Below are 57,671 nucleotides of genomic sequence, written 5' to 3'. Positions count from 1 at the left end.
TAGGGATATTTGTATCTAACTTTGTAATCAATGGTTGGATGATTAAATTTCCTATTTCAGGCAAGAAACTTAACTTTAAAGACTATTTCTCTCAAGGAACACCATGGTTGCATACTATTGGTATATTAGGAGGAGTCATTTGGGGGATTGGATCTTGTCTTAACTTTATAGCTTCTGGTATTGCTGGACCTTCTATCTCGTATGGTTTGGGTCAAGGTGCAACAATGATAGCCGCATTTTGGGGTGTATTTATTTGGAAAGAATTTGCCAAAGCACCAAAAGGTACGAATAAGCTAATAGTGTTAATGTTTATAACGTATATTTTAGGTTTGACACTTATTGTTTTTGCGAGAAATATCTAAAAAAAAACTATAAATTTATAGTCTCACCAATTTTTAAAATCAAAGCATCATCATCGCCATATTTTTGATCTATAGCCGCCTGTTTGAATCTTTTTGGTGGCTCAAAAAAAGGCTCTGGAGTAAGTCTGATAGTTCCCCAATGCATGCCTATGGTTTTGGTCGCTTTTATATCTTTGGCTATTTGAATTGCCTCTTCCGGAGTAGCATGTACAGAACACATAAAATCACGAGGCTCGTATGCTCCTATGCCTATCAAAGCGAGATCAAAAAAATCTTCTTTTTTACCAATTTCTTTAAATACTTCGCCATAAGCAGTATCACCTGAGAACCATACTTTCTTGTTTTTATCTTTGATTGAGAAGCTAGCCCATAGAGTTTTGTTTCTGTCAAATAATCCTCGACCAGAAAAATGAACGCATGGCAAACAGCCTATAGTAATATCATCTACATTAATCTCTTGCCACCAGCCCATCTCAGTTATATTTTTAAAACCTCTTTTAATAAAGAAATTACTAAGCCCAAGAGGTACTATTACTTTGATATTTTCTTTATTTGGAAAGTTCTTTATAACTTTTGAGTCTAAATGATCATAATGATTATGACTAATAATAATCATATCAATCCTTGGAAGATCAGTTAAATCTAGTGGAGAATATATTTCCCTTTTAGGTCCTAAAAATCCAGGTCCAGCAGTTTTGCTCAAAAAAGGATCTGTAACAATAGAATAGCCATTAAGCTTAATCAAAAAAGCAGCATGCCCTAACCAAGTAATACTATAGTTAAGAGCTTTATCTAATTGCTCTAAAGCCTGTTGCTTTTCTAAGATATGATCTTTAGGAAAATCTTCTTTATGCTTTTTAAACATAGAAGAAAAAATAAATTTTAGAAGATCTCTACTTCCTCCTTTACGTATAGGGCTACCTGGAGGATTAGAAAACTTATTGTTTGGATATTTCATCATCTTTTACTTTTGATATCCCTAGCATACGCATCATTATTTTTTCAAAAAATGGTTCACTAACACCATGCTTAACTTTATAGGTATAGTATTTCTCAAAAGCTACTTTAGCATAGTGAACTAGTTTACCTTCATAATACCAATCATGTTCGCGAGGTTTAAATTGAGGGATTGCAGCAAAAGCAACTCCACCATCACCAAAATCGGCAAAACATACGGCATTTAAAGTAGCCTGAGTATGTTGCTCTTCTCCATTTAAAACAGCTTTTAGATTACTAGCTATTGCTGTAACCATTGATTCTATCATATAACCTGTTTTAGGCGCTCCTGTAGGTATTATAGTCTTCTCAACAGGAGGGATAGCAACACAAACGCCTAATGAATAAATATTTGGATATTTAGGATTAGCTTGATGTTTATCAACGATAATAAAGCCCTTAGGATTAACTAGTCCTTCGATATTTGCAAAAGCATCAATTCCTTTAAATGAGGGAAGAATCATGTTAAAAATGCTTTTGATAATATGTTGCTGTTTTATGCTTCCATTATCGTCATATTCATCAACATATATATTCTCAGCATCTATTTTTGTGATTTTAGCATTACAAACCCAATTAATATTTCGTTTTTTGAACTCTTCTTCAAGAAGCTTCGGTGAATCTCCAACTCCTGCTAACCCAAGATGTCCTAGGTATGGTTCAGAAGTGACAAAAGTAATAGGTGTTTGTTCACGAATATTATGCTTTCTTAGATCAGTATCCATTATTAGAGCTGTTTCATAAGCAGGTCCAAAGCATGATGCTCCTTGTGCTGCACCTACTACTACAGGTCCAGGATTTTTGAGTACTTTATCCCAGTCGGATGCTGCTTTGGTTGCATGATCAATCGTACATACAGAATGACTATATAAATCTGGTCCCATACCTTCAATTTCATCGAAAGCCAACTTAGGGCCTGTTGCTATTATCAGGTAATCATAAGTTACTTCTTTGTCATTAAATAGTACTAATTTATTTTCATCAGGATAGAGTTTTTTTACGCCATCAGATACAAAATTTATGCCTGCTTTTTCTATATAATCAGTAATAGTAAATTCAACGTCTTCTCTAGAACGCCAATTTACCATTACCCAAGGGTTTGAAGGAACAAAATTAAATTTATCTCCTTTAGATATTAATATGATTTCATGATCATTACCAATTGCTTCTTTTAGTTCATATGCCATTGGTATTCCACCAATACCAGCACCAATTATTACTATACGGGCCATAATATCTTCTCCCCAATATTACACAGTAACTATATGATTAATATTACCATACATCAGTTTGACAAATTAACTTTGAGAATTTTTATAGAGATAATATTCTTCATAATGTATATTTAAAATCATACAAATATTACCAAGTAGGTAGCTATGAAAACTATAAACTTTGAAAAATTATATACTGATTTTACAAGTATCTTTGATTTATGTAGATATACAAATGAATCTCTAGAAGAAGAGATTATTAGAAGAGTCAAAGAAGATAATATCACTGAGGGTATGTTTCTTTTTAGGTTTAGATTAGTAATATTTAAGTTTGAAGTAGCTAATGATTCTGTCGAATATATTGGCTATGAAAAATAAAGAAGAATATAAAAACTTAGCTATTTTTATTTAGAATAATAGAGCCTACTAAAGATAATGCCGCTGTAATAATAGCAATAAAAGCAGGTACATAAAGTGAGTGGTACTCTAGAATAAGAGTTTGTGTTATAAGAGGCATAAATCCAACGAAAACTGCAGAACCTAAACCATAACCAATTCCCATGCCAACTAATCTTACTTTGACAGGTAGAGCATTAATACATCTATATTGAGCAATCATGATATAAGCACTAAATAAAATACTATAGACTAAATACGCAACCATATAGTGTGAGTTATGAATAAAAGCATAGCATAACCAGATAGATAATATTGATGAGAAAAGTAAGAACCAATTATCCAATTTTGGAATGCTATCTTTCTTTATTAGTAATGCTGATAGTAAGCCAAATATACACATCATAAGTAAACCTATAATACTAATCTTGAGCATACTGTTAGAGTTATAACTAGATAGATTTGTTAAATAGCTTGGTAAAGCATAATAGAACAGTGTAATACAAGACATAACATTAGCAGTCATCAAAAAACAGCCTAATAACGGCATTTTGTAATGTTTGAATAGCTCAATAATTGGATTTTTTGTCAGTTGATTAGTTTGTAATAATTGCGTAAAAAGAGGACTTTCATGTAACTCTTTTCTTATATAAAAAGTAACAATCCCTAGCGTAGAACCAAGTATAAAAGCAACTCTCCAAGCATAGTTTTCAGGGAAAATAAAATTAAGTATTATCGTTAGTAGCTTAGCAAGCATTACACCTATAGCTGCCGAGATCATTATCGCTGCAATAGGATATATTTTGTTAGTAATAATAGTTTCGTTTAGATATGTAAATGCACTATTGACCTCTCCACCAGCAGAAAGACCTTGCATAATACGAAAAGTAAGTAATAGTAAACCAGCATATATTCCTATGACTGAAGCATCAGGAATAAGACCAATACCTAATGTGCCAATTGTCATCAAAAGTACAGCAGCTACCAATACTTTTTTGCGTCCAACTCTATCACCAATTTGTCCAAAGATAATGCCACCAATAGGTCTTGTAACAAAACCTAAAGCAAATATTAAAAGTATGATAATTTGGGAATTAGAACTATGGAGTAAATGAGCTCCAATGACTTCAGAAAAGCTCAGATATATTATAAAATCAAAATATTCTAGAACCATGCCTAAAGAACAAAGAAAAATAGTTTTTAGTTGTAAGTCTTTCATTTTATTATCTCTAATTTCAAAGTTTAAACAAAAGCGCCTAACTCGCAATAATTAGGTCAAATTGTTCGTAAGATAATATCATGAAAATAACTAAACTATAGTGAATATGGTTTTGTAAAAAACAAAAAAATAAGTCATTTTTGCTTTATAAAAGAAACTATTTTAATCATCTGCTATAATCTGTTTATCTTAAATTTTCAAAAATAATTTGCATGGCTGAAAAATATATATACTCAATGCATAGGGTCGGCAAAGTTGTGCCACCTAACAAATATATCCTTAAAGATATTTCACTATCATTCTTTGATGGTGCAAAGATTGGTGTATTAGGTCTTAATGGTTCTGGTAAATCAACACTACTTAGAATTATGGCTGGTCTTGATACTGAGATTATTGGTGAAGCAGCTCCACGTAAAGGTGTCAAAATTGGTTATTTACCACAAGAGCCAAAGTTAGATGAAACAAAAGATGTAAGAGGTAATGTTGAAGAGGCACTATCTCACTTACAAGAGATGCTTACTAGATTTGATGAAATTAGTATGAAGTTTTGTGAGCCAATGTCAGATGATGAAATGGCTAAGCTTCTAGAAGAGCAAGGTAACTTACAAAATGCTATCGATGCTGCTGGAGCTTGGGAAATTGATCGTAAGCTAGAAGTTGCTGCAGAAGCGCTACGTTTGCCACCATGGGATGCTGATGTTACTAAGCTATCAGGTGGTGAAGCTCGTCGTGTTGCATTATGTAAATTATTATTATCTGCTCCTGATATTCTACTTCTAGATGAGCCTACTAACCATTTAGATGCAGAATCTGTAGCATGGTTAGAGAAATTCTTGGCAGAATATAAAGGTACAGTTGTAGCTATTACGCATGATAGATATTTCTTGGATAATGTTGCTGAGTGGATTCTTGAGCTTGATAGAGGGGAAGGTATACCATTTAAAGGTAACTATTCACAATGGCTTGAGCAAAAACAAAAGCGTCTAGAGATGGAAGAAAAACGCGAATCTTCACATCAAAAAGCTCTTAAAGAAGAGCTAGAGTGGGTGCGTCAAAATGCCAAAGGACGTCAAGCTAAATCTAAAGCTAGATTAGCAAAATTTGATGAGTTAAGCTCTCAAGAGTTCCAAAAGCGTAATGAAACTCAAGAGCTATATATTCCACCTGGAGAAAGACTAGGTAATAATGTCATCAAGGTCAAAGATATTGTTAAATCATTTGATGATAAGCTTCTTGTAGACGGTCTTGAGATGGATGTATATCCAGGTTCGATTGTTGGTATTATTGGTGCTAACGGTGCTGGTAAATCGACATTCTTTAAGATGCTAACAGGTAAAGAAACTCCAGATTCTGGTGAAATCAAGATTGGTGAAACTGTAAATCTAGCTTATGTAGATCAGTCGCGTGATGCTCTAGATGATAACAAAACTGTTTGGGAAGAAATTGCAGATGGTTTAGATGTAATTACAGTTGGTAAATTTACTATTCCGTCACGCCAATATGTAGGTAGGTTTAACTTCAAAGGTGCAGATCAGCAGAAGTATATTTCTCAGCTATCAGGTGGTGAGAGAAACCGTGTCCACCTTGCGAAGCTACTTAGAAGTGGTGGTAATGTTATCCTACTTGATGAACCTACAAACGATCTTGATGTCGAGACTTTAAGAGCGCTTGAGGAAGCTATATTAGCATTCCCTGGTTGTATTATGGTTATCTCGCATGATAGATGGTTCCTAAACCGTATTGCTACACACATGCTTGCTTTTGAGGGTAACAGCGAAGTAGTTTGGTTTGAAGGAAATTATGATGCTTATATTGAAGATAAAAAACGCCGTCTTGGTGATAAGTATGATGCTATTACGAAGATCAAGTATAAGCGAATTTCAGTTGATTAAATTATTGGAAATATAATGCAGACAGGTTCTTCTAGCAGATTAAAAATTGTAGATCATAATGAAACTTATGGCCGCCATATATTAGATTTTTTTTCAAAAGAGAAGGATTTTAAAAATGTATTAGATATTGGTTGTGGAGCTGGATCTGATTTGTTAGTTGTTAGAAAAAATAATGCGAGAGCTAATCTAACAGGAGTAGATTTTGGAAATTGGAATCAAGAAAAGTTATCTAAAAATAATATTCGATTAGCAAATGTTGATATAGAAAAAGATAAACTACCATTCGAAGATAATAATTTTGATTTAGTTATTGCTAATCAAGTGTTAGAGCATACTAAAGAGATTTTTTGGATAAATCATGAAATATTTAGATGCTTAAAGGTTGGAGGGTATCTATATATTGGTGTTCCAAATATATTATCACTTCATAATAGAATCTTTATGCTCTTTGGCTATCATCCTACTTGTAGTAAATCCATATCTGCACATGTGAGAGGTTTTTCTCCAAGAGATATAAAACAGTTTTATAGAAATATAGCTGGAAATTTTTGTACTATAGAGAATGTTAAAGGATCGCAATTTTATCCATTTCCTAAAAAAATAGCGAGATTCTTATCAATGCTATTTCCAAGTTTAGCTGTGTCAAATTTCTTTGTTATCAAGAAAACTAGTGAATACACATCTGAATTTATAGATTGGCCCAAAAATAGTCGTTTAGAAACTAATTATTTCATTGGATAAAATACATATTACAAAACAAGCACATATTTTCCTTTAGTATGTGCATTTCTCATTTCTTTTAAAATCTCAGGCATTTCTTGAATTGAAATAGTATTTATTAAAGGCAGCTTTATAGAACCATTTTCGACTAGAGTTAGCATATTTTCACCAACTTCTTTTAGTTGATTTTTTGCTTTGTCACCACCATACCTATGAGCAGCGCCTAAACTTAATTGATGAAATGATAAATTTCTCATAAATACGTCTTTGTATTCACTAGGTCTAACAACATCTAGAAGCTCTAGAAAATGGCCATTGAAGGCAAGTAAGTTACTCAAAGCAATATCAGTACTTCTTCCAGAAGTGTTTAAGAGCTTATCAATACCATAACCATCTGTATGGTTTAGAACTTCCTCAATTAAGGATTTATCATTATAGTTTATTACATGAGTTGCACCTAAAGATTTTACATATTCAAAATTCTTCTCAGAACAGCTTGCTATTATGTGTTTTGCACCAGCATTTTTAGCTAGTTGAATAGCAAAACTACCTACTCCGCCGGAACCTCCAGAGATAAATACATTATCATCTTTTGATATATTTAGTTTTTCAACCATTGCTCTATATGCAGTCCATCCTGCACATGGGATACTTGCTTGTTGGGCAGCTGTTAGGCTTGAGCTAGCTTTAATAATAGTTTGTGAGTCTTGGATTGCATATTCTGCGAAACCTCCATTAGCACGCATCATATCACCATGATAAAGAATTAAATCACCTTTATTCCATCCTGATACATCTTTACCAAGCTCAATGATTTCTCCACAGACATCTAGACCACATACCCACTCAGGTTGAGACTCTTCTCGCATAGAAGCCCATTGGTTAATTTTTGCATCAACAGGGTTTAGTCCGACAGCAATTACTTTAACTAGAATATCTGTACTTTTACTTAATTTAGGAGTGTCTTTTTCAATATATTCAAAAACATCGTCTTTATCATTGTATATAATAGCCTTCATATTATTTCCTTAAAAATTGTTTTACTGTATTTCACTATTTATCTCAATCATATTAAAACTAGGATCATAGAAAAAAGCTTGTTTTGTTTTTGTTTCTTTACTAAATTCTTCACATATTATCTTAATATCTAAAGACTTTAATTTTGCTAAAAATTCTGTGTAATCGATATCAGTAAGAGTTATTGCAAAATGTGTCTGGGCTATTTGATTTATAGGATCTATAAATGATCTAATCATTGTTTCTGATAGTATTAAATGCAAATAAAAATCTCCAGCTCTGTACCACAGACCTTTAGATTTAAAATTTGGTCTATGTATTTTTTCAAAACCAAGAATATTAGAGTAAAAATTTTCGGCAGCTTCTAAGTTCTTAATAATTAAAGCAATGTGGCTAAGTTTAATTTTTTTGGCAAACATAAAGTATAATAACTCTTATATGAGAGTATTTTTTATTATACTAAATTAATAAACAGTTAAAGGTAAAACTTATGATTAAAAAAATAGTACTTTGTATATGTTTTTTTCTCTTTCTACTAAACTATAGCTTTGCTGATACTGATAGTAGTAATGATCCGATAAATGCTCCTTCTAATACTCCAAAAGTTGAAAGTAAAGGTTTTTTAAATGACTATATAGTGACTCCAATTACTGATGTAGCTTTATTGGTAACAGCTCCAATTGGATCTTTTGTTGGTTTGTTTGAAGGAGCTTCAAAGTCTCAAGCTATCTTATATAATGGTGAGCATCATTCTGGAGATAGTGATATAGTTAATATCTTTGTAGCTCCATTTGCAGCAATAGGCTTTGCATTAGGTGGAGCGATTTATATGACTGTCAAATTACCTGCAGATCTGATAAGTGGTGAAAAGCTAGATTACTAAAAGTGAGTATGTTTAAAATTTATATTTGGGAGCTATAGTTTCCCAATTACTTTAGGCAAAGTCCAAAGTTAATAGTAATCTTTTTTCTCCATCAACAATATTTGGAGATCTATGAACTATGCCTGAGCCTGAGTTGCCTATCCAAGCTTCTCCTTTAAGTAATGCAATATCTCCAACATTAAGCTTTTGAATATTTGTATCTTCATTCAAGAAAGGGTTATCGGCTTTACCTAGTAGGCTTCTATCGACTTTCTCATTATATAGCCATTCGGTACCTGTACCTGAATAAGTTGTTACAAGTCTGCATGGCACATGATCAACATGAAATCGAGGGCACATGGCTCTATCAATAATAGCTAATCTTAGACCAGCTTGTTCTAAATCAAAAAGATAACAAAACATATCGATAATATTTGTTATATCTTCAATTAAATAATTTCGCAGAGGAAAATTTGGTAGTTGTTTAGTTAATTGCTCTTTGACATCCAATGGATTGACTATTATAGGTAGAGTACGAGTGCTACTACTTTCTTCAATATAGTTTTTAACTGCTATAGATAAATTTCTACTAATATCTCTTTGCCATATAGAGATATTAATATGATCATTATATATATCTGATAGCACTAATTTGTCTATTGATTGAGATTTATTTTTTTCCATTAAGTTCACCATAGCTTTGGTACAAAGAATATTTAACTTACAATTATTAATATGTTATATTATAACACTTTGTGATGTTTGATGAAATTATATTGTCTAGATACAAAATCAATAAATGGTAGGTATTTTTAATGCAAAATATGGCTCCTCAACAACTTATTCCTGTAATTGTGATCACTGGTTTTCTAGGTAGTGGCAAGACAACTTTTCTATCTAGGTTGCTTAAGCAAAAAACAATGACAAGAACAGCTGTTATAATTAATGAGTTTGGCGAAGTTGGATTAGATCATGCTTTAGTTGAGCATAGTGATGAAGATATAGTCGAACTTCAAAATGGCTGTATCTGCTGTACTATTAGAGCAGATTTGACCCAGACGCTGCTTAATCTTGCTGATAGAGTATCCAAAGGTAGTACAAAAGAATTTGATAGAGTTATCATAGAAACTACAGGTTTGGCAGATCCAGCACCTATAATCCATACATTAATGAGATCATTTGAGCTTCATCAAAATTATAAGTTAGCAGGGGTAATTACTATAGTTGATGCGGTTAATGGGATTTCAACTTTAGATATACACCAAGAAGCTCTTAAACAAGCTGCAATGGCTGAACGAATTGTTATTTCTAAGACAGATATAGCTGACAAAAAAATACAAGAAAATTTAATAAGTGTATTAAAATCAATAAATCCATCAACTCCAATAATAGATGGCGTAGACAAGGATGCTGTAATATCAGCAATAACAGGTTTAAATACTTATGATTCAGATAGTAAATCTGAAGAAATTTTAAAATGGCTTGCAATCGAAAAGTTTGATCAGCATCATAACCACGACCACGACCACGACCACGACCACGACCACGACCACGACCACGACCACGACCACGACCACGACCATCATAATATAAATCGTCATAGTAATGAAATACAAGCTTTTTCAATGACTAGTGATACTCCTATTAGTTTGATAGCATTTAATCTGTTTCTAGAGCTAGTTTCAGCTATATCAGGACCAAACTTACTTCGAGTTAAGGGTATTATAAATATAGCAGGAGAAGATGCTCCTGTGGTTATACACGGAGTACAACATCTTTTTCACCCAATTAGATGGCTTGATGAATGGCCAGATAATGATCATCGTACTAGATTAGTTTTTATAACTCGTAATATTCCAGCTGAGGCAATACAAAAGTTATTTGACTCTCTGTTATCAGCGACTAATACAAAGGTTTAAAATTCTAAGAGGATTGTAATATGTCATTTGAGAGTTATCCAAAAACCAGACTCCGTCGAACTAGACAGACTGAATGGTCAAGAAAATTAATTGCAGAAAATACTCTTTCGCCAAGTGATTTAATTTGGCCAGTATTTATACATGATCGAGATGATGAAGGAGATATTCCTATTGAGTCTATGCCTGGAGTATTTCGTTATAGCCTAAAAAGTATTCCAGCTATTGTCAGAAAAGCAACTGAGTTAGGAATCCCAGCAATAGCACTTTTTCCAAATATAAGTAGTCATAAGAAAGACTCACAAGCATCAGAGGCTGTAAATCCATCAAATATTGTTTGTCGAGCTATAAAAGCTGCAAAGAGTGAAAATAACAATATTGGAATTATATGTGATGTAGCTTTAGATCCTTTCACAGATCATGGACATGATGGGATTTTAGACGATAAACATAGAGTATTGAATGATCAAACTGTAGATGTACTAGTACAACAAGCATTAGTTCAAGCGCGGGCAGGGTGTGATATTGTTGCGCCTTCTGATATGATGGATGGGCGTATTGGAATGATTCGTCAAGCATTAGAAGACGAGGGATTAATTGATACGCAGATTATGTCATACGCAGCTAAGTATGCTTCAGGATTTTATGGACCATTTAGGGATGCTATAGGCACTACTAACCTAACAGGTAATGATAAAATATCAAAATTTCGCGATAAGCGTGGTTATCAAATGGATCCAGCAAACTCTGATGAAGCACTTAGAGAAGTAGTTATGGATATATCAGAAGGTGCTGATAGTGTTATGGTCAAGCCTGGTATGCCATATCTAGATATAGTTTATAGAGTATCATCAGAGTTTAGACTGCCAACTTTTGTTTATCAGGTAAGTGGCGAATATAATATGCTTAAAAAATCTGTTGATTGTGGTGAGTTAGATGAGAGAGTTATTTTAGAGTCTCTGCTAGTGTTTAAGCGTGCTGGTGCATGTGGGATATTTACGTATTTTGCACCTTATGCTGCTGAGAAGCTATTATAGAAGTAATTATATGAATTTATATTAGCTCTTAGTTATAAGTTTACTAAGCTATAAATCTAGATTATTTACAATTTTTTTAGACATTGATTCTATAGCATCATTTACAATATCAGAAAGTATTTCATCTTTTTCAAAGATTCTTTGACCTTCTACTCCATAGAACTCAACATTGCTAATATCCATCCCTATAGCATCAGCTAATGCTAAAGATGGCGCAACACCAACACTATGAGAGGATAAAAATCCTCCAAAGCTAAGAATGTCTTTTGCTTTGAAATAAAACTCTGTACCTGGTGTAACTTTTGCATATACCGCATCTATAAGGATAATTTTGTTATATCCACTATCTAGAAATGTTAGTAAATTTAATCCAGGCCTATCAGCACTTTCGACAGTGATATTTTGGATGTTTTTTTCTTTTACAATTTCAGCTAGTTTATCGGCTACAAACCAACCAAATTGATCATCTGCAAAAGGTGATCCAATACCAAGAATTAGAGTTTTTTGCTTCATTTTTTACCTTTTATGATAAATAAAATTCTGTAGGGATAGCACATTGTGCTGTCCAGTAAGGTATTATTTTATTTTTCTTTTTGAATAAATATTTACAAATTTAAACACAAAAAATACAGAGAAAATAGCTACTAAGGTTAATCCAATAGTTGATGAATAATCATCAACAAAGTCTGTAACTAGATTAATTGTAGCTATATTTGTATTTAATAAACCTAACAGTTCAACTAATGCAACGATATAAGCAGCTGCTATCACAATACACAAAATTATGATGTTATAACGATAAAACCTCTGCTCTTTTGAGTTAAAGCTTAGAACTTTTGACATTAATCCAGCATCTATAGAATCTACTATAATCATTCCTAAAGCAAACGAGATAGGTAGCAACATAATATACCAAATAGATAAGCCATTTAGCACATTAGCAGCAGCCATACCTAACAGAGCTATCTCAGTCGCAGTATCAAAGCCTAAACCAAATAAAAAGCCAACAAAATACATTTTATATGGTCTATCTATAACTTTAATTATAGGTCTAAAAAGTTTTGCCAATATAGAATTTGATGTATGATCATGAGCTACACAAGTTTTATTTTTGAGCATTTTCTTTAGAGAGAGAAGGCTCATAGTACCTGTTAGTAGCAAAAATACAGCTGATACAACAGTTCCAAAAAATGCTCCAATATCTAAAGCACTAGTTTTCTCGATACTTGCAAAACTAAAGCCGATAACTATAAGTAAAGTAAGTAGAAAAACTATTGTAGAATGACCTAACGCAAAAAATAAACCAGTCTTGAAACTAGCTCTATTTTGAGTTATTAATTGTCTAGTTACATTATCTATAGCTACAATATGATCAGCATCAAAACCATGTCTAAGGCCAAGCATAAAGGCAATGCCAATCATACTAAGCATTTTGAGATCTTGGGTTGCTAGAAATAGTAGTAGTGCTAAGAGTAGTACAGAGAAAATAGTTATATTTTTTCTCATATTAGTTCCTTAAATTTTGAACATAGTTAATATTTCGCTACTATTTTAACTAATTTTGTTTCTTAAATTAAAAATTTATAGCTAAATTGAAAAAGTATGTGTCATAGGATGATTGATCGTGTTTAATCTCTATCAATATTCAATGTTAAGAAATGTGCAGAACAAGATATACAAGGATCATAGTTACGAATAACCATCTCAGCATGTAGTCTTATATCATCTTCAGGCTTATCTAAACCAAAGTTTTCTAAAGCTATACGCAGATCAGCCTCAATACAAGGTAAGTTCTGTGATGTAGGCGCTGATATTCTTATTTTCTCAGCTAAACCTTTATCATTAACCTTGATATGGTCGATTTGGATACCACGAGGAGCTTCTACAGCACCCCAAGCATCGGCTGCTTTAACTGTATAGTCTAGGCAAGGAGTATCTGTATATGAATAGTTTTCACATATCTTAAGAGCTCTTTCAATTGCCCAATACCCCTCGATAGCTCTAGCTACAACAGAATGGAACATGTTTTTACTTGGCCATTTAACACCAGTAGCATGAGCCATTTCTTGGATATGCTTAGGCAGTTTGTCGAAGTTTAGGTTTATTCTTGGAAGAGGACCTAAAAGTATTGGCTCACCATCAACAGTTGTAGAGTGTAGAGCTGTAGATTGTGGAGCATGAAACTCTCTGAAATGATCATCATACTCACTAATATGGAATTTCTCACCATCACTAGTAATCACATCATCACCAAATATAGGATATTCAGTAGGATGAGATAAACTAACCATTTTAAATGGAATAGTTGTATCTGGGAATGATAGTGTAGATACCCATTCAACTACATCTTGAGCTTCTTTTAGGGCATCTTTTAACTTAGGAATCAATGCATGAACTTCTTTGACCAAAGGAGCTTTGTAGAATCCGCCAACTTTCATACCGTTAGGGTGAACAGATCTACCCCCTAGTAGTTTAAGAATATCATTACCTAAATGCTGTAATTTAACACCTCTAACAACTTCTTTAGGAAAGTCTTTTGCCATCTCAATAGCTGATCTATAACCTAAGAAGTCAGGAGCTGCTAATAAATGTACATGTAGATAATGTGATTCTATCCATTCGCCTAAAAACATCAATAGACGCATATCATCTATCCACTGAGTTCTAGTGATATCAAAAGCACTCTCGTAAGCTCTTGAGAAGCCTGCTTGATATGCAAGAGGGCAGATACCACAAATACGCGCTACAGCATCGATAATTGCATTTGGTTCTCTACCTTCAAGGAATTTTTCAAAATAACGAGGAGGCTCATAGATTCTTAATTCACACTTATCTATTTTGCCATCTTTAATTCTTAAATCTAAAGCACCTTCGCCTTCAACACGGGCTAAAATAGGAACTTCAATAACTGTTTCTCTACTCATAACTATACTCCAGCCTTTTTAAATACTTCATCTTGGCTACTGATAAATCTATATTTATCTTGGATTTGTTTGTCTGATAAACCAAGCTCTTTTAATCTATTTGTCATTGCAGCTAGGTTTGCATATTTTGATGCACCAAAACAACCGTAACAACCACGACCAAGTTTTGGACAGATTGCACCACAACCATCTGCTGTTACAGGACCTAGGCATGGCTCATCTTTTGCAACCATTACACAAGTAACACCAGCATGCTTACAAGTCGTACAAACTGGATCAACAACTTTCTCAGGTTCTACACCAAATAGTAGTTGGCGAATAGCTTTAAGTATTTGATCAGTAGTTATAGGACAACCAGAGATTTCAAAATCTACATTTACATACTCTTTGATAGCTTTTGCTGTAGATAAATCTTCTTTGATAATTACATCTGTATCTTGAGGATATACAGCTTTTTGCCATTCAAGAAGCTCAGCATCATTAGTATAGTTTCTAAGAGCTTGGATACCACCTGTTACAGCACAAGCACCCATTGCGATTACATATTTTGCTTTTTCTCTAATTTTTTGTAAGCGTGGAATATCATGATGAGTGTTTACACTACCTTCGATAAATGCAATATCAACATCAGCAAACTCATCTAGAGGACCAGCTTCTGCAAAGTGAACAATATCAACCATTTCAGCTAATGTAAGTAGTGATACAGCATCATTGATTAGAGCTAGTTGGCAACCATCACATGAGCTGAATTTATGCACAGCTATTTTTGGTCTAGGAGCTAAATTTTTTAATTTATCTTGAGATGACATAATTATACTCCTTTTATTTCTAATAGTTTCTTCACAGCTGGATAAGCATATACAGCACCATCTTTACAGACAAATTCTTTGCCCATTTGGCAATGACCACAATGTCCGATAGCACACTTCATGCTACGCTCTAAGCTGACAAATATTTGCTCTTCTGGCACACCAACTTTAGCAAATTCTTTGGCAACATTTTTCATCATAATCTCAGGACCAACAGTCATAACTACTGTATTTTTGTGATCAATATCAAGATCTGGAATTGCTGCAGTTACAAAGCCATCATACCATTTCCATGGACCGTGAGGCTCACCAGCAGTAGCTGCTAGAAGTACCTGTGTATTTGGTTGGTTATTCCAGCGAGTGTATTTATCTTGATAGATAAGACCAGAAGTATCACGAATACCTTGTACTACATAAACTTTACCAAAAGCATCTCTATCTTTTAGGATTTCTTCTGTCGCAGCAACTAGAGGAGCATTACCAAGACCACCAGTCATAATTACAACATCTTTACCTTTTGCTTGTTCTACAGGCCAAGAGCTACCAAACGGACCTCTAACACCAATAGTTTCACCAGTTTTTAGTTTGTCCATACCCTTAGTTATACGTCCAACTACTTGGATAGTATGCTCAAAGATATCATCAGCAAAATTTCTATCATTTACGATAGATATAGCTACTTCACCAACACCATATAAGTACAGCATATTAAACTGACCTGGGTGGAATTTGTAATTTTTGCGTAACTCTTCATCTACAAAGCGTAAACGTAGGGTAAAAATATCATCAGCATCTTTGATAAACTCAATTATCTCTGCTTCATGCGGTAAATAAGCATCTTGTGGGTATATCATAATTATTTCTCCTCACAAATAGCGTTAATTTCTTCTGTAACATCAATTTTTACAGGACACCATGTGATACAACGACCACAACCAACACAACCTTTAGTTTTGAACTGCTCTCTCCAAGTACCAAATTTGTGAGTTAACCATTGACGATATCTATGTTTTGGTTCTTCACGGTATAGTTCGCCATGAGTATAACTATGATCTAAACCAAAGCATGAATCCCATTCACGCGTATGTTCACTTTCTTTGCCATCTAAACTTGGCTCTTCTTTTTCTGTATGGCAGAAACAAGTAGGGCATGATTGCGTACAGCTACCACAAGATAGGCAACGAGCTGCAACATCATCCCATTGCGGATGGTCATAAGAGCTTGTTAGAGCTTTTTCTACTTTTGCTATTGGTGGTAGAGTTTTCTCTTGCATACCATACACAGCTTTTATTTTTTGTTCAGCTTGATATGTTTGAGCGCCTGTTGCTGGTTCTAACTGTAGTGCTAATATGGTTTGTCTACCTTTATCACTACCTGTCTCTATCACAAAACCATTCTCAATTTCTGTCATAGCTAGATCAAAACCTTTATCAGCCTCTGGTTTATCTCCTAGAGCGATACAGAAACAATTGCTATGAGCTGTAGTACAATTAGCAGCTATGATAAACATAGCTTCTCTTCTAGCTTTGTAACGAACATCTTGATACGCATTTTCAACAAAAACTCTATCTTGAATCTCAATAGCTCTTAGATCACAAGGTCTTACACCTAGTACAGCATATTTTTTGTGATTGATGCTTTGGTTAAATGATAATTTACCATCTTCACCACGAGAAACTTTCCATAAAGTTTCTTTTTCTTCAAAAAGCATTGGCTTAACAGACTGAACTGGTACACTCCAGCCAAAAGCTTTTTTTGCATCGGTTTTGATTACTTCATAGTTAGCAGGCTCTTGCTTGTCTATATAGCCCCAAGGCAACTCGCTTGCATTGTTGATATTATCATAGACAATAGATTTATCTCTAACTGCAGGCGCCATAACTTCATAGCCTTGTCCTGAGAAATAAGAAATCATTTTATCTAGATCATCATGTTTTAAGAAATAAAACTGACTCATGTTATTCTCCTTAACATATTCTTGGTAATTGCTCACCACTTAACCAATCCACACGTCTTTTACCACCAAATGTGGTTTTCATAAAGACTTGAGATTGCTCGCTTTTTCTTACGGTTGCTATCACTTGGGCATTTTCTCCTAATGGATGTCCCCTTAAGCAGTCTAAAACCTTTTGAGTTTGACTAGGCTTACAAGCGATTAAAACTTTGCCTTCATTGGCGATATATAATGGATCCAAACCTAAAAGCTCACATGCTGATTGAACTTCTCTAGATACCGGAAGATTTGCTTCATCTATTTCGATAGCTACATTATGTTGGTTAGCCCATTCATTAAGTGTTGCACCAACTCCGCCACGAGTAGGGTCACGCATATTTTTTACTTGACAATTATTCTCATAAATAGAATCAACCAAACCATCCAAAGATGTTGCATCACTCACTATTTGACATTCAAAATCAAGACCAGCTCGTTGTGACATCACAGCTACACCATGATCTCCAAGAGAGCCATTGATGATAATATCATCACCATCTTCAAGAGCGTCTCTAGTGACAAAATCATCACGAATTACACCAACTCCAGTTGTATTGATAAAGATGCCATCACCTTTACCTTTCTCTACAACTTTAGTATCTCCAGTTACGATTTGGACATTAGCATTTTTAGCAGCTTCTGCCATAGAATCTAGGATTATTTTTAGATCTTTAAGAGGAAGGCCTTCTTCTAAAATAAGCCCTACAGATATATATAGTGGTTTAGCACCACCAACAACGAGATCATTAATTGTTCCATGAATTGCAAGACTACCAATATTACCACCTCTAAAGAAATAAGGAGTAATAACATAGCTATCTGTAGTCATGGCAATTTTGCCATTTATCTGCGGTAGTACAGCTTGGTCTTCTGCTTGAGCTAAATACTGACTATCAAAGCTTTTTTTAATCATCTGCTCGATTAAATGGTGCATAGCTTTACCACCAGCTCCCATTGCTAGGTCGACAACACCGTTCTTGATATTTAATTTCACAGCCATTTTAGTCTCCGTATTGATAATGTGCTGCACAAGCACCTTCTGATGAAACCATACATGCTCCCATCGGTTGCTCTGGAGTACAAACCACACCAAACAGCTTACAGTCTTTTGGCTCTTTTAAGCCTCTTAGAATATCCGGACAAGCACATTGCTTATGCTCTAATCCTTGCACTTCAGGTATTTGATAATACTTTTCAGCATCAAATTTTGCATATTCGTCTTTTATTTCTAAAGCACTATTTGGAATATATCCAAGTCCACGCCATTCAAAGGTATCTCTGACAGTTAGATATTGAGTGATTAAATCTTGAGCTAGTTGATTACCATTTGGCACTACAGCTCTTGTATACTGGTTTTCTACGCCTATTTTTCCAGCGTTAATCATCTTGATAAGCATAAGTATAGATTGTAGTACATCTAAAGGTTCAAAACCTGCCACAACCATTGGTTTTTGATATTCTTTGGTTACTTTATCATAAGCATTACTACCAATAATCACACTGACATGAGAGGGCCCTAAAAAGCCATCAATCTTAACATCTTCTGATAATATCGCTTGCATAGCTATAGGTGTAAGTACATGGTTACAAAATATCAAAAAATTATCTAACTTTTTAGCTATTGCAAGTTGTATAGCTACAGCAGTTGGTGGAGTAGTTGTCTCAAAACCAATAGCAAAAAATATAACTTTTTTACTAGGATTTTCTTCAGCTAGTTTTAGAGCATCTTCTACTGAGTAGATCATCCGTATATCCGCACCACGAGCCTTAGCTTTGATTAGGCTATCTTGATGAGATCCGGGTACTCGAATCATATCCGCATAACTACAAAATATGACATCTTTTTGCGATGCTAAAAATATTGCTTGATCGACTCTTTTAATAGGTAAAACACAAACAGGACAACCTGGTCCATGTATCATTTTGACATTTTCTGGCAAAAGGCTAGGAATCCCATAACGGTGTAAAGCATGTGTATGCCCACCACAAAACTCCATTAGGTTATACTGTCTATTAGGGTCAACTTCTTTAGCGATTTGTTGTAAAAGAGATTTTGCAACTTCTGGGGCCCTAAACTCTTGTATGTAATCCATAACATTACCCCTTTTATATTATACTTTTTAGATCCTCTAGAGTCTGACGAGCCATTTCTTTATCTAGTTTACTTAATGCAAAACCAACATGGATTATGACAAAATCACCTATAAGAACTTCATCCCTTAGTAGTGCTAGAGAGATATTTTTTTTTACACCGCCAACATTAACAATTGCTTGATTATCTTCTTTGATTTCTACAATTTCTGCGGGTATTGCTAAGCACATTTTACTCACCTTTTTTATATTTTTTGGCACCGAGCCAAGCTTGTCCAAGGCTTACACCACCATCATTTAGAGGAACTTTCTCTGATATATAAATATTGAAATTCATATCTTTAAGTTGACGGTAAGTCTCTGTTAGTAGTAGCTTATTTTGGAAACAACCTCCACTAAGTATTATATTCTTAATATTTCGAGGTTGGGCTGACTTACTAATCCACTGTACTAGAGCATAAGCCAAAGTGCCGTGCCATAAGTTACTAGCAACACTTATATTATCGCATTTTATTATACTTTTTAGTAGTTTTTTTAAATTTAAATTAGTTTTAAATGATACTGATTTGGTATCATATTGAATGCTTGGAGTATCAGCTAAAGACTCTAATTCTATAGCTGCTTGAGTCTCGTAAGTGTTGATATGGCAAACATTTAATAAGCTAGAAACAGCATCAAAGAGTCTGCCCATACTTGTAGTTTTACCTTTTGGTAAAGAGTCATTTTGTAAAAGCTTGATTAGACTTTCAGCTTGTGGGAATTCTTTGAGATGATCAGGTATTTCAAGATCATATTTATGGCATACTGCAAGAGCCATACGCCAAGGTTCTTTGGCGACCTTGTCACCACCAATATATTCGATAGGATCTAGCTCGCCGATGCGATTAAACTCTAAATTATTAATATCACAATGATAAAGCTCGCCACCTCTAGCTAAACCATCTTCACCTAAACCAAAACCATCTAGTACTAAGCCTATAGCTTGACCTTGCAAATTATGCTCAGCAATTACAGCTGCTAGGTGAGCTTGATGATGTTGAATTTGATAAATTGGTAAATCAAACTTTTGCGCAAAGTGCGTAGTATAAATATCAGGATGTAAATCACAAGCAATGCCATCAAATTTAAGTCCAAACATATTTTGGAAATGCTCTAAAGATTGCTTATAAAACTCTATATTTGCTTGGCTATCCATATCACCAATATGTTGCGATACAAAGGCTTGATTATCATTGATAAAGCAAAAAGTATTCTTTAAAAAAGTACCAGTAGCTAGTATATTTGGTAAGGTTTCTGATAACTGTATTGATTGTGGTACAAGTCCTCGAGATCTTCTAATAGGTAGATTTTTATCTATAACAGTATGAAAGACACTATCATCACTTTTTATCGCAATATCACGATTATCTGTAACTATAAGATCAGCGATATCTTTGAGCTTTTCTAGGGCTTCATTATTATCTGCGATAATGCTTTCACCAGATATATTTGCACTAGTGACTATCAAAGCTAAATCATGAGCCTCATTAAGCCAACTAGAGCTAGAAGGCTGATTTAGCAGATGATAAAAAAGAATATAATCAATCCCTGTTGTTGGTAGCATAAAACCAAGCTGATTTATCCGTGGTGCAATAGCTTTGCTAAGGCTGTCAGTAGAGCGTCTTTTAAGTAAAACTATAGGTCTAATAGTGGTATTTAGCAAATCATTTTGTTGTGTTGTAATTTCTGCAAAATGTTTTTGTATACTTTGAGTATTTAGAGCCATTAGCGCAAAGGGTTTATTAGGGCGATGCTTTCTTTTGCGGAGCTCTGCGACTGCTTGAGTATTTGTAGCATCCACAACTAGCTTGAAGCCATTTTGACTTTTTATAGCGATAATTTTACCAGCTTTGATCGCTTGTGATATCTCTGCAAAAGAGTGTGATAATTTAGGTCCACATTTTGAGCATGCAACAGTTTGAGCATGATAATGTCTATCTAATGGATTTGTGTAGCTATCATGACAGCCATCACATAGTGGAAAATCTTTATATGTAGTTTTATCTCTATCATAAGGTAGGCTTTGTATCGTGCTAAAGCGCGGGCCACAATGCGTACAGCTAGTATATGGATATAAATAGTAGCGACTTTGTGGGTCAAAAATATCATCTAAGCACAAATCACAAATAGCTGTATCAGCTGGGATTTTGGTAGCAGAGCAGCCTTGTTGGGTTTCTAAGATCTTAAAATCTTTAAACTCACACTCTGTTTGGCAAATAGTCTTTTCAATAGTTTCTATACTAGCTAGTGGCGGTAGTTTTGCCTGCATATGGGTTATGAAACTATCTGCAGTAGATTCATCACATTGTAGAATTATTTCAACACCATTAGGAGTATTTTGCACCGAGCCACACAATCCTAAATCTTTAGCAAGGCAATAGATAAAAGGGCGGAATCCAACCCCTTGCACTATACCATTGACGAGAATTTTTGTTATGACTTGTTGCATCTTGTTTGTATCTACTTATGAATTCTTATAATTCTCAATATACTCTAAGACAATTTCATGATGATCTTTCGTTTTAAACTTATCGAAGACATGATTGATCTTACCATCCTTGTCTATAAAGAAGCTAACTCTATGGATACCATCATATACTTTGCCCATAAACTTCTTCTCGCCCCAGACACCAAATTGCTCAGCAACTTTGTGATCTTCATCACTTAGAAGTTGTACTGTTAGGTTATCTCTTTCTTCAAATTTCTTGAGGCGTTTTGGAGCATCTGGACTAATACCTAGAACTACAGTATCAAGCTCAGCTAATTTGTCACTAATACTACTTAGACCAATAGATTGCGTTGTACAACCTGGAGTCATTGCTTTTGGGTAGAAGTAAATCAAGACATTCTTTTTGCCTTTAAAATCACTTAATGATACTTCTTCATTATTTTGATTTTCTAGTTTAAAGTTTGGAGCTATTTGTCCTTGTTCTAGTGTTTTCATTTGGTTACCTCATAATTTACATTTCTTTTAATGCTATCCGTTGAGCATTATTAAATAGTTCCTCTAACTCATCATTGAAAATAGACTCTTTCCTCATGTTTATTATAAGCTCAATAAAATTTATATCATTAATTAGAACAGTCGCAGATGTTGCGGAATAATGTGCTTGAGGCTGACATTCTAAAAGTATGGCTTCAACAAGTGAAGTTAATCTGTTGCGTTTTTGAGTTGTTTTATTCTCTATATACGCAGTATACCTAACTTTAGCATCTTCAATACTATCTAGAATTGCATTTCCAATCTCAAATCTTCGAGCTACTATTTGAGTTTGATCATTTAGAAAAAGAACTTCAATAGTGTTATTTCCTATAGGGCTTATGCCTTTTAGTCTATATAATTTGACACCCAAATGATTTTTAGGGTTAATATTATAAGGATTTATTATAGGCTCATCAATGACATCGTGACATTTTTTCTTACCATTACACCTTTTACAAGATGGTAATAAATTATCCCATTCAACAACTTTATCAGGGTTATGTTTTTTATCTTCGAAATGCTCAACTTCCATATATTTACTTTCTTCACCTAACTTACATTCACAGTAAGCACACTTACGATTGCTTGATTCAAGTAAAGGAGTTTTTATTTCATCATGATTCCAAACAGTCGATTTATTATTCTTAAACTTCTCAACTAGTTCATTAACTTTTTCATCAGTCAAAAACTCTGGTTTAGGAGGTCTACTTAATTTGATCATTACTAACCTCTAATAGCTGCCAGTTGAAACTTGAGAAGTTTTCTTAAATGATTATTAGGGTGAAGCAGTGCATCTAATTTTTCATATATTTTGAGTGATTCTTGATAATCTTCTTTATCAATAGCTGATGTAAAACTCTCCATTAGGTCATTATAAGTGTCTGTGCGAGTATCTGACATACCCATAACATCTACGAGAATTTCCTCAATGCTCCAGCCTTGGTAACCATACTCAGACTCTGATAGGTTCTTGCGAGTAATTTGATCTCCTTCTGAGCAAAGAGCTATAATCTGGTTAGGTTTTGCATTTTGTAATATATGTGGGCTGTGTGTTGTTGTAATAAATTGTGCTTTAGGAAATACTTTAATCAATATTTCAGCAATTTTAGTTTGCCATTCTGGGTGTAGATGAAGTTCTAACTCATCTATTAAAATTATTCCATCAAAGTCCTTTGCATTAATACAAGGTTCTTTAAACCTAAACTCAATTTCTTTTATTATTCCAAATATTATAGATAAACAAGATTTGAAGCCCGATGATAAATATTCATAATATACTTCCCCCGTGGGTGTATTAATCATAATATCAAAAGAAGACCCTATAACCCTGCTAAATCTGTAATCTTTACTTAATAAAGAAATACTTTTTTTAGCTAATTCAAAATTACTTAACTGTTCAGGTTCTAAATCTTTTGGTCTTGCTGAAAATAAGTATCTATTTATAAACCAGTTCTTTATTTCATTTATATTTAATCCAATCATACACTCTCGGTGAAAGGTTGAATCATTTTTATTAATATCTTTTCCTAAATTATTTAAGTTTTGGTAATTAAAGTTTCTAGTAACTTTTAGAGACATAAGTTTTGAGGAATATTTAAGTAATCCTTGCACGCTAGAAGTTTTATTTGGATCAAATTCGGAAATATTAATATTTGTTGATAATTCTTGTCCATCTATAATGACCTTTGATTTAGCAAAGCTATTATTTGTGGAAAAATTCTTTTTTAATATATTAGTACTTACAAAAGTAAATGAGTGAGCTACGCACTCTATAAGTGTCGTTTTTCCTATACCATTAGGACCACAAATAAAATTCATAGTTTCATCGAAGTCAACTTTAAGGTTCTTAATCCCACCTATTCCTTGAATTTCAATAGATTTTATTTTCATTATTGTTTCCTGATTATTCACTTATTAGTAGGTATTATTAAACTTCACATCATATTAATAGTTTTAATGGATTCACAAAATTTCTAATACTGATTAAATTATTCTACTTTAAACCTTTCAACCAATCCAACCAGCTATCAAAACCAGCACCAGTTTTTACAGATAGCTCAAATATTTTCACATCTGAGCGAATCTTTTTAATATTTGCGATACATTCTTGGATATCAAAATCTACATAAGGAGATAGATCAATCTTATTGATAACAACTACATCAGCATAATAAAACATATCAGGATATTTAAGTGGTTTATCAGCTCCTTCAGTCGTTGAGATAACAGCTACACGATGCTTCTCACCAAGATCAAACATTGCTGGGCATATCAGGTTACCAACATTCTCAATCATTACAAAACCATCTTTAATATCACCAAGATGTTCAAAAGCATGACCAACCATGTGAGCATCTAGATGGCAAGCTTTACCAGTATTTATCTGATAAGCTTTTGCACCTGCTTTACGGATTCTCTCAGCATCTAGATCTGTGTGTTGATCGCCCTCAACAACTACGATAGGGTGACTACCACCAAGCTCTTTGATAGTTCTCTCAAGTAGAGATGTCTTACCAGAACCAGGACTTGAGACAAAGTTTAGCGCAATATTATTATCCTTAGCTAGTACATCTCTATTTTGCTCGGCATATTGATCATTTGCTTCTAAGATTGCTTTTTCTAACTTTACAGCATCACCTTCATGACCATGATGATGGTGATGATGATTGCTATCTGTTCCACATCCGCAAGTTGTACACATAATTTACTCCTTAATTAAAAACTATAGATTCTACGAGCATATCTTTACCTTTGAGAATATCTTTCTCAAAACTACCACAGTTTGGGCATTGCTCATATAGTCTGGTTAATTCAAATTCATGTTCACAAGCTTTGCATTTCGCTATAGCTTGCTCATGTATTATTTCTAGCTTTGCTTGTTCTAATACACTATCTTTTGCTGCTACAGGAAACCAGAACTCAAAAGACTCAACATCCACACCAGCTAAGTTACCTATTTTGACAACTACTTTAGATACTTTTTTAGAGTTATTTTCAGCTGCTTTCTTAGCGATACTTATGACACTTTGACACAATGAAAACTCGTGCATTAGGACAAATCCAAAACTACATGACTATAGTTATATTATACCAAAATATAGGCTGTAAGTATCTGCTGACTTAAGGAGGATTAATTTTTGTTGAATTATAAATTATACTGTTTTGGTATAGTTTAGATGTCCTGAGTTAAGCTTTCGTAGTAGCTTTTCTCTCGATCAAAGAGTTTACAATCATAGCTATAAGAGTGATTATCGCACCAGCTGTTAGTATATATGCCGGAGCTAAATTATTATTTGAGAATTTGATAGTGCTGATTACAATCATCGGTGTCAGACCACCAAAGACAGCAAATCCTAGATTATATGCAAAACCTATACCTGTATAGCGAACATCTTGTTTAAACAAATCAATCAACATTGCAGGTATATTGCCCCAACAAAGAGCTACTAAAATAGCACTAAGGATTATTGCGATGAAATAGAAATTTTGATGTGATGTATATGTAGTATAAATGACAAAACTAAAAGCACAGGTAGCTAATATACTAACTAACAAAATCAAATTTCTACTAACTTTATCAGCAAATAGACCAACAGCGACACAAAGAATAGAAATAATAATCACACCAAGACTATTAATCCATGTGAAGTTATCTAAGTGAAGATTTAGAATAGTACTAAAATATGCCGGTAGTAACAAAAATAATGTCACAAAACAAAGAGCACCAAATGACACAATAATTGTTGAATAGATCAAGTTCCAGCGATGAGTTAGAAGCATCTTTGTAATCGGTAGAGAAAACTCTTCATTCACAAAAGGATTAAACTCTTTGATATCAATAAGCTGACGTCTAAGATAGTATGCAACAAGCCCAAACAGACCACCTAAGATAAAAGGTATACGCCAACCGTATGCTAGCATATCTTGACTTGTGAAGAACTCTAATAGCAAACTTTCAACTATAAATCCTATAGCAACACCAAGTATCAAGAATCCAAAAATCACCGCAGTCATAAAGCCACGCTTCTCAGGAACAGCCTCACCAACATAAGTAATAGCACCAGGTATCTCGCCACCGACAGATATTCCTTGAGCTATTCTGCAAAGTACTAACAATATAGGTGCCATAATCCCAATACTACTATAAGTAGGCAATATACCAATCAAAAATGTTGATAAAGCCATAATCAAAATAGAGATTGTAAAAGTTTTTTTTCTGCCATATTTATCACCAAAATGGCCAAAGATAATACCACCAAAAGGTCTAGCAAGATAGCCAACAGCATAAGCACTGAATGCGATTAATAAAGATGTAATCGCTGACTGAATAGGAAAGAAAAGCTTAGAAATGTAACTAGCGAGTAGAGCGTAGATAATAAAATCATAAAACTCAAGCATACCGCCTAAACTTGATAGTAATAGTGCTTTACGTTGATTTTTTTGTAACATATTGTTTTTGGTGTTAAGAAATAATTATTTAGTTGCTTAGTATATAACGTTTCTAATCTGATTTCATTTAGGTTGATAGTAACTTCTTTATAAAAATAGATCTTTCTAAAATGCTCTATATAGCTAAATCAAAGACTTGAAAAAAAGTAGGTGGAAAAATAGTTAAGATATATTTCTGTTTAAGAGTTAACTTTTAAAAGTTCAACTTGGAAAGAAAGTAGCTGATTTGGTCCAATAGCAGCATTACCACTAGTGCCATAAGCTGTGTCTGGAGCACAGTATATTATAGCTTTTTCGCCAACTTTCATTTGAGGAATAGCATCTTGCCAACACTTAACTACGCCTGATAGTGGGAAAGTAGCAGGTGTGCCTCTATCGTATGAGCTGTCGAACTGGTCACCAATTAGATTACCTTCTTGGATAGTTTTTATAGCAGCTTCTTTATCATCTGCATAAGCTTGAGTAGGAGTAGTTCCTCTGTAGTTAACAGTTACTGAATCACTTTTAGTAGGTTGAGCACCGTCTCCTTGTTTTAGAACTTGGATATATACACCCTTGCTACCATCGACCTCTTTGATACCGTCAACTTTAGCTATAGCTTGTTGGAAGTCATTAGCTAATTTAAGGTTGTTTGTAGCTGCCTCAATTTGAGCTTTTTGCATCTTTTCCATCATTTCTTTTTGGAATGCTTGCATGATTTGCTGAGCCTTAGCTTCAGGTATTTCAGACTTTTGACCAGCAAGAGCACTTTGCAGACCTTTGTCGAAGTTTGCTTGGTCAATAGTTATTTTTCCTTTGCTTAGTTGCTCACCTACGCCTCTACCTATTATGTAGCTGACTTTGCCCATATCTACGCCATTTGACTCAGCTTTTGCACTACCTGCAGTAGTCGTTGGTGCATCAGCAGCAAATACAGCTGTTGATAAAAGTATCGATGAGATAGCAATTGTTAGTTTTTTCATTTTTGTTCCTTTGATTTGTATTATCAGTTAAGATTTTAAAGCATTGTTAAACAAATTTGAATATGATTGGTATTGTTACCTACTATTTCATTCTAGCTAAGATATTATCTTTTACTATTAATTGATGGTGTAGAGCGGCAGTTATATGTAGTACTACTAGCACTAATAAAACCGATGCAAAGATATAATGATAACTAAAAATTTTGCTACCTAACTCAAAGTTTGGAGTCACGACTTCTGGAAAAGGTATCACAAAGAATATCTTCCATGGATACCCCATTAGCATTGAGCCAACCACTCCCGAAAAAGCCATACCAAATGCTGAAATATATAAACCAAGATGCACAATTTTAGCTATGATTAACTGTAATAATGGTAGTGGCGGGTTATATGGCGGTTTGATACTAAAAAATTTAGCAACAGCCAAAAGAGGTATCACAAAGAAAGTGACTAAACCAAAAGACTTATGCAGGGTCATAATCCATCTTGAATCAAATAAATCATAAGCATAACCTAAGCCCAAAATAAGTTGAGCTATTATCAAAAAAGCCAATAAGCGATGTAGAGCCCTAACAGGCAAACTGTATTTCATAATCATAGATAAGTTAATAGAGTGTTTTTTGATTGTATAGTATTTACAAACTTTTGAGAAATATTTTAATCTGGAGTATGCCAAATCTTTCTAAATTCTTTGATGATTTGATCATGACGTAATAGAAAATCTTCAGTATCATATTTTTCATCGTATTTCTGGGTTTTAACAACTCTTTTATCTTCATTGAGAATGATTTTATTGGTGATACTAAATACCAAATCTGCGATAGGTTTGATGATTTTGCCAATCAAAAACTTACGATAGTTTACTAAATATAGCTTTGTTTGATGCTCATTAATAGGTACAAAGTAAACACAAATTTTAAGTTTATCAGCATTATTAAGTAACCAAAAGTTAGGAAAGATGTACTTTAGCATTAAGCGTTGGTTTTTTAGTGCTTCTATATATTCATCACTTATATTTAGCTTTATATCTTGAGGGATTTTGTATCCTCTGCCGATAGATCTCTTATGCACAGTAGCTAAGTGAGTATAATCAAGTTGGTTCTCGATACAGTGGCGAATATTGTTATCCCATGTGTCCGTCAAAAGAGAGTACTTACCAGCAAAATCATTATATAAGTTTTGTGCAAATTCAAAAGCGTAGCTATTATCTAGTTCTTCATCAAAAACATTTATCCAAATCATGTCAGCGACAATTTTTGTTGGATAACTTTTTACTTGTAGTTTTGGGATAGCACCCTGAGTTTCTGGTGTGTATATACAGTTGCCTTGTACGTCAAATCTAAAGCCATGAAAAGGACAAGCTATAGCACCATCGCATACCTTACCTAAACTTAATTCTGCACCACGATGAGGGCAGCGATTTTCCATAGCTATTATTTTCTCATCATCTTTCCATAAAACAAGATTTTTACCTAGTCTTTCTAGTTTGATAGGTTTAGATTTGATTTCTTTGATATGAGCTATAGCGTACCAAGCTTTTGGAAGATTATTTATCATAGAGTACAAAAATTAGTTTTTGCATGAGTAGAATTATACCTCAAGCTATTAGATAATTAATACTATGGAAATCTTTTAGATACTATAGCTATGAGTGCAAACCAAAATAATCAAGAGATAGTCGGAGGATTAATTCTCTTTGCTGCAGCTTTTGTTGCAATATTTATAAATAATTCACCATTATCTATCTACTATGGAATGCTTGAGACAATCAATGTCAAATTAGGAATTGAAAACCTCGTCATTGACAAAAATTTGATGCACTGGATTAATGATGGTTTGATGGCTATATATTTTCTATATATTGGCTTAGAAATCAAAAGAGAGATAATCTCAGGGGCACTATCAAAGCCTTCTAATATTATAATACCGGCTATAGCAGCTCTTGCAGGACTGGCAGTTCCAAGTTTGATATATTTATCAATTAACTATGATGCTAATATCACAGGTTGGGCAATACCTTCCGCAACAGATATAGCATTTACCTTAGGTATATTAGCTCTACTTGGTTCAAGAATCCCAGCAAAGCTAAAGCTATTGGTTGTTACAATCGCTATTTTTGATGATATAGCTGCAATAGTAATTATTGCGATATTCTATACCAAGTCACTATCGTTACTTTCTCTATCTCTAGGGAGTCTTTTTATATTGGCGATGATTATTTGTAATAGAGTGTTTAAGGTTAATAGAAGCTCTGTATATGTAGTTCTTGGTTTTTTTGCTTGGTTTTGTACGATTAAGTCTGGAGTTCATGCAACTTTGGCAGGTTTTACAACAGCTCTGTGTATTCCATTTAGAGAGAATGACAAAGATTCTCCAGCTAATTTTATGGAAGAGTCTCTTCATCCTTGGGTTATCTATTTTATATTGCCTGTATTTGCATTTGCTAATGCTGGTATCAATTTCTCAGGGATGAGTATTTCTATAATATTTGAGCCAATTACATTAGGTATTATATTGGGGTTATTTGTTGGTAAGCAGTTAGGTATTTTCTCAATATTAGCGATTTCAAAGAGGCTAAAATTATTTAAGTTAGGAGAATCTTTTTCGAGTTCTCAGATATATGGTATAAGCCTTTTATGCGGTATAGGTTTTACCATGAGTTTATTTATTGGAACTCTTGCTTTTGATGATAACCATACCCTTAATGCAATCAAAGTAGGTGTGATAGTAGGTTCTTTACTCTCAGGAATTTGTGGTTATATAGTTCTAAGGTTTATAGCTAGAAACCCTCACTGATCTAACTGTATAAGTATTTTTAATATATAATGAAATTATGATGATTCAACTCTAGTTGATTAAATGTTTGAAAGAGACTCACAACAAAATCAATCTACAAAATTCTGCTTAATGAGTTGGAACTCATACAAAATCGACTATAAAGATACAGAAACATTCAAAGCCTATATCAGGCACACATATTTTAATCACAATATTGATATCTTTTGTCTACAAGAAGCAGTACACCAGCATGATACTAAATTCCCTATCGACAAATTCGATATAAACTTTGCTTCTAACATTGTGTTGCGTTCACATAATTATGGAGTAGCTACAGTTAGTCATTTCCCGGTGATAAAAAATGTCAAAATACTTACAACTCATCGAGAGTCTGTAATAAATACCCACAAAGCTTCTTTGATTACACATTTAAATATAGAGGGCACAAAAGTTGTTGTTGTGAATATCCATGCAATCAACTTCAAAAGCAATAAAGTTTATGAGTATGAATTTGAGAAGATAAAAGAATATATTTCTCCAGAGAAGTATAAACATCCTATTATAATTGCGGGTGATTTTAATACTTGGAATAGAAGACGAGTTAAATTAATCAAAGATTTTTGTAGAGAGTTTAGTTTTAAAGTAGCTTTTATAGATGAGCCTCAATTAATCAAATCCTTTCAGAGCAATCATTTAGATTTTGTGTTATATAGAGGTCTAAATCTTGAAAAAGCATCTGTTTTAGATTGCAAAAAAATATCAGATCATAATCCGATTATTGCAGAATTTTGTATCAAATAGATATTTGATTAGCCACCATAAGACTTAGTTTTATCGTTGATGATGTCATAGCAAAGATCAGTCAACTCAGCGACAGAGTAATCTTTTGGATCAATAGGTTTTCCAAAAGACATTCTAGCGATACCAGGCTTCACAAAGTCACCTTTTTTACGACCAAAATATACTCCAAAGTTATGAGCAACAGGTATTATTGGAACATTTGATACTTTGGCTAACTTCATTGCAGAACGATGAAACTTAGGATACTCACCGACAGGAACTCTTGTACCTTCTGGGAAGATTATAATACTTAAGTTTTTGTTTTCTATTCTATCTTTGCCATCTTCTAAAACTTTCTTGATTGCAGAAAGACCTTTTGATCTATCTACACCAATAGCCTCAGCAAATATATTTGTTTTACCGAATATTGGCTTTTCTAGTAATTCTTGTTTCATTACAAAACAGCAATCATGCACAAGACCATAAAATACAAAAGTCTCCAACATTGATTGGTGCTTAGAAACATAAATGCAAGGATAGTCTGGGATATTTTCTTTGCCCTCAACTTTTACATATATTTGCAATATAACCAAAGTTCCTAGACGATACAAACAAGACCATATCCAACAGACAAATAGCCTAACTTTTAATGATGCTCCTAATACTCCAACAGTATTCATTAGCAAACAAGAAAATAGTAGAACTATATATCCGTAGACCTTGAAGACTTGCATTCTTGCTAGTAATAGTAGATGAAGAATTTTTTTCATCTGATTGACCTCTTATTTAACCTTTAAACTCTTTTGTTTTTTCCGTTATTACCTTATGACAGTAGGTCGTTAGAGTCTTCGAGTCAAAATCTCTAGGATCTATGCGTTTACCAAAATCCATTCTAGCAATACCAGGTTTAATAATTTGTCCCCACTTTTTAGGGAAAAATCTACCAAAGTTATGTGCAACAGGAATAATATAAGTATTTGCATCAGCCGCTAGTTTCATTGCAGAACGCTGAAACTCTGGATATTCACCAATATTAACTCGCGTACCTTCTGGGAAAATTACAACGTTGATTCCATCTGCTAGACTTTGTTTACCATCTGTAACAACTTTTTTTAATGACTCTCTTGGCTTATCTCTATCTATAGCAATACTGCCTAGGTTTTTCATCGCTGTACCGAAGATTGGAGCATCAAAAAGCTCTTTTTTCATAATAAAATGACATTTACCAATTAAACCATAAAACATAAAAGTCTCTAGCATTGATTGGTGTTTAGATACATATATACAAGGATAATCTTTGTCGATGTTAATACGACCACTTACACGAATATACACTTGTAAGAAAACAAGCATCCCTATCCAATAAAGATAAGTCCAAACCTTGCAGACAGCCATTCTCCAAGCAATAGGGAGATTAAAAAAAGCGAATATATTTATAAGGATACTACAACCACCAATAACAGCAAATGAGTAGAGTTGGAAAGCAGTCATCCTAGCCCACATTAGAATATTCCAAATCTTTTTAAAAAAAGATTTCATTTAAAGACTCTCCATAAATTTTTAGTAGTTTTATTTAACTATCAGTTTGTACAAAAGCTCAAAATTATTAGTGTCATTATACACTTTTTACAAATAGCTGCCGACAAAAAATAAGCTTATGAAGAAAATAAAATAAGATTCTTAGATAAATATGAAAGATTATTTTTCTAAATATTTTAACTTATCTGGAACAGAAGCCCAGTTATCAGCATCTTCACAAGGATCACATTTTTCGACGATATTTGGCCAAATACTAGCCAACTCTCTGTTAAGATCAAGCATCTGCTCTTGGCTCTCTGTAAGATCATCGCTAGATTTGATAGCATCAACAGGACACTCAGGCTCACAAAGAGCGCAGTCGATACATTCATCTGGGTTTATTACTAACATGTTAGGGCCCTCATAGAAACAGTCAACAGGACATACTTCTACACAGTCACCATATTTACATTTGATACAATTTTCAGTAACTACAAATGGCATTTTACTAAATCCTTTCGTTATTTTACTTTTTTAAAAGAAACCCACAAATTATAGCATAGATATGAAAAAGGTAAATATTAATCTATTTTGTCGATTATATGACACAAAGCCTACATTTTTCATATATCTATTGCAGAAAATAAAAGAGCTAAAATTAGAAATATCTATTAACAAGTGGTACTATTAGCATAGTATTTATAATAATGTTTTGGTTAAAAATGAAAGCTGAACTTGACCCAAGAAAATTAATTGCTGCGACGACGATATCTGTAGCAGTTTTGTTTTTTGTAACATATCTGGTATCTATTGCAGATGGTAATAATACTTTATGTAATCCATTTATTTCTGGCTGTTCTGATATTACGCATGCTGGATTTACATCATATGAGAAGTATATGCTCAAAGCTATACTAATACCAACTGCTACACTTATGGCAGTGATTTTCTTTTTTATCACGCAGTTGCTTGTTCAAATAAGTGATAATAAGAAATCAATAATTAAGCAAGGTAAAGTTATGCTTTTCTTAGCATCTGTTGGTTGTATTGGCTTAATAGTTGGGACTTCAGTCATTGATGGTCAGCAGACTCTTATGAAAGTTCACCTAAAGGGTGTTGCTGTGTTCTTTGTGCTAATGAGTGTTTGTCAGGTTTGGTATACAATTATCGAATATAAGTATTCAGATCGACTTAACAAAGTACCACTTATTTTGCGTAGATTTGCTATTTTCATAACGGCAGCTTTTTCGATATGGTCAGTATTTATGGATCAGACAACAGTTAATCATAATATTGTTGAATGGTGGGGTGTTTATGCTCTTATCTTCTGGTTCTGGACATTTTCTATTACTAAAATTAAGTAGCCCTTTTACAGCACAATTGTCTTTTTATTTGTGATTCTCTAAACTTATTACTATCGTATCAAACTAGTTGGCATCTTTTATGTCTATAGCATCGTTGTTTAGTAACTCTAACCTTAATCAATATATAAATGAGAATTCAGTAAAACTAGATAAAACTGCACAGGATCTCTTTGATAAAGCAGCAAATGATGAGTTAAGTCATATGCTTAGCTCACCTAATCAGCTACAGCTTATTAGTCTTTTTATCAAAATGATTCGTGCGAAAAATGTCTTAGAAATCGGTGTTTTTAGAGGTTTTTCAACACTGATTATGGCTCAAGCATTGCCCTCTGACGGTAAAGTAGAAGCTTGTGATATTAGTTATGAATATATCAAGCCATACAAACACTTTTGGCAAGAAGCGAACGTTGAGCATAAAATTAAGCTTAATATTGCTCCTGCTTTAGAAACTTTAGAAAGGTTTGAGAAGCAAGCTAAGAAGTTTGACTTTGTATATATAGATGCTGATAAGCCAAATTATATTAACTACTATGAAAAAGCTTTAAATCTGATAAACTCAGGTGGAATTATCGCAATAGATAATGTGCTCTGGTCAGGTAGAGTTGCAGATGAGTATAATAATGAGCAAAATACTTTGGTTATAAGAGAGTTAAATAAATCAATTCATAATGATAATAGGGTAGAAGCTTGTATTATTTCTATAGGAGATGGTATCACTCTAGTTAGGAAGCTTTGATTTTTATGCTAGATAGATTTTGCTTAAGGCTTTTTTAGAAGCATCTAAAGCTTGTTGTGTAGATTGATCCTTAGCTAAAATTACTCCCATGCGACGTTTACCATGAATTTCTTTTTTACCAAAAATTCTAATATCTATATTTGAGTCGGTTAAAGCTTTATCAATCCCTAATATACTTGGATCTGTAGACTCTCCTTCAAGTAATATAGCCGCAGATGCTGAGGGTTGAAGAGTTTGTATTTGCGGTATCGGTAGACCTAGTATCGCACGAAGATGTAATTCAAATTCATTAATGCTTTGTGATATTAGCGTTACCATGCCTGTATCGTGAGGACGAGGAGAGACTTCATTAAAAAACACTTCATCACCCTTTATAAATAACTCAACACCAAAAACACCATATCCTCCTAGAGCATCTGTGATCTCTTTGGCTATCTTTTGAGATTTTATTAGAGCTATATCCGACATTGCATGGGGTTGCCAAGAGAACCTATAGTCACCATCTTTTTGGATATGTCCGATAGGATCACAAAATGAAACACCATCTTTATGTCTAACAGTTAGAAGAGTAATCTCATAATCAAAATCTATAAATTGCTCTACAATTACACCTTTAGCATGACCTCTAGAGCCACTTTGGGCATAATCCCAAGCTTTTTGAATTTCGCTATGTTCCTTGACTATAGATTGTCCTTTACCTGATGAGCTCATTACTGGCTTAATTACAAATGGTAATCCAATAAATTCGACAGCATCAAGATACTCTTTTTGACTATTAGCAAAACCAAATTTAGATGTTGCTAGACCAAGCTCCTTAGCTGCTAGAGATCTTATACCTTGGCGATCCATAGTGAGCTTCGTAGCTTTAGCACATGGGACAGTATTGAAGTTATGAGCCTCTAACTTTACTAAGCTATCAGTATTTATAGCTTCAATTTCAGGAACTATATAAGTTGGTTTTTTTGCTAATATTAGTTCTTGAAGAGCATCAGCATTTAGCATATCTATAACATAGCTTTCATGAGCTACTTGCATTGCTGGAGCATTTTCATAACGATCTACAGCTATCGTATGTATGCCTAATCTTTGAGCAGCTATTATAAATTCTTTACCAAGCTCACCTGAGCCAAGTAGCATGATTTTGATGTTAGAAAGATTCATATTGATAAGTATATTGTGAGAATTATTCTTAGAAGATATTTTATCAGAAAGAAGAAAGTTAAATTAAGGTTTTATGATAGTTTAGTGATTACTTTATATTGTAAACTTCTTTCATTGCATGAGCAAAGCTATAAGAGTCATTGCCTGTAGTCATAACTCCCTTATTGCTTGCACCACCAAACTTATCTTGCTCTGCTTGCCATACAAAAGCACCTATGTCTTGATGTTCTTTAGCAAATTTTGTAGCAGAAACTATCGGAGCATCTGAACCATTTGTTTCAGATTCCCATCCAATTACAGGATAGTTATTAGCCCATTCACCACTAGCAAGATCATAACCCATTACAAATTTTGTTTTAGTATTGTTGCCCGCAGTAAGCAATCTAGTTACTATATCATAAGCTGTATTAGGATTCATTTTTGCTGAGTTATAGTTTTGAACAAATATTGAATCAAAACACTCATGACCACCGCACGCATCTGCATTAAGCATACTATCAAACTTTTTGTTACCACTTGCAGCCCAGTATAGATCATTACCATCTGTTTGAGGAGCAGCTGTTATAAAAAATCCTCTAGGGAACTTATCAGCTTGTTTATTTGCAGCTTCTCTAATTGCTGTGATTAACTTAGTTATTTTAGGGTATGTTTGTATACCATCAACCAAAACAACATCTGCATCTGATATTCCTGTACTAGCACCTTCTAAATCAAAATCAACTCCATTTATATGATTTTCAGCAGCAAAAGATACCGTATCTTCAGCTATTTTATTTATAGATTGATCTGATGAAAGATCTGGTGTCCATGTGTTTTCATGAGCAATACCACCAAATGACATAATAACTAAAGGAGCATCTTTTTTGGTATAATCATAGTCCCAAGTACATCCACTTGCGCATATTGTAGCATCGTCAAACATACCAACACTTGTATTTATGACTTTACCAAAGGCTAATAGAGCAATGTTATAACCGTTTTCTCCCATGTTATCTATGGAAGTTATTTTATGATTCCAGTCTGCACCCCAAGAAGCCGTGTATCCGCCAATGACTTTTTCAGGCCAAGCACCAGCGACTTCATAGCTAATAGTGTTATCACCTTGAACCTTACCATCAACTATAGTTATGCTATTTGCATTATAGTTAGTGTCATTAATTTCATAGCTTTCAGGTTTTATAGTAAACTCGCCTTTTGAAGGAATAGTTGTTGTATTTGAACCATTATCCAAGTTTATAGAGTCACCATACTTGTCACCATTAGAAGATATTCTTTCTGCTGTTACAGTTTTGCTAGGAGAAGCATCTTCAGGGAATTTAACATTGAAACTAACATTAGCAGGTTTAACATCTTCTGCTTGGAAGTTTATATTTAGGTTTATCTCTGTAGTTTCTTCATTAACTACTACAGGGTTAGGCGTAATAGTTTTAGCAACATAGTTCTTTGAACCATCAGAGCTTAAAACACTACTAACTGAAACATCGTAAGAACCTTTAGCCACAGTTATAGGTGTTGGATTATTAGGGTTTATAGTGTATGTTTGAGAACCAATTTTAACATCAACTTTATCTACGATTTCAGGTAATCCTGTAGTTTTGATATTTACTTGAGCTTGTACTACAGCTTCACATAGTACCCAAGCTGAGCTATCAGCAGGAGAAGCGCTAGTCCAATAATCATTTAGAAGTTGATATATAGAACCATCAAATTTAACAAAAGCACCTTTACTATAACCACCCCAGAAGCCGCCTTGACCATTAGGGATAAAGTCTTTAACATCTGCAGGGATAGTGTCACACTTGCCAGGTACTGGAGCTGGTTGCTTTGTATATGTTAAATTTATAGAGCTAGAATCTTTTGTCATAGCAAAAGAGTTTGGAGAAATAGAACCATTAGTTGCACTAATAGCGTAATTGATAGTTTGACTATCTGAGTATGGTAATGTTACCTGATTATTTGTAACAGTATAAGATTTACCATTCGCTGAGAATTCAATTTTTGCATCAGCAGGTAAACTATCTCCAGATAGTTTTACAGAGATTGTTTTTTCTGTTGTAGGCTCTGGAGATGGTCCTGGGCTTTCACATCCTTCTGTCCAAGCCTGTTGCCAAGCAGTACCTGTGCCTGGTGCATAAGCCCAAGCAGCTGAAGAAGAGCACCATCCAGGGATATCACACACATAGCAAGATCCAGCATTATTTACTTCTTGACCTTTAGAGTAGCTTGTTCCTGCATTGTAGTTGACAGCGGCAGCGTAGCTTGTAGCTCCACATGCTGTTAATAAAGCACTTATTAATAGCTTTTTATATTTCATATAATTGCTCCGAATCTAAAATTTTATATAAAAATGAATTACTGTTATAGTATATAAGCTATTAGTAAATAGTAAATTGTCAGAAATTGATAGGTACTTGTTAATTTTTACCAACCAAGAAGAAAGTTTAAAGAAATATACAAAAGGATTTATTTACTTAGAAAAAACTATATTGTGGTCACTATCTACATCAACAACTATCTTATCTTCTGCCTTAAATTCACCATCAAGTAGTTTAAGTGCTAGAGGATTTTCTAAGTTGCTTTGGATAGCTCTTTTAAGTGGTCTAGCACCAAATACAGGATCAAAACCAGCATCAGCTAATTTATCCATAGCTTTAGCTGTTACTTTTAAACCTATATTTAGATCTCTTAGACGTTTTTCTAAGCGTTTAATTTGTATCTTAGCTATTTCAGTTATCATCTCTTTGTTTAGAGGTTCAAATACAATAGCATCATCAACTCTATTTACAAATTCAGGTCTGAAGTGGCTAAGCACCATTTCCATTACAGCATCTTTGACTGTGTCATAATCTTGACCTTGCATTTCTTGGATTCTATGCGAACCAAGGTTAGAAGTCATAACTATTACAGTATTTTTAAAGTCAACTGTTCTGCCTTGACCATCAGTTAGTCGCCCATCATCTAATACTTGCAGCAAGATGTTAAATACATCTGCATGAGCTTTCTCAACCTCATCTAGTAAGATTACAGAGTAAGGTTTTCTTCTAACATGCTCAGTTAAATAACCACCTTGCTCATAACCTACATATCCTGGAGGAGCACCTATCAATCTAGCTACAGAATGTTTCTCCATGAACTCAGACATATCTACTCTAAGCATTGCATCTTCATCATCAAATAAGAATTCTGCTAATGCTTTTGTAAGCTCAGTTTTACCTACACCTGTTGGACCTAAGAACATAAATGAACCTATAGGTCTATTTGGATCTGATAATCCAGAGCGAGATCTTCTCACAGCATTAGATACTGCTTTTATTGCTTGATCTTGACCAATTACTCTTTTATGTAGGAAGCTTTCCATATTTAGAAGTTTATCTTTCTCTCCTTCCATCATCTTAGATACAGGTATACCAGTAGCTTTAGAAACTACATCAGCAATTTCATTTTCTGTAACAGATGTTCTGACTAGTTTATTCTCAGAAGGTTCTGCCTCAGTATTTTCAATTTGTTTAATTTGAGCTTCAAGCTCTGGTATTTTACCGTATTGTAATTCAGCCATTTTGCTCAAATCACCAGCTCTTTGGTATTTCTCCAGCTCAAACTTAGCTTTTTCAAGCTCTTCTTTTAGCTTGCTTGTACCTTGCATCTTAAGCTTCTCTGCTTTCCAAAGCTCCTCAAAACCTTGATATTCAGATTCTAAGCCTTTGATTTCAGTTTCTAATATCTCTAAACGCTTCTTGGTAGCATCATCCTTTTCTTTTTTTAGCTGCTCACGTTGCATTTTTAGTTGAATAATTCTACGGTATAAACTCTCCATTTTTTCAGGTTTAGAGTCTATTTCCATACGGATTTGGCTAGCTGCTTCATCTACTAAATCAATAGCTTTGTCAGGTAGTTGTCTATCTGTAATATATCTATGTGATAAAGTAGCAGCGCTCACAATAGCAGAGTCTGTAATATTCACACCATGATGTAGTTCATATCTTTCTTTTAGACCTCTAAGGATAGCAATAGTATCTTCAACAGTTGGTTCATCAACTAGCACCTTTTGGAATCTTCTTTCAAGTGCAGGATCTTTTTCAACATACTCACGATATTCATCTAGAGTCGTTGCCCCAACACACTTCAGTTCACCACGAGCCAAAGCTGGTTTAAGCATATTGCCAGCATCCATAGAGCCTTCTGCTTTACCTGCTCCAACCATAGTGTGTAACTCATCTATAAATAGAATTACATTACCTTCTTGTTTTGATAATTCTTTTAAAACAGATTTTAGACGTTCTTCAAAATCTCCTCTAAATTTAGCTCCAGCTAATAATGCACCCATATCCAAAGATAATACTTTTTTGCCTTTGACACCTTCTGGTACTTCATTATTAACTATTCGTTGAGCTAAGCCTTCTACAATAGCAGTTTTACCAACACCTGGCTCACCTATAAGCACAGGGTTGTTCTTAGTTCTTCTTTGTAGTACTTGTATAGTTCTACGGATTTCACTATCTCTACCAATAATAGGATCAATCTTTCCTTTTCTTGCTAGATCAGTTAGATCTACAGTATATTTATCTAATGCACCTTTCATATCTTCTTGATTTTGACTACTCACTTTCTCCCCTCCGCGATAATCGTTGACTGCTTTTGTAAGCTTTTCTTTTGTAATATTAAATTTATTATATAATCCTGCTAAACTTTTATCTTCTAGCGATGCTAATAAAAAGATCTCGCTTGATATAAACTCATCACCGTTTTTATTTGCTAAATCTTGCATTTTATGCAGCGTAGCTATCAAATCTCTAGATGGAGTTACTTGAGGATTACCTTCTCCAGATAATATCGCAACACTATCAACCATATCATTTATAGCTTTTGTAAAGTTCTGTGTATTGACGCCACAAACACTTAATATTGCTATTGCAACACTATCATTTTGCTCCAAAAGAGCTTTTAGCATGTGTGCTGATGTAAACTCAGTTGCTTTTTGTTGGAAAGCATAGGACTGAGCTTCTGCTAATGCTTCCTGTAGTTTTATTGTAAATTTATTTATATCCATTATTTCCCCCTAAGAAATAGTATCTGTTATATATTTAAGGATACTTTGCTGTTTTTCAAGTAATAAAATAAGCTTATTGAAAAAAAAATATAGATAAGTTTTAATGTTTTTATTGGTGTTTTTAGTTTTACATTCTTCACGAATACTAAATAGTACTTGTAGCTTATTATCAAGAGTTCTAAAATACAATCCTAAATATTCTATTAATTTATAAAATGAATATATTACAAAATACTTTTACTGGTTGGAGTAAAAGAGAGGTTAGCTGGTTAATTAGCTGTATAGTATTAACTATTATTGCTGCACTTGTCAGTAGAAGTAGCGCATTTATACTAATATTCTCTGTTATCAGTATTACAAATTTGATATTAGCAGCTAAAGGAAAAGTTTTTAACTATGTTTTAGGGCTTATAGCAGCGGTTATGTACGCTGTAATCTCATATCAAAACCAAGTTTATGGTCAATTACTTCTTGCGGTACTTTTTTTGTGTCCAATACAATTTTATGGTTGGTATAACTGGACTAGACCCAAAAACACAACTAAAGAAAAACAAATTAAAATCAAAAAACTAACAAGAGTACAGTTTATAAGCATTTTGGCTTTTATAGCTGTGGTATCGACTATATATGGGTATTTTGTTTTACATTTATACTTTGGTCAAAATGTGGGGTTAGTTGCAGATGCTATCGTTGAAGTTACTTCAATTATAGCTTTTATACTTACAGTATTGTTATTTAAAGAGTTTTGGATACTTTGGTTGGCTGTAGATGTTTTGACAATTTCAATTTGGGTTGATGGAATTTTGGATTCAGCAATTACCATTGCGATTATTCCCGTGATTATTACAAAAGTTGTAGCATTAATAAATGCTATATATGGTTATGTAATTTGGAGGAAGAATTATAATTTACAGAAGCAAGCTGATCTTTAACTATCTTTAGTTGCGGCTTTCATTTCTTTAACAAAACATTCAAGCTCGCTAAGCATTTTTCCTTTATTTGAGAGATTGTTTTGAATTATTTTCACTGTTGCAGAACCAGAAATTGCACCAGCAGCACCTGCTTTGATTGCTTGTTGAACTTGCTCTGGTTTAGAGATACCAAAACCTAAGATTGGCTTAGGTGCATTATACTCTCTAAGTTTAGCTAATACATCTTCTACGGGCATATTTGCTGCAGTTTCTACACCTGTTACACCAACTCTCGATAGTAAATACGTATAACCACTTCCAAGTTCAGAAATTTGTTTAAGAGTAACCTCATTAGCATCAGGAGGAGCAATAAATATCTGAGAAATACCTACTTTTTTAGCAATATCACGAAACTCTTTAGATTCATGAGCTGGTACATCAGCTATAAGTATAGAGTCAACACCTGCATCTAAACATTTTTGATAAAAATTCTCTATACCATTTGCATAGACTAAATTAGCATAAAGTAGTAATCCAATAGGAACACTAGGGTATTTAGCTCTTATTTTTGTGAGGATATCAAAACAGTCTCTAGGAGTTATTCCACTCTCTAAAGCACGAAGATTAGCTCCTTGAATAGTTGGACCATCTGCCAATGGATCAGAAAAAGGTATACCTAACTCAAGAGCATCAGCACCTGAGCTAACTAGAGTGTCGATAATCTCAAGAGATAGCTCTTTATTAGGATCACCTATTGTTACAAAAGGAATAAAAGCACCTTCGTTTTTTTTCTCTAAACTTGTAAAAAGGGTTGTATATCTATCCATTGCTAAATCTCTCCCTTTTCTTTTAAAATGTCATGTACTGTAAAAATATCTTTATCACCACGCCCAGATAAATTAACAACCAAAAGTTGCTCTTTATCAGGATTGTCATAAGCAAGCTTAAGAGCATATGCTAAGGCGTGAGATGATTCTAAAGCTGGGATAATTCCCTCTTTCTTACAAAGTAATTTAAAAGCATCTAACGCTTCATCATCAGTAGCTGATGCATATTCAGCACGACCTATTGCTAGTAAATGAGCGTGTTGCGGACCAACAGACGGGAAATCTAGACCTGCCGATATAGAGTATGACTCTTCAATCTGACCGTCAATATTTTGCATTAATGGTGCTTTCATACCAAAAAATATACCAGTTTTACCATGTTTGAGAGGTGCACCATGTTCACCAGTTTCGATACCTTTACCAGCAGGTTCTACACCTATCAGTTGTACACTAGTTTCATCGATAAAGTCAGCAAACATACCAATAGCATTTGAACCACCACCAACACAAGCAATGACAGCATCAGGTAATTTACCTTCTTTAGCAAGAATTTGTTGTTTAGTTTCTTCACCAATCATTCGTTGAAACTCTCTAACAATTGTCGGAAAGGGATGAGGTCCTGCTGCTGTACCTAATAGATAGTGAGCTTTATTATAGTTTGCAGACCAGTCTCTCAGAGCTTCGTTACAAGCATCTTTAAGTGTTGCTGAACCGCTATGCACAGGTATGACTTCAGCACCCATTAATCTCATTCTAAAAACATTAGGGCTTTGACGTTCAACATCTTTAGCACCCATATATACTCTGCACTTTAGATCAAGTAAAGCACATGCTAGAGCTGTTGCAACTCCATGCTGACCAGCTCCAGTTTCTGCAATTATCTCATTTTTACCCATTCTCTTGGCAAGTAGAGCTTGGCCAAGTACTTGATTGGTTTTGTGAGCGCCACCGTGTAGCAGATCTTCACGTTTTAGATATAATTTGGTTTTTGTGTTTTTGACTATATTTCTAGTTTTTGTCAAAGCAGTTGGACGACCTGCATACTCTTGTAAAAGTTCTTTAAACTCTTGTTTAAAACTCTCATCAGCCTGTGCTTTTATAAATTCTTGCTCTAGTTGATCAAGAGCCGGAACAAGTATTTGTGGTACAAACTGACCACCATACTCACCAAAATAAGCATTTAGTTTTGACATTTAAATACTATAATTAGATTTTAATGCTTATATTATCGCTAATATTTGTTGCAAAGGCTAGAGTAGAAAGATACTGATATCAATATTATTTTAAATTGTAAATTTTAGAAAATTTATCATCCAAATAATCAATATAGTATTTAGCGTTTAGATACTCCCCACACATATCATGGATAATTTCATCAGCAGGTTTTAGACTACCAAACTGATGTATATGCTTAGTTAAGAAGCGCAGTATTAGTTCTAGTTTATTTTCTCTAATTGCAGTGTTCACATCAAATTCTTTATTCATATAATAAAAAATTTGTGAAGCATATGCACTACCAAGAGCATACGTCGGGAAATAACCAAACAATCCAGCAGACCAATGTACATCTTGTAATATCCCATTAGAGAAGTTATTTGGAATTATGCCTAAGTATTTTTGATATTTATCATTCCATAGTTTTGGTAACTCTCTAACATCGAGATTTTTTTCAAAGATTTCTTTCTCTATTTCAAAGCGTACTAGTATATGCAGAGAGTAGGTTAATTCATCTGCTTCTACACGGATTAGGCTAGGGCTAACTTTGTTAATAGCTTTATAGAATACTTCTTCATTAGTGCTAGCCAAGTTTTCAGTAAATAAGCTTTGTAATTCACTAAAATTACTATCCCAAAATGCTTTATTTTTACCGACTAAGTTTTCATAAAATCGTGATTGTGATTCGTGTACTCCTAGGCTAACACCAGTGCCTAATATAGTATCATAAATATTATCACCGATATTTTGCTCATACATGGCATGACCAGTTTCATGGATAGTACCGAATAATGAAGATGTAAAAAGATCTTCAATATAGCGTGTTGTCATTCTAACATCATATTTATTGAAGTTTAGAGTAAATGGGTGAGCACTTTCTTTTAGAATACCACTATCAAAGTTAAATCCTAATTGCTTAGCTATCTCCTGAGAATATTCTTTTTGCTTATCGATATTATATGGTTTATCAATACAGCTAGTATCAACTTGATCAGCATCTTTTATTTTTTCTAGAAGAGGTACTATTCTTTCTTTTAGACTGTCAAAGAAAGGTTCTAATTTTGCAACAGTCATACCTTCTTCATAATCATCAAGAAGCACATCATAGGGATGCTCATGAGAACCAATTCTTTTTATATATTTTTTTTGATACTTTATAATCTCTTCTAGATATGGAGCAAATACTTCAAAGTCATTATCTTTACGAGCTTTTGTCCAAATATTTTGAGCTTGTGATAGTAGTTTGTTGTATGCAACATATTCGTCTTTTGGTATTTTGCTTAGTTTATCTTTTTGCTTTGTTGTTAGATAAACAATCCTTTTATCAGTTGTATCAAGCTTGGATAAATTACTATTTAAATATTTTAAACTGCTAGTTATTTCTTCACTATTAGTTATTTCATAGATTTTTTCACTGAAAAAACCAATAACTTCAGATGTGGTATTGATTGAATTTTTAGGGGCTTGTGTTTCTAAGTCCCAGTGCATTAGAGAAATTGCGTGATTATATTTCTTCTTTTGAGATAGTTTGTCCTTGAGTATTTGGAGCTGGTTTTTGGTTTCGCTCATTTTTTTCCTTTGCCTGCTGCTTTCTTTCATTAGAAATAGTACGTCTTAATAGAGTATCATATATTGGTTTTTGATGATGAATATATGTCAGCATCGACGCACTAAAGCAGGTTATCATCAAAGGAAGTAAAAGGTGGAAGTTCCAAGTCATTTCCATTACAAGTACAATACCAGTCAGTGGCGCTCCTACTGTTGCAGTAAATAAAGCACTCATTCCCGCTACAGCAAAGACACCAGCATCAATATTATACTCAGGAAAAAGCTGAGCTATAGACAGGCCATAAGCTAGTCCAAAAACAGTTCCAAGAGCAATCATTGGAGCAAATATACCACCTGTAACACCTGTTCCATATGAGAAAATTACACCGGCAAAACGAAGCGCAAATAAAACTAAAAGCATTTTGATAGATAAGTTGTAATCTAGAGCATTTGCTATCACGATATAGCCACCACCTACAGCATTTGGAGAAAGTACAACACCGACACCAAATACGATACAAACAGTTATAACTAGAGTCCAGTATCTTCTTTTAGAGCCTTCTGAGAAGAAGTTAGCGACTTTAATTATTGATTTGTTAAATAGCAATCCAAAGTAACCAAATATAATACCCAATACCATAAATAACCAAAGAGTATTTTGTGGAACTGCACTAAATGTCTCGACACGTATTGCAGGCGGATTGCCCATAATAGCTCTAGAAATAATCGTACTCATGATACAAGCCACAAGTACACATTTTATTGCTGAAACACTAAACCTAAACTTTCTATTCATTTCTTCGATTACAAAGACAATTCCCGAAAGGGGTGTATTAAATGCAGCAGCTAAACCAGCACCAGCACCAGCAGATATCACAGCGTTTGCATACTTTTTAGTGAGCTTAAATCTATCCACAAAGAACTGTGCTAATGCTGCAGCCATGTGTATTGAGGGACCTTCTTTACCTAAACTTAAACCAGAACCTAAAGAGAAAAGGCCACTCACAAATTTGACAGGGACTACTCTTTTACGTAGTTTTCGACATCCTTTTAGCGCACCTTCTACTTCTTGGATACCACTACCACCAGCTTCTTTGGCAAACTTTCTAACTATAAGAATTGATATCACTACCATAGTTATAGTTAGAGAAACAGACATTATAATTTCAACAAATAGATTACCACCACTTAAAGAAAACAACATTTTTTTAAGTTCAGTAATTGAGTCTAGGATTAATTGGAAAAATGTTGCAAATAGGCCGACCAATGTTCCTATAACAGCGCCAGATAATACTAACACCCATATATGCCTATTGTTTTTGTAGTATGTGTCTAGTACTTTATTACTCATGATAATACAGTAATACTGGGTCAGTTCAGAATTAACACAAATTATACATATTTGAAAGTTTTTAAAAAGAAAAAGTTGACCAAAATCAATAAATACTTATCTATGGTATATTTTTGGTTATGGCATTTGCTATATTTATAGAATCTTTCTCGTCACCGAGAGTTCCGACTCGAATTTTTATCTCAGTAGAGCGGCTACTTAGACTAGTTAGGCTAATAGTTACATCATTGCCATTCTGAGATGCTTTGACTTCTGCTGTTTTGTCTTTATATGATTGGCTAAGTAGAGAGTATTGTTTATCCATTTGCATAGTTTTGATTGTTGCATTGTATACAGAGCGGATATCTTTGGGCACCTCAATTATATAATCACCATTTGCATAATATACAGCACCACCAGCAACAACTGCTGCTCCTATTAAAATTGCAGTAGCAACACAACTATTCAGAGATATCAGCAGGATAACTGATAAAATGATAAAGTGAGCTTTTTTGAACATTATTAAGAAGCGTTGAATACGTTAGCCTGAACCTGATCCATAAGTTTTGATGACATCGCTTGATCGCCAAAAGTACCAAACTTGATAGTTACTTTAGCTATTTTGTCAGTAAGATTATCAATCTTGATACTAAAGCTTGTGCTATCTATCTTAGTAGCACCTTCGATATCAGCAGATTTATTAGTTTTATCAATATCTTTTGATACTAGAACAAAGTCATTATTGTCACTAACTGCTTTAAGAGCAGCTTTATATACAGCAATGTAGTTACCTTCTATATTCATAGAATAGTTACCTTTCATATAAGCAACCGTACCACCACCAACAGCAACAGCAGTTACAATACAACTGTTTAATATTAGTGCGGAGGCAGATACTATTATTGCAATAAGAAATTTTTTAAAGATATCCATTTTAATTAACCTAATTATAAATTCTTTTGAATTTGATCCATTAGTGTAGCAGACATAGCTTGATCACCAAAGGTACCAAACTTAATAGTTACTTTGGATGCTTTATCAGTTATTTTTACAATCTCAACATAAAAATCTGTAGAGTCAACTTTTGTTTTACCTCTTATATCAGCTTTTATAGGAGTAAGATTTTGCTTAGTAAGAACCATATTATCATTATTCTGTATTGCTTTCAAAGTAGCATTGTAAATATCTTTGACACTACCATCCATGTTCATTGAATATTTACCGTCAATATAGGCAACCGTACCAGCTCCTACAGCACCAGCTACAATTAACCAACAACTACTTAGAGATAATGCTGATGTTGCCAGTAAAGTAGCAGTTAATATTTTTTTTAGTTTCATTGTTTTACCCTCATTTCAATATGTTATATAACAAGCACAAATGATAATATATCTGCTTTTAGACATAGTCAATTATTTCTTTATCTTTATCTAATAGCTTAACGCTAGTTATGTGTATTATTGAGATCACCAGTTTTTTTATTCAAAAATACAAGTTATTATAATGTTTAAAAATTTATCTTTAATAGAGCCATGATTCATCTTCTTGATTTTTGTACTATGGTTATTAATCTTTTGTGTACTTTTTTATTAGCAGGGCTATATATTATTGGTTGGCCTGTAGGTATAGTTGGGTTGATTATGAGTGCGGGATTGTTTTCTATAAGTGGCTTATATGCTGACGCCATATTGCAGATAATTCTTTTATTTAGTTTTGGGTATGGCTGGTATAGTTGGCAACCTAACTTTAGTCATAAAAAGATAGTTGTTCATAGACTTAAAATTATTGGCTGGTTAAAGGTTTTAGTAAGTATTGGGGTGTTTGGTTTGGTGGTTTCTCATCTACTTATATATTATACGGACTCAACAACGCCATATATGGATGGTTTTACAAGTGTGGCATCACTTGTTTGCGTTTTTTTAGCAAGCAGAAAAGTAATAGATAACTGGATGATATGGATGGTTGTTGATTCTACTTATGTACTGTTATATATGTATAAAGAGTTACCATTTGCTGCTATTACTACATTTATATATCTAATTGTGGCAATATACGGCTATATTCATTGGAAAAAATTAATCTATACATAAATGATATTAGATGCACATGTCCATACAGATAAATATTCATTAGAGAGATTGCAGCTTGTAGCCGGAGAATGCCATAGGCACAATATAAAGCTTATGTCTGTTGCGATGTGTATCACTTCGTATAATAATATAAAGGAATTAAGTGAAAAATATGATTTTATTATTCCATCATTTGGTATTCACCCATGGAAGGCGGATATATATGTACATGATCTAAAGTCTTTAGATAAATACTTGTTTGAGAGTAAGTATATAGGAGAGATCGGTTTAGATAATAAGTTTTTGGATTATGCTGCTCCATTTAGAGATCAGCAGCAAGTATTTGAATATATAGTCTCACATAGAGCAATAGATAATAAATTACTAAATTTACATACAAGTGGTGCAGAGCTAGAGGTTTTGCAAACTTTAGAAAGATATAAGCGTCATAAGTTTATTGTCCACTGGTATGCAGGAGATCTTGAGGTATTAGATAAATATTTAGCACTAGGTGGTCATTTCTCAATTGGTGTTGAGATTCTATTTAGTGAACATATTAGAGAGATAACTAGACGAATACCTTTGGATAGGATCTTGATAGAGACAGATAATCCTTCATCATATTCATGGCTTTTGGGTAAAGAACAAAGTGATGGTATGCCAACTTTATTATTTAAGGTGATTGATAAGATCTGTGAAGTTAAGCAAATTTCTGTTGATGGTTTTTTAAAAATCTTAGAAGCAAATCAAAAAAATATTTTACTTTAGCTAAAACTTGGTTTGCTTAGTTATTTTTTTTGATAGATACTTTTAGTTATAAGGTCTAAATGCTAAAGGTGTATCATGCCATTGTATCCAGAAATAGAACCATTTAATCAAGAATTTTTAAAAGTTTCAGATATCCATACAATATATTTCGAAGAGTGTGGAAACCCTGGTGGGAAACCTGCGCTATTTATTCACGGTGGCCCAGGAGGAGGTATTCAACCGAGTTATAGGCAATACTTTAACCCAGATAAATATCGAGTAATATTAGTAGATCAGCGAGGCTGTGGTAAAAGTACTCCATTTGCTGAGCTTAAAGAAAATACAACGCAAGACTTAATTCAAGATTTTGAAAAAATTCGTAAAAAATTGAATATTGATAAGTGGATGATTTTTGGAGGGTCTTGGGGTAGTACTCTAGGGTTGGCATATGCTCAGGCCTATCCAGAGGTTGTAACAGAGCTTGTTCTAAGAGGTATATTTCTTGGGCGAGAAAAAGAGCTGTCGTGGTTATACCAGCATGGTGCTAGTATGGTATTTCCTGATATGTGGGAGAAATATATAGAGCCGATTCCAGTAGAGCAAAGAAAAGATTTTATATCAGCGTATCATTCAATACTTACAAGTGATGATGAAGAGTTAATGCAAAAGGCTGCTATAGCTTGGAGTGTTTGGGAGGCATCAACAAGTAAGTTATTTATAGATAAAAAATCTATAGATAGATATGGAGAGGATAAGTTTAGTTTGGCTTTTGCGAGAATTGAATGTCACTATTTTAAGAATAAATTATTTATACAAGAGGCTCAACTATTAAAAGAGGCTCATAAAATTAAGGATATTCCTGGTGTGATAGTGCAAGGTCGCTATGATATGGTTTGTCCAGCAGTAAGTGCCTGGGATTTGCATAAAGTTTGGCCAAAGGCGGAGCTAAATATTATTGCAGATGCTGGCCACTCTATCAGCGAACTGGGAATTTTAGAGGCTTTGGTAAGAGCAACAGATAAATTTACAGATTAATTATTAAAATAATAGTATCTCTTTGTTTCTAACTCGCCTATAAGCTAGAACTTCACAAAAAACATTCATTATTCATTCTGTGTTGCAGCATCAAGTACTAATTAGTAGTTATAAAAATAAACTTTTTTGCTATAAAAAAACTTTTATCTAAGATCAGTGCGGTGTTAGACTCGATTCCAACACTTAATCAAAAGTGTAATTAAAGAGGTGCGTGAGTTATATCTCTAATGTTAGGTGCATAAACCCCGACGATCATTAGAAAAGATAGAACTTATGCCGAAAGATTACTCAAGTTTATGATTAGTAATCTTGGTTCTGATATTGAAAGATAGCAGAACTGTCATGTCGTTTAAAATAAGTGTCGACGTGGAGTGCTTTAGTTTGTGTATGTATTTCTCAAATTTTATGTTCTCTCGTCTGATATTGTAGCTATTAGAGAGGAGAGCTTATATGTCAGAAACAATTGTTGCCAAATTTGGTGGCACAAGTGTAGCAAATCAAGAAACTATTAGACAATGCGCTAATATAGTTAATTCAGATAATAGAATAAAGTTAGTAGTTGTGAGTGCTCAATTAGGTATCACAAATCTATTGATTCAATTAGTAAATAACAGCAGAGATAACGCAAAAGTAGAAGAAATTATAGGGCAGATAGAGTATATAGTTAATCCAATATTAGAGTCTATTAATTCAAAAGATGTAACTACTTCTATAAATGACATGATTACTGAACTTAGAATGTTTGCAAACATGGCTGCTTATTTTAGTGGTAAGCAACTATCAGATTCTATCTTAGCTTTTGGAGAGATGATTTCTTCTATTCTAGTTGCTAATGTTTTTAATCAAAATGGTATAAATGCATATCATTTAGATTCAAGAACGATCCTTAAAACTAGTAGTAATTTCGGTTGTGCTAGCCCAAATTTATCAGCTTTAGAAACTAATGCCATTGAGCATATTTTACCTAAAATAGATCAAGGTTACGTTTGTGTCTTGGGTGGATTTATTGGCTCTGATTCTCATGGTAACACTACAACTTTAGGTAGAGGATGTGGTGACTATTCTGCGGCTTTATACACTCAAGCTATAAAAGCAGATCAGTTGAAAATTTTTACAGATGTAACGGGTATCTATCAGGCTGATCCAAGAGTTGTTCCTAGTGCTAGTTCTTTAGGTACTCTAGGATTTAGTGAAGCGGCAGAGCTGGCTACTTTTGGAGCTAAAGTTGTACATCCTAAAACATTTTGGCCAGCAATGACTAGTAACTTTGATGTTTATATTGGTTCAACATTTCAGCCAGAACTCGGTGGTACTTTGATTACACAAAAAATGGATTCTAACAGAAACATCATAGCTGTAGCTGAAAGAAAAGATCAAACTCTATTAACTATAAAAAGCTTTAATATGTTTGGCTCTCAAGGTTTTTTAGTGAAAGTCTTTAGTATTTTAGCTAATCATAATATTGCGGTAGATTTAGTTTCTACTAGTGAGGTAAGTGTTGCAATTACTTTAGATAAACTAGGTAGTCATTCTATGGGTGATGATTTAGTAACACCAGAGCTTTTAAAAGATTTAGAGTCTATAGGTAATGTAAATATTAAAGTCGAAAATGATTTGTCTTTGGTTAGTGTGGTTGGTAGTAATTTACATCAAATAAATGGCGTTAGCGGAGAGCTTTTTAATAGTCTTAAAGACTACAATATTAGACTTTTTAGTCATGGAGCTAGTGAGAATAGTATATGTATGCTTGTCGCTAGTAAAGATGCTCAAAAAGTTGTTAATAATGTTTACAGTAGTTTTTTTAGCTAGAGGAGAGAGGGATGAGAGTAGCTATAGTTGGTAATGGTAAAACAGGATCTGCAGTAGCAGAATTGTTATCGCAAGATGAAATATCAGGAGTATATGACTCAAAAAATGTATTAACAACAGGGGCACTACAGAATGCAGATGTGGCAATAGTTTTTGTTAATGCAAAAGTATTGCAAGGGCTTTTACCTATATTACTAGAGGTAAATACACCTGTAATCTGTGGTACAACAGGATATGACTGGGATCAGGATTTTATTAATTATATAAATCAAAACCAGAAAGCTTGGGTTGTTGCTAATAATTTTAGTTTGTCTATGGTGGTTGTAAGAAATATTTTGGCTTCATTGGGTCAGTTAAATCAATTACATGAGAATGCTGATTATTCAATTACAGAAAAGCATCATGTACAAAAAATTGATACTCCAAGTGGTACGGCAGTATCTTGGAGAAATTGGTTAAATATAGGAGATGTATCTATAGAGTCTATCAGGGAGGGAGATATAAAAGGACAACATCAAGTTGAGGTAAATACACAGCATGAAACAATTGAGTTTAAACATACTGCTCATGATAGAAGCTTGTTTGCTGAAGGAGCAATATGGGCGGCAAGAGAAGTGTTTCAAAGAGGTATTACGGGATTTGTTTATTTTGATGAGTTGGTAAGAGAGAGATTATGTCTATAGATATTAATAATAGATTATATACTGCATTAGTTACTCCAATGTTTGAAGACGGTTCTATTGATTGGGTTAGTTTTGAGAGTTTATTAAGAATTCAAGAGCATCAAGGATGTGGAATTTTAATACTTGGCAGTACAGGTGAAGCTTTAGCTTTAGATTTTGATGAGCAGTGCGAAGTTGTAAGATTTGTAACTAATTTAAACCTTAATGTTCCAGTAATGGTTGGAGTTGGTGGTTTTCAGTTAGCTAAACAGCTTCAATGGATAGAGTTTTGTCAGACACAAAGAGTTGATTGCTTCTTGGTTGTTACTCCACTTTATGCAAAGCCTGGTTCAGCTAGCCAAACTAGTTGGTTTAAGGCAGTTCTAGATAAAGCAGAAAGACCTTGTATGTTATATAACGTCCCTTCAAGAACTGGGGTTAATTTAGCAGAAGAAGTGTTGATAAGTTTAAGAGATCATCCGAACCTTTGGGCGTTAAAAGAAGCTTCTGGAGATATTCAAAGATGTGCACGTTATCATGAGCTAGCTCCAGATTTAGCTATATATAGTGGAGAAGATGGCTTATTGCCAGAATTGGCTGATGTTGGTGTTAAAGGTTTAGTGTCAGTTGTTTCTAATGTTTGGCCAGAGCAAACAAAAGAGTATGTTAGACAGAGTCTTGCTCATGAGATAACAATTGAAGACAAAGCTGTGTGGGAAGCTGCAGCGAAATCTTGTTTTAGTGTGGCAAATCCTATCCCAGTAAAAGTATGGTTAGCTCATAATAGTGTAATCACAACAAATACTTTAAGAGCCCCATTATTGGCGGATGAGCTTCAAGATTTAAGTTTATTAATAGGAGCAGATAGCTTAGTTAAAGAATGGTTTAGCCACGTATAGATATTTAAGGAGATAAGTTTAATGAATTGGAAAAATGTTATCGAAGAGTTAGAAGCAGGAAGACTAAGAGCAGCAATTCAGTTAGAAAATGGTGAATGGATTGCAAATCAAGATGTTAAAAAGGGGATATTAGCTGCTTTTAAGGCTGGCCATAATATTGAACTTTCAGGATCCTATTCTGGATTTGTTGATAAAGATAATTTACCAGTTAGAAATTTTAGTGTAGATGATGGTGTTAGATTAGTGCCAGGTGGTTCATCTGTTAGAGCAGGCGCTTATGTGGCACCATCTGTTATTGTTATGCCGCCAGCTTATATTAATATAGGAGCATACGTTGACTCTGGAACTATGGTTGATAGCCATGCTTTAGTTGGATCATGTGCCCAAATTGGTAAGAATGTACACTTATCAGCAGCAGTTCAGATTGGTGGGGTTTTAGAGCCAATAGGTATGAATCCAGTAGTTATTGAAGATGATGTATTTGTTGGTGCAGGTGCAGTGATCGTAGAAGGTATAGTTGTTGGAAGGGGTGCTGTTATAGCGCCATCTGTTGTTTTATCAAAAGGCGTAGCTGTTTATGATGCTGTTAATGATAAGGTTTTAGATAAAGGCTCAAAAATTCCAGAGAATGCAGTAATTATTCCAGGGAGTAGACCAATTAAGACTAGTTGGGCTAAGGAGAATGGTCTTCAAGCTTATTGTCCAATCATTATTAAATATAGAGATGAAAAAAGTGATGCTTCATTAACTTTAGAGGAAATATTAAGGTAGTTTAATGAATATAGAAGCTCATAGAAGTAATTTGGAAAGTATATGCAAAGAGAGTGATGCTCCTTTTTTTTATTATGATTTAGACATGTTAGAAGCTCATGCCAAAGAGTTACAAAAACTGCTAGTAAAGCTGTGGTATGCATTAAAAGCAAATCCATTATCTAGGATAATTAAAGTCTTTGATGAGCAAAAAATAAGTTTTGATGTTGCTAGTATTGGTGAGTTGGATCAGGTTTTAGCTCAAGGAGTAAATCCTAAAAATATTTTACATACAGGGCCAGCTAAGTCATATTCTCAATTAGAATATTTTCTAGCTCAAGGCGTTAGAATTTTTGTAATCGAGAGCATAAATCAGTTTAAAGATTTATCGAGTCTTGTAGAAAAAAAGAATATAAACGTTAAAGTCCTTTTAAGAGTTCAGCTTGTGTGGAATGATCAAGAAAGCAATGTGCTTGGAGGAGGGGGTTGCGTAACTCCTTTTGGATTATCTATAGATGATTGGAAAGACTTTTTTAGTAGTGCCCCAGATATTTCTAATAATATGTCAATAATTGGAATGCATTGTTTTCAGTGGGGAAACATTCTTTGCTTAGATAAACTATCTCAGATATGGAATACAATAACTAAAGCTTTGTTAGATTTAAGTGAGGCTATTGGTATTTCTTTAAAGGTTATAGATTTGGGCGGTGGAATAGGTGTTCCTTACAATGCCAGTCAAAAACCGTTATCAATAAATGATTTAATATTTTGCTTTAAAGATCTTAAAGAAAAATTTCCAGGAATAGAATATTGGTTAGAACTAGGTAGATATGCTGTTGCAGAGAGTGGCGTTTATTTAACTAAGATTATCGATAGAAAATCAGTAAATGGCATTGATTTACTTGTGGCTGATGGAGGCGCTCAGCACTTAGTTAGGCCTGTATTAACTGGAGAGAGTTTTCCAATAGAATTGCTTAGAAAAAAATCTTGCAGTGAGACAAATGACTTCCAGGTTCATGGACCTCTATGTACAAGCTTAGATAAGGCAGGCACTGTAAATCTACCAAAAGATATAGAGTTAAATGACTATTTAATATTTAAACAAACCGGAGCATATGGTTTCACTGAAAGCATGCCATTCTTTTTATGTCATAATTTACCAGCTGAGGTGATTTTTTATAAAGGTCAGCTTCAGACCATTAGACAAAGTAAAAAAGCTTCTAGTTGGTTAGTATAAGAGTGCGAGGTTGAATAATGCTAAAAATTAGTGATAAGGTAGGTTGTATTGCAGTATCAGCTACAGTTGTAATGTCTGAATTAGCAGCTGAATTGAAGCAGCAAGGAAGGGATGTAGTATCCCTTTCTATTGGAGAGCCGGGATTTTCTCACCTGATTGTGTCAAAGAAGCTGCTAAAAAAGCTATAGATAATAATATTACTAAGTATCCTCCAATAGATGGAATCCCTGAATTAAAAGAAGCTATAATCAAAAGATATAAAAGAGATTATGGTTTAAGTTTTAATAAAAATCAGATTTGTGTGACAAGTGGCACTAAGCAAAGTATACATAATATTTTTACATGTATTTTTGATGATGGGGATGAAGCTATATATTTCGCACCGTATTGGGTATGTTATCCAGAACAATTAAAGTTAGATGGAGCAAAATCAGTTATAGTAAAAACCCCTGCCGAAAATAATTTCCAATTAGATATTAAAGAAATTGAAAAAGCTATCACATCTAAAACACGAGCAATTATTCTAAATTCTCCTAATAACCCTACAGGAGTTTTATACACAAATGAAACACTAGCTTCTTTTGCGGAGTTGATTAGGAAGTATCCAGATATATGGATTATTTCAGATGAAATATATGATCAAACTTTATTTGATGATGTAGCTATCTCTTTATTACAGATTGCTCCTGATTTATCTAATAGATTTATTATAGCAAGTGGAATGTCCAAGGGTTATGCTATGGCTGGTTGGAGAGTTGGCTACGTTATAGCACCAGAAATATTAAAAAATGCTATAACAAAACTACAATCCCAAACCACTGGAGGTGCTTGTTCAATATCTCAGATGGCATCTATAGAGGCTTTAGCTTTAGACAATAAGTATTTAGAGAGATATACATCTATTTATAAAGAAAGAGTAATGTATGTTTATGATTATCTTAATGATATAGAAGGAGTCGAAGTGGTAAGACCTTCTGGAACTTTTTATCTTTTTCCAAAAATAGAAAAACTATTACAAAAAACCTCATTTAAAAATGATATAGAGTTTTGTTTAGCTTTATTAAAAGATCAGGCTTTAGCTATAACACCTGGAAGTTACTTTGGTTTAGAAAATTATATAAGAATAAGTTGTGCCGATGATTTAAATATTTTGGCAGAAGCTGTGACAAGGCTTAGTAAATTTATTAAAAGAGAAATAATTAAATAAAAAAGTATTATTTTTTAAGGTAAGTCGGATATTTATTTTTTTGTTATAAAGCGTATTAAATGAGCATTAGGGTGTCAAAAAGTCTGTATAAACGGTGCTTTTGGGTATTGAAATTGCTATTGATTTAAAAAAAATGCAAAAAGTTTAATTTTTTTTAAAA

Annotated in this window: 58 protein-coding genes, 1 pseudogene and 1 riboswitch (1 of these 60 running past the window's edge); of the genes and pseudogenes, 21 read left to right on the top strand and 38 right to left on the bottom strand. The window is 33.7% G+C overall.

Annotated elements, in window-relative coordinates; translation table 11 throughout:
• On the top strand, window positions 1-362 hold the end of the coding sequence (locus tag ACKTR7_RS06690; RefSeq protein WP_044527066.1) for a GRP family sugar transporter. Its footprint begins 643 nt before the window's first position; the window shows 362 of its 1,005 coding nt (coding positions 644-1,005); the start codon falls outside the window, past its left edge; the stop codon is at window positions 360-362.
• 7 nt (window positions 363-369) lie between these two features.
• Here ACKTR7_RS06690 and ACKTR7_RS06685 read toward each other — a convergent pair whose 3' ends face one another.
• Window positions 370-1,323, bottom strand: coding sequence for an MBL fold metallo-hydrolase (locus ACKTR7_RS06685; protein WP_407877588.1), 954 nt, complete (start codon window positions 1,321-1,323; stop codon window positions 370-372).
• Window positions 1,301-2,590, bottom strand: a complete 1,290-nt coding sequence (locus ACKTR7_RS06680) for an NAD(P)/FAD-dependent oxidoreductase (RefSeq protein ID WP_407877587.1) — start codon at window positions 2,588-2,590, stop codon at window positions 1,301-1,303. Before ACKTR7_RS06680 ends, ACKTR7_RS06685 begins: the two co-directional genes overlap by 23 nt.
• A 147-nt stretch (window positions 2,591-2,737) precedes the next feature.
• Between ACKTR7_RS06680 and ACKTR7_RS06675 the strand changes: the two genes are divergently transcribed.
• Entirely contained in the window at window positions 2,738-2,950 is a 213-nt protein-coding gene (locus tag ACKTR7_RS06675) for a hypothetical protein (protein WP_407877586.1), read from the top strand.
• A 16-nt stretch (window positions 2,951-2,966) separates the two neighbouring features.
• Here the strand turns inward: ACKTR7_RS06675 and ACKTR7_RS06670 are convergent, their stop codons facing one another.
• Window positions 2,967-4,187, bottom strand: a complete 1,221-nt coding sequence (locus ACKTR7_RS06670; RefSeq protein ID WP_407877585.1) for an MFS transporter — start codon at window positions 4,185-4,187, stop codon at window positions 2,967-2,969.
• Between the two features lie 212 nt (window positions 4,188-4,399).
• Here ACKTR7_RS06670 and ettA point away from each other — a divergent pair, with 212 nt between their 5' ends.
• Window positions 4,400-6,079, top strand: a complete 1,680-nt coding sequence (gene ettA, locus ACKTR7_RS06665; protein ID WP_407877584.1) for an energy-dependent translational throttle protein EttA — start codon at window positions 4,400-4,402, stop codon at window positions 6,077-6,079.
• A gap of 15 nt (window positions 6,080-6,094) precedes the next feature.
• On the top strand, window positions 6,095-6,820 hold the full coding sequence (locus ACKTR7_RS06660; RefSeq protein ID WP_407877583.1) for a class I SAM-dependent methyltransferase: 726 nt from the start codon (window positions 6,095-6,097) through the stop codon (window positions 6,818-6,820).
• An 8-nt stretch (window positions 6,821-6,828) separates the two neighbouring features.
• On the opposite strand, the gene ACKTR7_RS06655 is transcribed toward ACKTR7_RS06660, so the two are convergent.
• Window positions 6,829-7,818: a zinc-binding dehydrogenase gene (locus tag ACKTR7_RS06655; RefSeq protein ID WP_407877582.1), complete on the bottom strand. Its 990-nt coding sequence runs from the start codon at window positions 7,816-7,818 to the stop codon at window positions 6,829-6,831.
• Window positions 7,819-7,839: 21 nt separating this feature from the next.
• Window positions 7,840-8,235, bottom strand: coding sequence for a VOC family protein (locus ACKTR7_RS06650; protein ID WP_407877581.1), 396 nt, complete (start codon window positions 8,233-8,235; stop codon window positions 7,840-7,842).
• Window positions 8,236-8,306: 71 nt separating this feature from the next.
• Here ACKTR7_RS06650 and ACKTR7_RS06645 point away from each other — a divergent pair, with 71 nt between their 5' ends.
• A complete protein-coding gene (locus ACKTR7_RS06645) occupies window positions 8,307-8,699 on the top strand; it encodes a hypothetical protein (RefSeq protein WP_407877580.1) in 393 nt (130 codons plus the stop codon).
• A gap of 51 nt (window positions 8,700-8,750) precedes the next feature.
• Here the strand turns inward: ACKTR7_RS06645 and ACKTR7_RS06640 are convergent, their stop codons facing one another.
• Window positions 8,751-9,362 carry a DUF1826 domain-containing protein gene (locus ACKTR7_RS06640; protein ID WP_407877579.1) on the bottom strand — a complete coding sequence of 204 codons (612 nt, stop codon included), beginning with the start codon at window positions 9,360-9,362 and terminating at the stop codon, window positions 8,751-8,753.
• Between the two features lie 131 nt (window positions 9,363-9,493).
• On the opposite strand from ACKTR7_RS06640, the gene ACKTR7_RS06635 reads away from it, so the two are divergent.
• On the top strand, window positions 9,494-10,597 hold the full coding sequence (locus ACKTR7_RS06635; RefSeq protein ID WP_407877578.1) for a CobW family GTP-binding protein: 1,104 nt from the start codon (window positions 9,494-9,496) through the stop codon (window positions 10,595-10,597).
• 20 nt (window positions 10,598-10,617) lie between these two features.
• Window positions 10,618-11,631 (top strand): porphobilinogen synthase, encoded by a 1,014-nt coding sequence (gene hemB, locus ACKTR7_RS06630; protein WP_407877577.1) that lies wholly within the window; start codon window positions 10,618-10,620, stop codon window positions 11,629-11,631.
• A gap of 48 nt (window positions 11,632-11,679) precedes the next feature.
• Here the strand turns inward: hemB and ACKTR7_RS06625 are convergent, their stop codons facing one another.
• From ACKTR7_RS06625 to ACKTR7_RS06535, 19 genes are all read right to left on the bottom strand, one after another.
• On the bottom strand, window positions 11,680-12,144 hold the full coding sequence (locus ACKTR7_RS06625) for a hydrogenase maturation protease (protein WP_407877576.1): 465 nt from the start codon (window positions 12,142-12,144) through the stop codon (window positions 11,680-11,682).
• Window positions 12,145-12,207: 63 nt separating this feature from the next.
• A complete protein-coding gene (locus tag ACKTR7_RS06620) occupies window positions 12,208-13,137 on the bottom strand; it encodes a HoxN/HupN/NixA family nickel/cobalt transporter (protein ID WP_407877575.1) in 930 nt (309 codons plus the stop codon).
• A 122-nt stretch (window positions 13,138-13,259) separates the two neighbouring features.
• Window positions 13,260-14,555 (bottom strand): Ni/Fe hydrogenase subunit alpha, encoded by a 1,296-nt coding sequence (locus tag ACKTR7_RS06615; RefSeq protein WP_407877574.1) that lies wholly within the window; start codon window positions 14,553-14,555, stop codon window positions 13,260-13,262.
• Between the two features lie 2 nt (window positions 14,556-14,557).
• Window positions 14,558-15,364: an NADH-quinone oxidoreductase subunit B family protein gene (locus ACKTR7_RS06610; protein ID WP_044527052.1), complete on the bottom strand. Its 807-nt coding sequence runs from the start codon at window positions 15,362-15,364 to the stop codon at window positions 14,558-14,560.
• A gap of 2 nt (window positions 15,365-15,366) precedes the next feature.
• Window positions 15,367-16,218 (bottom strand): FAD/NAD(P)-binding protein, encoded by an 852-nt coding sequence (locus ACKTR7_RS06605; protein ID WP_407877573.1) that lies wholly within the window; start codon window positions 16,216-16,218, stop codon window positions 15,367-15,369.
• A 2-nt stretch (window positions 16,219-16,220) separates the two neighbouring features.
• The gene (locus ACKTR7_RS06600) at window positions 16,221-17,321 is read right to left on the bottom strand and encodes a 4Fe-4S dicluster domain-containing protein (protein ID WP_407877572.1); all 1,101 of its coding nucleotides are present in this window, start codon (window positions 17,319-17,321) and stop codon (window positions 16,221-16,223) included.
• Between the two features lie 10 nt (window positions 17,322-17,331).
• A complete protein-coding gene (gene hypE, locus ACKTR7_RS06595) occupies window positions 17,332-18,357 on the bottom strand; it encodes a hydrogenase expression/formation protein HypE (RefSeq protein ID WP_407877571.1) in 1,026 nt (341 codons plus the stop codon).
• A 1-nt stretch (window position 18,358) separates the two neighbouring features.
• Window positions 18,359-19,450, bottom strand: a complete 1,092-nt coding sequence (hypD, locus tag ACKTR7_RS06590; RefSeq protein WP_407877570.1) for a hydrogenase formation protein HypD — start codon at window positions 19,448-19,450, stop codon at window positions 18,359-18,361.
• A 13-nt stretch (window positions 19,451-19,463) separates the two neighbouring features.
• Window positions 19,464-19,679: a HypC/HybG/HupF family hydrogenase formation chaperone gene (locus tag ACKTR7_RS06585; protein ID WP_407877569.1), complete on the bottom strand. Its 216-nt coding sequence runs from the start codon at window positions 19,677-19,679 to the stop codon at window positions 19,464-19,466.
• A 1-nt stretch (window position 19,680) separates the two neighbouring features.
• Window positions 19,681-21,936, bottom strand: coding sequence for a carbamoyltransferase HypF (gene hypF / locus ACKTR7_RS06580; protein ID WP_407877568.1), 2,256 nt, complete (start codon window positions 21,934-21,936; stop codon window positions 19,681-19,683).
• A gap of 15 nt (window positions 21,937-21,951) precedes the next feature.
• Window positions 21,952-22,431 carry a thioredoxin-dependent thiol peroxidase gene (gene bcp, locus ACKTR7_RS06575; RefSeq protein ID WP_407877567.1) on the bottom strand — a complete coding sequence of 160 codons (480 nt, stop codon included), beginning with the start codon at window positions 22,429-22,431 and terminating at the stop codon, window positions 21,952-21,954.
• Between the two features lie 16 nt (window positions 22,432-22,447).
• On the bottom strand, window positions 22,448-23,191 hold the full coding sequence (locus tag ACKTR7_RS06570; RefSeq protein ID WP_407877566.1) for an HNH endonuclease family protein: 744 nt from the start codon (window positions 23,189-23,191) through the stop codon (window positions 22,448-22,450).
• Window positions 23,192-23,193: 2 nt separating this feature from the next.
• A complete protein-coding gene (locus ACKTR7_RS06565) occupies window positions 23,194-24,360 on the bottom strand; it encodes an AAA family ATPase (protein WP_407877565.1) in 1,167 nt (388 codons plus the stop codon).
• A gap of 103 nt (window positions 24,361-24,463) precedes the next feature.
• Window positions 24,464-25,171 (bottom strand): hydrogenase nickel incorporation protein HypB, encoded by a 708-nt coding sequence (gene hypB / locus ACKTR7_RS06560; protein WP_407877564.1) that lies wholly within the window; start codon window positions 25,169-25,171, stop codon window positions 24,464-24,466.
• 10 nt (window positions 25,172-25,181) lie between these two features.
• Window positions 25,182-25,520, bottom strand: coding sequence for a hydrogenase maturation nickel metallochaperone HypA (gene hypA / locus ACKTR7_RS06555; protein WP_407877563.1), 339 nt, complete (start codon window positions 25,518-25,520; stop codon window positions 25,182-25,184).
• 136 nt (window positions 25,521-25,656) lie between these two features.
• Window positions 25,657-26,919 carry an MFS transporter gene (locus ACKTR7_RS06550; protein WP_407877562.1) on the bottom strand — a complete coding sequence of 421 codons (1,263 nt, stop codon included), beginning with the start codon at window positions 26,917-26,919 and terminating at the stop codon, window positions 25,657-25,659.
• Between the two features lie 179 nt (window positions 26,920-27,098).
• Window positions 27,099-27,881 carry an FKBP-type peptidyl-prolyl cis-trans isomerase gene (locus ACKTR7_RS06545; protein ID WP_407877561.1) on the bottom strand — a complete coding sequence of 261 codons (783 nt, stop codon included), beginning with the start codon at window positions 27,879-27,881 and terminating at the stop codon, window positions 27,099-27,101.
• Window positions 27,882-27,963: 82 nt separating this feature from the next.
• A complete protein-coding gene (locus tag ACKTR7_RS06540; RefSeq protein ID WP_407877560.1) occupies window positions 27,964-28,479 on the bottom strand; it encodes a cytochrome b in 516 nt (171 codons plus the stop codon).
• Between the two features lie 59 nt (window positions 28,480-28,538).
• On the bottom strand, window positions 28,539-29,435 hold the full coding sequence (locus tag ACKTR7_RS06535; RefSeq protein ID WP_407877719.1) for a Rieske 2Fe-2S domain-containing protein: 897 nt from the start codon (window positions 29,433-29,435) through the stop codon (window positions 28,539-28,541).
• Between the two features lie 93 nt (window positions 29,436-29,528).
• On the opposite strand from ACKTR7_RS06535, the gene nhaA reads away from it, so the two are divergent.
• Together nhaA and ACKTR7_RS06525 are read left to right on the top strand one after the other, a co-directional pair.
• Window positions 29,529-30,677 (top strand): Na+/H+ antiporter NhaA, encoded by a 1,149-nt coding sequence (nhaA, locus tag ACKTR7_RS06530; protein ID WP_407877559.1) that lies wholly within the window; start codon window positions 29,529-29,531, stop codon window positions 30,675-30,677.
• Window positions 30,678-30,740: 63 nt separating this feature from the next.
• Entirely contained in the window at window positions 30,741-31,460 is a 720-nt protein-coding gene (locus tag ACKTR7_RS06525; RefSeq protein ID WP_407877558.1) for an endonuclease/exonuclease/phosphatase family protein, read from the top strand.
• Window positions 31,461-31,468: 8 nt separating this feature from the next.
• Here ACKTR7_RS06525 and ACKTR7_RS06520 read toward each other — a convergent pair whose 3' ends face one another.
• The 3 genes from ACKTR7_RS06520 to fdxA form a co-directional block, all read right to left on the bottom strand.
• Window positions 31,469-32,209 carry a lysophospholipid acyltransferase family protein gene (locus ACKTR7_RS06520; protein WP_004286879.1) on the bottom strand — a complete coding sequence of 247 codons (741 nt, stop codon included), beginning with the start codon at window positions 32,207-32,209 and terminating at the stop codon, window positions 31,469-31,471.
• A gap of 16 nt (window positions 32,210-32,225) precedes the next feature.
• Window positions 32,226-32,978, bottom strand: a complete 753-nt coding sequence (locus tag ACKTR7_RS06515; protein ID WP_407877557.1) for a lysophospholipid acyltransferase family protein — start codon at window positions 32,976-32,978, stop codon at window positions 32,226-32,228.
• Between the two features lie 159 nt (window positions 32,979-33,137).
• Entirely contained in the window at window positions 33,138-33,461 is a 324-nt protein-coding gene (gene fdxA, locus ACKTR7_RS06510; RefSeq protein WP_004286881.1) for a ferredoxin FdxA, read from the bottom strand.
• Window positions 33,462-33,679: 218 nt separating this feature from the next.
• Between fdxA and ACKTR7_RS06505 the strand changes: the two genes are divergently transcribed.
• Window positions 33,680-34,321 (top strand): Frag1/DRAM/Sfk1 family protein, encoded by a 642-nt coding sequence (locus ACKTR7_RS06505; protein WP_044527174.1) that lies wholly within the window; start codon window positions 33,680-33,682, stop codon window positions 34,319-34,321.
• A gap of 79 nt (window positions 34,322-34,400) precedes the next feature.
• Entirely contained in the window at window positions 34,401-35,057 is a 657-nt protein-coding gene (locus ACKTR7_RS06500; protein WP_407877556.1) for an O-methyltransferase, read from the top strand.
• A 3-nt stretch (window positions 35,058-35,060) separates the two neighbouring features.
• Here the strand turns inward: ACKTR7_RS06500 and purT are convergent, their stop codons facing one another.
• From purT to clpB, 3 genes are all read right to left on the bottom strand, one after another.
• Window positions 35,061-36,218, bottom strand: a complete 1,158-nt coding sequence (gene purT, locus ACKTR7_RS06495; protein WP_407877555.1) for a formate-dependent phosphoribosylglycinamide formyltransferase — start codon at window positions 36,216-36,218, stop codon at window positions 35,061-35,063.
• A gap of 88 nt (window positions 36,219-36,306) precedes the next feature.
• A complete protein-coding gene (locus ACKTR7_RS06490; protein WP_407877554.1) occupies window positions 36,307-38,532 on the bottom strand; it encodes a glycoside hydrolase family 18 protein in 2,226 nt (741 codons plus the stop codon).
• Window positions 38,533-38,685: 153 nt separating this feature from the next.
• Window positions 38,686-41,265, bottom strand: coding sequence for an ATP-dependent chaperone ClpB (clpB, locus tag ACKTR7_RS06485; protein ID WP_407877553.1), 2,580 nt, complete (start codon window positions 41,263-41,265; stop codon window positions 38,686-38,688).
• A gap of 215 nt (window positions 41,266-41,480) precedes the next feature.
• On the opposite strand from clpB, the gene pnuC (ACKTR7_RS06480) reads away from it, so the two are divergent.
• Entirely contained in the window at window positions 41,481-42,197 is a 717-nt protein-coding gene (gene pnuC / locus ACKTR7_RS06480) for a nicotinamide riboside transporter PnuC (protein WP_407877552.1), read from the top strand.
• Here pnuC (ACKTR7_RS06480) and trpA read toward each other — a convergent pair.
• The 7 genes from trpA to ACKTR7_RS06445 form a co-directional block, all read right to left on the bottom strand.
• Window positions 42,194-43,003, bottom strand: coding sequence for a tryptophan synthase subunit alpha (trpA, locus tag ACKTR7_RS06475; protein ID WP_407877551.1), 810 nt, complete (start codon window positions 43,001-43,003; stop codon window positions 42,194-42,196). The two genes, pnuC (ACKTR7_RS06480) and trpA, sit on opposite strands and share 4 nt — an antisense overlap.
• Window positions 43,004-43,005: 2 nt before the next feature.
• Window positions 43,006-44,196 (bottom strand): tryptophan synthase subunit beta, encoded by a 1,191-nt coding sequence (trpB, locus tag ACKTR7_RS06470; protein ID WP_407877550.1) that lies wholly within the window; start codon window positions 44,194-44,196, stop codon window positions 43,006-43,008.
• 85 nt (window positions 44,197-44,281) lie between these two features.
• Window positions 44,282-45,787, bottom strand: a complete 1,506-nt coding sequence (locus tag ACKTR7_RS06465) for a carboxypeptidase M32 (RefSeq protein WP_407877549.1) — start codon at window positions 45,785-45,787, stop codon at window positions 44,282-44,284.
• Window positions 45,723-47,117, bottom strand: a complete 1,395-nt coding sequence (gene clcA, locus ACKTR7_RS06460) for a H(+)/Cl(-) exchange transporter ClcA (protein ID WP_407877548.1) — start codon at window positions 47,115-47,117, stop codon at window positions 45,723-45,725. Before clcA ends, ACKTR7_RS06465 begins: the two co-directional genes overlap by 65 nt.
• A 100-nt stretch (window positions 47,118-47,217) precedes the next feature.
• Complete coding sequence (locus ACKTR7_RS06455; protein WP_407877547.1) at window positions 47,218-47,616, bottom strand: DUF3568 family protein; 399 nt, start codon at window positions 47,614-47,616, stop codon at window positions 47,218-47,220.
• 2 nt (window positions 47,617-47,618) lie between these two features.
• A complete protein-coding gene (locus ACKTR7_RS06450) occupies window positions 47,619-48,029 on the bottom strand; it encodes a DUF3568 domain-containing protein (protein ID WP_407877546.1) in 411 nt (136 codons plus the stop codon).
• Window positions 48,030-48,043: 14 nt separating this feature from the next.
• The gene (locus tag ACKTR7_RS06445; protein WP_407877545.1) at window positions 48,044-48,436 is read right to left on the bottom strand and encodes a DUF3568 domain-containing protein; all 393 of its coding nucleotides are present in this window, start codon (window positions 48,434-48,436) and stop codon (window positions 48,044-48,046) included.
• 192 nt (window positions 48,437-48,628) lie between these two features.
• Between ACKTR7_RS06445 and pnuC (ACKTR7_RS06440) the strand changes: the two genes are divergently transcribed.
• The 9 genes and pseudogenes from pnuC (ACKTR7_RS06440) (at window position 48,629) to ACKTR7_RS06400 (ending at window position 57,511) form a co-directional block, all read left to right on the top strand.
• On the top strand, window positions 48,629-49,186 hold the full coding sequence (gene pnuC / locus ACKTR7_RS06440) for a nicotinamide riboside transporter PnuC (RefSeq protein WP_407877544.1): 558 nt from the start codon (window positions 48,629-48,631) through the stop codon (window positions 49,184-49,186).
• A complete protein-coding gene (locus ACKTR7_RS06435) occupies window positions 49,187-49,933 on the top strand; it encodes a TatD family hydrolase (protein WP_407877543.1) in 747 nt (248 codons plus the stop codon).
• Between the two features lie 75 nt (window positions 49,934-50,008).
• Window positions 50,009-50,947, top strand: a complete 939-nt coding sequence (gene pip, locus ACKTR7_RS06430; protein ID WP_407877542.1) for a prolyl aminopeptidase — start codon at window positions 50,009-50,011, stop codon at window positions 50,945-50,947.
• A 194-nt stretch (window positions 50,948-51,141) separates the two neighbouring features.
• Window positions 51,142-51,332: riboswitch (Lysine riboswitch) on the top strand.
• A 65-nt stretch (window positions 51,333-51,397) separates the two neighbouring features.
• Window positions 51,398-52,756 (top strand): lysine-sensitive aspartokinase 3, encoded by a 1,359-nt coding sequence (gene lysC, locus ACKTR7_RS06425; protein WP_407877541.1) that lies wholly within the window; start codon window positions 51,398-51,400, stop codon window positions 52,754-52,756.
• 11 nt (window positions 52,757-52,767) lie between these two features.
• On the top strand, window positions 52,768-53,439 hold the full coding sequence (locus tag ACKTR7_RS06420) for a 4-hydroxy-tetrahydrodipicolinate reductase (protein ID WP_407877540.1): 672 nt from the start codon (window positions 52,768-52,770) through the stop codon (window positions 53,437-53,439).
• Window positions 53,430-54,317, top strand: a complete 888-nt coding sequence (gene dapA, locus ACKTR7_RS06415; protein WP_407877539.1) for a 4-hydroxy-tetrahydrodipicolinate synthase — start codon at window positions 53,430-53,432, stop codon at window positions 54,315-54,317. The genes ACKTR7_RS06420 and dapA overlap by 10 nt, the downstream gene beginning before the upstream one ends.
• A 21-nt stretch (window positions 54,318-54,338) precedes the next feature.
• Window positions 54,339-55,088 carry a 2,3,4,5-tetrahydropyridine-2,6-dicarboxylate N-succinyltransferase gene (locus ACKTR7_RS06410; RefSeq protein WP_407877538.1) on the top strand — a complete coding sequence of 250 codons (750 nt, stop codon included), beginning with the start codon at window positions 54,339-54,341 and terminating at the stop codon, window positions 55,086-55,088.
• A 4-nt stretch (window positions 55,089-55,092) separates the two neighbouring features.
• Window positions 55,093-56,304, top strand: coding sequence for a PLP-dependent decarboxylase (locus tag ACKTR7_RS06405; protein ID WP_407877537.1), 1,212 nt, complete (start codon window positions 55,093-55,095; stop codon window positions 56,302-56,304).
• A gap of 17 nt (window positions 56,305-56,321) precedes the next feature.
• Window positions 56,322-57,511: pseudogene (locus tag ACKTR7_RS06400) on the top strand (pyridoxal phosphate-dependent aminotransferase).
• The last annotated feature ends 160 nt before the right edge of the window (window positions 57,512-57,671 follow it).

It is taken from the genome of Francisella sciaenopsi (assembly GCF_045862875.1).
GTDB lineage: Bacteria > Pseudomonadota > Gammaproteobacteria > Francisellales > Francisellaceae > Francisella > Francisella sciaenopsi.
Note: the sequence above shows the minus strand (reverse complement) of the source record. Positions and strands in the feature narration are given on the sequence as shown.

What these genes read in the sequence shown, in the direction of transcription:
- ACKTR7_RS06685 (WP_407877588.1), bottom strand. Translation starts at nt 1,323, where the DNA reads ATGATGAAATATCCAAACAATAAGTTTTCTAATCCTCCAGGTAGCCCT.
- ACKTR7_RS06680 (WP_407877587.1), bottom strand. Translation starts at nt 2,590, where the DNA reads ATGGCCCGTATAGTAATAATTGGTGCTGGTATTGGTGGAATACCAATG.
- ACKTR7_RS06675 (WP_407877586.1), top strand. Translation starts at nt 2,738, where the DNA reads ATGAAAACTATAAACTTTGAAAAATTATATACTGATTTTACAAGTATC.
- ACKTR7_RS06670 (WP_407877585.1), bottom strand. Translation starts at nt 4,187, where the DNA reads ATGAAAGACTTACAACTAAAAACTATTTTTCTTTGTTCTTTAGGCATG.
- ettA (WP_407877584.1), top strand. Translation starts at nt 4,400, where the DNA reads ATGGCTGAAAAATATATATACTCAATGCATAGGGTCGGCAAAGTTGTG.
- ACKTR7_RS06660 (WP_407877583.1), top strand. Translation starts at nt 6,095, where the DNA reads ATGCAGACAGGTTCTTCTAGCAGATTAAAAATTGTAGATCATAATGAA.
- ACKTR7_RS06655 (WP_407877582.1), bottom strand. Translation starts at nt 7,818, where the DNA reads ATGAAGGCTATTATATACAATGATAAAGACGATGTTTTTGAATATATT.
- ACKTR7_RS06650 (WP_407877581.1), bottom strand. Translation starts at nt 8,235, where the DNA reads ATGTTTGCCAAAAAAATTAAACTTAGCCACATTGCTTTAATTATTAAG.
- ACKTR7_RS06645 (WP_407877580.1), top strand. Translation starts at nt 8,307, where the DNA reads ATGATTAAAAAAATAGTACTTTGTATATGTTTTTTTCTCTTTCTACTA.
- ACKTR7_RS06640 (WP_407877579.1), bottom strand. Translation starts at nt 9,362, where the DNA reads ATGGAAAAAAATAAATCTCAATCAATAGACAAATTAGTGCTATCAGAT.
- ACKTR7_RS06635 (WP_407877578.1), top strand. Translation starts at nt 9,494, where the DNA reads ATGCAAAATATGGCTCCTCAACAACTTATTCCTGTAATTGTGATCACT.
- hemB (WP_407877577.1), top strand. Translation starts at nt 10,618, where the DNA reads ATGTCATTTGAGAGTTATCCAAAAACCAGACTCCGTCGAACTAGACAG.
- ACKTR7_RS06625 (WP_407877576.1), bottom strand. Translation starts at nt 12,144, where the DNA reads ATGAAGCAAAAAACTCTAATTCTTGGTATTGGATCACCTTTTGCAGAT.
- ACKTR7_RS06620 (WP_407877575.1), bottom strand. Translation starts at nt 13,137, where the DNA reads ATGAGAAAAAATATAACTATTTTCTCTGTACTACTCTTAGCACTACTA.
- ACKTR7_RS06615 (WP_407877574.1), bottom strand. Translation starts at nt 14,555, where the DNA reads ATGAGTAGAGAAACAGTTATTGAAGTTCCTATTTTAGCCCGTGTTGAA.
- ACKTR7_RS06610 (WP_044527052.1), bottom strand. Translation starts at nt 15,364, where the DNA reads ATGTCATCTCAAGATAAATTAAAAAATTTAGCTCCTAGACCAAAAATA.
- ACKTR7_RS06605 (WP_407877573.1), bottom strand. Translation starts at nt 16,218, where the DNA reads ATGATATACCCACAAGATGCTTATTTACCGCATGAAGCAGAGATAATT.
- ACKTR7_RS06600 (WP_407877572.1), bottom strand. Translation starts at nt 17,321, where the DNA reads ATGAGTCAGTTTTATTTCTTAAAACATGATGATCTAGATAAAATGATT.
- hypE (WP_407877571.1), bottom strand. Translation starts at nt 18,357, where the DNA reads ATGGCTGTGAAATTAAATATCAAGAACGGTGTTGTCGACCTAGCAATG.
- hypD (WP_407877570.1), bottom strand. Translation starts at nt 19,450, where the DNA reads ATGGATTACATACAAGAGTTTAGGGCCCCAGAAGTTGCAAAATCTCTT.
- ACKTR7_RS06585 (WP_407877569.1), bottom strand. Translation starts at nt 19,679, where the DNA reads ATGTGCTTAGCAATACCCGCAGAAATTGTAGAAATCAAAGAAGATAAT.
- hypF (WP_407877568.1), bottom strand. Translation starts at nt 21,936, where the DNA reads ATGCAACAAGTCATAACAAAAATTCTCGTCAATGGTATAGTGCAAGGG.
- bcp (WP_407877567.1), bottom strand. Translation starts at nt 22,431, where the DNA reads ATGAAAACACTAGAACAAGGACAAATAGCTCCAAACTTTAAACTAGAA.
- ACKTR7_RS06570 (WP_407877566.1), bottom strand. Translation starts at nt 23,191, where the DNA reads ATGATCAAATTAAGTAGACCTCCTAAACCAGAGTTTTTGACTGATGAA.
- ACKTR7_RS06565 (WP_407877565.1), bottom strand. Translation starts at nt 24,360, where the DNA reads ATGAAAATAAAATCTATTGAAATTCAAGGAATAGGTGGGATTAAGAAC.
- hypB (WP_407877564.1), bottom strand. Translation starts at nt 25,171, where the DNA reads ATGTGTACAACTTGCGGATGTGGAACAGATAGCAATCATCATCACCAT.
- hypA (WP_407877563.1), bottom strand. Translation starts at nt 25,520, where the DNA reads ATGCACGAGTTTTCATTGTGTCAAAGTGTCATAAGTATCGCTAAGAAA.
- ACKTR7_RS06550 (WP_407877562.1), bottom strand. Translation starts at nt 26,919, where the DNA reads ATGTTACAAAAAAATCAACGTAAAGCACTATTACTATCAAGTTTAGGC.
- ACKTR7_RS06545 (WP_407877561.1), bottom strand. Translation starts at nt 27,881, where the DNA reads ATGAAAAAACTAACAATTGCTATCTCATCGATACTTTTATCAACAGCT.
- ACKTR7_RS06540 (WP_407877560.1), bottom strand. Translation starts at nt 28,479, where the DNA reads ATGATTATGAAATACAGTTTGCCTGTTAGGGCTCTACATCGCTTATTG.
- nhaA (WP_407877559.1), top strand. Translation starts at nt 29,529, where the DNA reads ATGAGTGCAAACCAAAATAATCAAGAGATAGTCGGAGGATTAATTCTC.
- ACKTR7_RS06525 (WP_407877558.1), top strand. Translation starts at nt 30,741, where the DNA reads ATGTTTGAAAGAGACTCACAACAAAATCAATCTACAAAATTCTGCTTA.
- ACKTR7_RS06520 (WP_004286879.1), bottom strand. Translation starts at nt 32,209, where the DNA reads ATGAAAAAAATTCTTCATCTACTATTACTAGCAAGAATGCAAGTCTTC.
- ACKTR7_RS06515 (WP_407877557.1), bottom strand. Translation starts at nt 32,978, where the DNA reads ATGAAATCTTTTTTTAAAAAGATTTGGAATATTCTAATGTGGGCTAGG.
- fdxA (WP_004286881.1), bottom strand. Translation starts at nt 33,461, where the DNA reads ATGCCATTTGTAGTTACTGAAAATTGTATCAAATGTAAATATGGTGAC.
- ACKTR7_RS06505 (WP_044527174.1), top strand. Translation starts at nt 33,680, where the DNA reads ATGAAAGCTGAACTTGACCCAAGAAAATTAATTGCTGCGACGACGATA.
- ACKTR7_RS06500 (WP_407877556.1), top strand. Translation starts at nt 34,401, where the DNA reads ATGTCTATAGCATCGTTGTTTAGTAACTCTAACCTTAATCAATATATA.
- purT (WP_407877555.1), bottom strand. Translation starts at nt 36,218, where the DNA reads ATGAATCTTTCTAACATCAAAATCATGCTACTTGGCTCAGGTGAGCTT.
- ACKTR7_RS06490 (WP_407877554.1), bottom strand. Translation starts at nt 38,532, where the DNA reads ATGAAATATAAAAAGCTATTAATAAGTGCTTTATTAACAGCATGTGGA.
- clpB (WP_407877553.1), bottom strand. Translation starts at nt 41,265, where the DNA reads ATGGATATAAATAAATTTACAATAAAACTACAGGAAGCATTAGCAGAA.
- pnuC (WP_407877552.1), top strand. Translation starts at nt 41,481, where the DNA reads ATGAATATATTACAAAATACTTTTACTGGTTGGAGTAAAAGAGAGGTT.
- trpA (WP_407877551.1), bottom strand. Translation starts at nt 43,003, where the DNA reads ATGGATAGATATACAACCCTTTTTACAAGTTTAGAGAAAAAAAACGAA.
- trpB (WP_407877550.1), bottom strand. Translation starts at nt 44,196, where the DNA reads ATGTCAAAACTAAATGCTTATTTTGGTGAGTATGGTGGTCAGTTTGTA.
- ACKTR7_RS06465 (WP_407877549.1), bottom strand. Translation starts at nt 45,787, where the DNA reads ATGAGCGAAACCAAAAACCAGCTCCAAATACTCAAGGACAAACTATCT.
- clcA (WP_407877548.1), bottom strand. Translation starts at nt 47,117, where the DNA reads ATGAGTAATAAAGTACTAGACACATACTACAAAAACAATAGGCATATA.
- ACKTR7_RS06455 (WP_407877547.1), bottom strand. Translation starts at nt 47,616, where the DNA reads ATGTTCAAAAAAGCTCACTTTATCATTTTATCAGTTATCCTGCTGATA.
- ACKTR7_RS06450 (WP_407877546.1), bottom strand. Translation starts at nt 48,029, where the DNA reads ATGGATATCTTTAAAAAATTTCTTATTGCAATAATAGTATCTGCCTCC.
- ACKTR7_RS06445 (WP_407877545.1), bottom strand. Translation starts at nt 48,436, where the DNA reads ATGAAACTAAAAAAAATATTAACTGCTACTTTACTGGCAACATCAGCA.
- pnuC (WP_407877544.1), top strand. Translation starts at nt 48,629, where the DNA reads ATGATTCATCTTCTTGATTTTTGTACTATGGTTATTAATCTTTTGTGT.
- ACKTR7_RS06435 (WP_407877543.1), top strand. Translation starts at nt 49,187, where the DNA reads ATGATATTAGATGCACATGTCCATACAGATAAATATTCATTAGAGAGA.
- pip (WP_407877542.1), top strand. Translation starts at nt 50,009, where the DNA reads ATGCCATTGTATCCAGAAATAGAACCATTTAATCAAGAATTTTTAAAA.
- lysC (WP_407877541.1), top strand. Translation starts at nt 51,398, where the DNA reads ATGTCAGAAACAATTGTTGCCAAATTTGGTGGCACAAGTGTAGCAAAT.
- ACKTR7_RS06420 (WP_407877540.1), top strand. Translation starts at nt 52,768, where the DNA reads ATGAGAGTAGCTATAGTTGGTAATGGTAAAACAGGATCTGCAGTAGCA.
- dapA (WP_407877539.1), top strand. Translation starts at nt 53,430, where the DNA reads ATGTCTATAGATATTAATAATAGATTATATACTGCATTAGTTACTCCA.
- ACKTR7_RS06410 (WP_407877538.1), top strand. Translation starts at nt 54,339, where the DNA reads ATGAATTGGAAAAATGTTATCGAAGAGTTAGAAGCAGGAAGACTAAGA.
- ACKTR7_RS06405 (WP_407877537.1), top strand. Translation starts at nt 55,093, where the DNA reads ATGAATATAGAAGCTCATAGAAGTAATTTGGAAAGTATATGCAAAGAG.